At 73.7% G+C, this 57671-nt stretch carries 41 protein-coding genes and 1 pseudogene (1 of these 42 running past the window's edge); 27 read left to right on the forward strand and 15 right to left on the reverse strand.

Going from position 1 to position 57671, the window contains the following annotated elements:
- Both ABTZ58_RS18370 and ABTZ58_RS18375 read left to right on the forward strand, forming a co-directional pair.
- On the forward strand, window positions 1–615 hold a 615-nt coding region (locus ABTZ58_RS18370), incomplete at its 5' end, for a family 20 glycosylhydrolase (protein WP_351357263.1).
- Between the two features lie 83 nt (window positions 616–698).
- A complete protein-coding gene (locus ABTZ58_RS18375) occupies window positions 699–2132 on the forward strand; it encodes a cellulose binding domain-containing protein (RefSeq protein WP_351357266.1) in 1434 nt (477 codons plus the stop codon).
- 231 nt (window positions 2133–2363) lie between these two features.
- Here ABTZ58_RS18375 and ABTZ58_RS18380 read toward each other — a convergent pair whose 3' ends face one another.
- Window positions 2364–2927, reverse strand: a complete 564-nt coding sequence (locus tag ABTZ58_RS18380; RefSeq protein ID WP_502996089.1) for a DUF6328 family protein — start codon at window positions 2925–2927, stop codon at window positions 2364–2366.
- A gap of 54 nt (window positions 2928–2981) precedes the next feature.
- Window positions 2982–4274 carry a helix-turn-helix domain-containing protein gene (locus ABTZ58_RS18385; protein WP_351357272.1) on the reverse strand — a complete coding sequence of 431 codons (1293 nt, stop codon included), beginning with the start codon at window positions 4272–4274 and terminating at the stop codon, window positions 2982–2984.
- A 683-nt stretch (window positions 4275–4957) separates the two neighbouring features.
- Here ABTZ58_RS18385 and ABTZ58_RS18390 point away from each other — a divergent pair.
- Window positions 4958–5638 (forward strand): PAS domain-containing protein, encoded by a 681-nt coding sequence (locus ABTZ58_RS18390; protein ID WP_351357275.1) that lies wholly within the window; start codon window positions 4958–4960, stop codon window positions 5636–5638.
- Window positions 5639–5738: 100 nt separating this feature from the next.
- Here the strand turns inward: ABTZ58_RS18390 and ABTZ58_RS18395 are convergent, their stop codons facing one another.
- Together ABTZ58_RS18395 and ABTZ58_RS18400 are read right to left on the reverse strand one after the other, a co-directional pair.
- Complete coding sequence (locus ABTZ58_RS18395; RefSeq protein ID WP_351357278.1) at window positions 5739–6257, reverse strand: RNA polymerase sigma factor; 519 nt, start codon at window positions 6255–6257, stop codon at window positions 5739–5741.
- A 63-nt stretch (window positions 6258–6320) separates the two neighbouring features.
- Complete coding sequence (locus ABTZ58_RS18400; protein ID WP_351357281.1) at window positions 6321–7625, reverse strand: phthiocerol/phthiodiolone dimycocerosyl transferase family protein; 1305 nt, start codon at window positions 7623–7625, stop codon at window positions 6321–6323.
- Window positions 7626–8096: 471 nt separating this feature from the next.
- On the opposite strand from ABTZ58_RS18400, the gene ABTZ58_RS18405 reads away from it, so the two are divergent.
- The 4 genes from ABTZ58_RS18405 to ABTZ58_RS18420 all read left to right on the forward strand — a co-directional run bounded on the left by ABTZ58_RS18405 (window position 8097) and on the right by ABTZ58_RS18420 (window position 22130).
- On the forward strand, window positions 8097–16733 hold the full coding sequence (locus ABTZ58_RS18405) for a non-ribosomal peptide synthetase (RefSeq protein ID WP_351357284.1): 8637 nt from the start codon (window positions 8097–8099) through the stop codon (window positions 16731–16733).
- Window positions 16726–20616, forward strand: coding sequence for a type I polyketide synthase (locus ABTZ58_RS18410; RefSeq protein WP_351357287.1), 3891 nt, complete (start codon window positions 16726–16728; stop codon window positions 20614–20616). The genes ABTZ58_RS18405 and ABTZ58_RS18410 overlap by 8 nt, the downstream gene beginning before the upstream one ends.
- Before the next feature lie 22 nt (window positions 20617–20638).
- Window positions 20639–21868 (forward strand): crotonyl-CoA carboxylase/reductase, encoded by a 1230-nt coding sequence (ccrA, locus tag ABTZ58_RS18415; RefSeq protein WP_351357290.1) that lies wholly within the window; start codon window positions 20639–20641, stop codon window positions 21866–21868.
- Window positions 21869–21935: 67 nt separating this feature from the next.
- Window positions 21936–22130 (forward strand): antitoxin, encoded by a 195-nt coding sequence (locus tag ABTZ58_RS18420; RefSeq protein WP_106410836.1) that lies wholly within the window; start codon window positions 21936–21938, stop codon window positions 22128–22130.
- Window positions 22131–22180: 50 nt separating this feature from the next.
- Here the strand turns inward: ABTZ58_RS18420 and ABTZ58_RS18425 are convergent, their stop codons facing one another.
- The 3 genes from ABTZ58_RS18425 to ABTZ58_RS18435 all read right to left on the reverse strand — a co-directional run bounded on the left by ABTZ58_RS18425 (window position 22181) and on the right by ABTZ58_RS18435 (window position 25453).
- Entirely contained in the window at window positions 22181–22801 is a 621-nt protein-coding gene (locus ABTZ58_RS18425; RefSeq protein WP_351357294.1) for an enterobactin synthetase, read from the reverse strand.
- 919 nt (window positions 22802–23720) lie between these two features.
- Window positions 23721–25205, reverse strand: a complete 1485-nt coding sequence (locus ABTZ58_RS18430; RefSeq protein WP_351357297.1) for a class I adenylate-forming enzyme family protein — start codon at window positions 25203–25205, stop codon at window positions 23721–23723.
- Window positions 25205–25453 carry an acyl carrier protein gene (locus ABTZ58_RS18435; RefSeq protein WP_351357300.1) on the reverse strand — a complete coding sequence of 83 codons (249 nt, stop codon included), beginning with the start codon at window positions 25451–25453 and terminating at the stop codon, window positions 25205–25207. Before ABTZ58_RS18435 ends, ABTZ58_RS18430 begins: the two co-directional genes overlap by 1 nt.
- 386 nt (window positions 25454–25839) lie before the next feature.
- Between ABTZ58_RS18435 and paaA the strand changes: the two genes are divergently transcribed.
- The 9 genes from paaA to ABTZ58_RS18480 all read left to right on the forward strand — a co-directional run bounded on the left by paaA (window position 25840) and on the right by ABTZ58_RS18480 (window position 33350).
- Window positions 25840–26808 (forward strand): 1,2-phenylacetyl-CoA epoxidase subunit PaaA, encoded by a 969-nt coding sequence (gene paaA, locus ABTZ58_RS18440; RefSeq protein WP_228757471.1) that lies wholly within the window; start codon window positions 25840–25842, stop codon window positions 26806–26808.
- Entirely contained in the window at window positions 26805–27116 is a 312-nt protein-coding gene (gene paaB / locus ABTZ58_RS18445) for a 1,2-phenylacetyl-CoA epoxidase subunit PaaB (protein WP_351357303.1), read from the forward strand. The genes paaA and paaB overlap by 4 nt, the downstream gene beginning before the upstream one ends.
- 61 nt (window positions 27117–27177) lie before the next feature.
- Window positions 27178–27918 carry a 1,2-phenylacetyl-CoA epoxidase subunit PaaC gene (gene paaC, locus ABTZ58_RS18450; protein ID WP_351357663.1) on the forward strand — a complete coding sequence of 247 codons (741 nt, stop codon included), beginning with the start codon at window positions 27178–27180 and terminating at the stop codon, window positions 27916–27918.
- Window positions 27915–28427 (forward strand): 1,2-phenylacetyl-CoA epoxidase subunit PaaD, encoded by a 513-nt coding sequence (paaD, locus tag ABTZ58_RS18455; RefSeq protein WP_351357306.1) that lies wholly within the window; start codon window positions 27915–27917, stop codon window positions 28425–28427. The genes paaC and paaD overlap by 4 nt, the downstream gene beginning before the upstream one ends.
- A gap of 8 nt (window positions 28428–28435) precedes the next feature.
- Window positions 28436–29566 (forward strand): 2Fe-2S iron-sulfur cluster-binding protein, encoded by a 1131-nt coding sequence (locus ABTZ58_RS18460; protein ID WP_351357309.1) that lies wholly within the window; start codon window positions 28436–28438, stop codon window positions 29564–29566.
- A gap of 39 nt (window positions 29567–29605) precedes the next feature.
- Window positions 29606–30382, forward strand: coding sequence for an SDR family oxidoreductase (locus ABTZ58_RS18465; RefSeq protein WP_351357312.1), 777 nt, complete (start codon window positions 29606–29608; stop codon window positions 30380–30382).
- 25 nt (window positions 30383–30407) lie between these two features.
- Window positions 30408–31256, forward strand: coding sequence for a tryptophan 2,3-dioxygenase (locus ABTZ58_RS18470; RefSeq protein ID WP_351357315.1), 849 nt, complete (start codon window positions 30408–30410; stop codon window positions 31254–31256).
- Window positions 31246–32094, forward strand: coding sequence for an alpha/beta hydrolase family protein (locus ABTZ58_RS18475; RefSeq protein WP_351357317.1), 849 nt, complete (start codon window positions 31246–31248; stop codon window positions 32092–32094). Before ABTZ58_RS18470 ends, ABTZ58_RS18475 begins: the two co-directional genes overlap by 11 nt.
- On the forward strand, window positions 32091–33350 hold the full coding sequence (locus tag ABTZ58_RS18480) for a kynureninase (protein WP_351357320.1): 1260 nt from the start codon (window positions 32091–32093) through the stop codon (window positions 33348–33350). The genes ABTZ58_RS18475 and ABTZ58_RS18480 overlap by 4 nt, the downstream gene beginning before the upstream one ends.
- A 139-nt stretch (window positions 33351–33489) precedes the next feature.
- Here ABTZ58_RS18480 and ABTZ58_RS18485 read toward each other — a convergent pair whose 3' ends face one another.
- Together ABTZ58_RS18485 and ABTZ58_RS18490 are read right to left on the reverse strand one after the other, a co-directional pair.
- On the reverse strand, window positions 33490–35634 hold the full coding sequence (locus ABTZ58_RS18485; RefSeq protein ID WP_351357323.1) for a glycoside hydrolase family 99 protein: 2145 nt from the start codon (window positions 35632–35634) through the stop codon (window positions 33490–33492).
- Window positions 35635–35636: 2 nt separating this feature from the next.
- Complete coding sequence (locus ABTZ58_RS18490) at window positions 35637–38492, reverse strand: carbohydrate-binding protein (protein ID WP_351357325.1); 2856 nt, start codon at window positions 38490–38492, stop codon at window positions 35637–35639.
- Between the two features lie 396 nt (window positions 38493–38888).
- On the opposite strand from ABTZ58_RS18490, the gene ABTZ58_RS18495 reads away from it, so the two are divergent.
- The 3 genes from ABTZ58_RS18495 (at window position 38889) to ABTZ58_RS18505 (ending at window position 40588) form a co-directional block, all read left to right on the forward strand.
- Window positions 38889–39020: a hypothetical protein gene (locus ABTZ58_RS18495; protein ID WP_351357328.1), complete on the forward strand. Its 132-nt coding sequence runs from the start codon at window positions 38889–38891 to the stop codon at window positions 39018–39020.
- Window positions 39010–40284: a C40 family peptidase gene (locus ABTZ58_RS18500; RefSeq protein WP_351357331.1), complete on the forward strand. Its 1275-nt coding sequence runs from the start codon at window positions 39010–39012 to the stop codon at window positions 40282–40284. The genes ABTZ58_RS18495 and ABTZ58_RS18500 overlap by 11 nt, the downstream gene beginning before the upstream one ends.
- Before the next feature lie 67 nt (window positions 40285–40351).
- Entirely contained in the window at window positions 40352–40588 is a 237-nt protein-coding gene (locus ABTZ58_RS18505) for a hypothetical protein (RefSeq protein ID WP_351357334.1), read from the forward strand.
- A 63-nt stretch (window positions 40589–40651) separates the two neighbouring features.
- Here ABTZ58_RS18505 and ABTZ58_RS18510 read toward each other — a convergent pair whose 3' ends face one another.
- Window positions 40652–42301: an FAD-dependent oxidoreductase gene (locus tag ABTZ58_RS18510; RefSeq protein ID WP_351357337.1), complete on the reverse strand. Its 1650-nt coding sequence runs from the start codon at window positions 42299–42301 to the stop codon at window positions 40652–40654.
- Between the two features lie 39 nt (window positions 42302–42340).
- Window positions 42341–43255, reverse strand: a complete 915-nt coding sequence (locus ABTZ58_RS18515; RefSeq protein WP_351357340.1) for an AurF N-oxygenase family protein — start codon at window positions 43253–43255, stop codon at window positions 42341–42343.
- A 295-nt stretch (window positions 43256–43550) separates the two neighbouring features.
- On the opposite strand from ABTZ58_RS18515, the gene ABTZ58_RS18520 reads away from it, so the two are divergent.
- Window positions 43551–43817 carry a hypothetical protein gene (locus ABTZ58_RS18520; RefSeq protein WP_351357343.1) on the forward strand — a complete coding sequence of 89 codons (267 nt, stop codon included), beginning with the start codon at window positions 43551–43553 and terminating at the stop codon, window positions 43815–43817.
- 140 nt (window positions 43818–43957) lie between these two features.
- Here ABTZ58_RS18520 and ABTZ58_RS18525 read toward each other — a convergent pair whose 3' ends face one another.
- Window positions 43958–45442 (reverse strand): cellulase family glycosylhydrolase, encoded by a 1485-nt coding sequence (locus ABTZ58_RS18525; RefSeq protein WP_351357346.1) that lies wholly within the window; start codon window positions 45440–45442, stop codon window positions 43958–43960.
- Window positions 45443–45709: 267 nt separating this feature from the next.
- Here ABTZ58_RS18525 and ABTZ58_RS18530 point away from each other — a divergent pair, with 267 nt between their 5' ends.
- On the forward strand, window positions 45710–47164 hold the full coding sequence (locus ABTZ58_RS18530; protein WP_351357349.1) for a serine/threonine protein kinase: 1455 nt from the start codon (window positions 45710–45712) through the stop codon (window positions 47162–47164).
- 321 nt (window positions 47165–47485) lie between these two features.
- Here the strand turns inward: ABTZ58_RS18530 and ABTZ58_RS18535 are convergent, their stop codons facing one another.
- On the reverse strand, window positions 47486–47677 hold the full coding sequence (locus tag ABTZ58_RS18535) for a hypothetical protein (protein ID WP_351357352.1): 192 nt from the start codon (window positions 47675–47677) through the stop codon (window positions 47486–47488).
- 263 nt (window positions 47678–47940) lie between these two features.
- On the opposite strand from ABTZ58_RS18535, the gene ABTZ58_RS18540 reads away from it, so the two are divergent.
- The 4 genes and pseudogenes from ABTZ58_RS18540 to ABTZ58_RS18555 all read left to right on the forward strand — a co-directional run bounded on the left by ABTZ58_RS18540 (window position 47941) and on the right by ABTZ58_RS18555 (window position 54284).
- On the forward strand, window positions 47941–50814 hold the full coding sequence (locus ABTZ58_RS18540) for an ATP-binding protein (RefSeq protein ID WP_351357355.1): 2874 nt from the start codon (window positions 47941–47943) through the stop codon (window positions 50812–50814).
- A gap of 141 nt (window positions 50815–50955) precedes the next feature.
- Window positions 50956–51951 carry an alpha/beta hydrolase gene (locus ABTZ58_RS18545; protein ID WP_351357358.1) on the forward strand — a complete coding sequence of 332 codons (996 nt, stop codon included), beginning with the start codon at window positions 50956–50958 and terminating at the stop codon, window positions 51949–51951.
- Between the two features lie 149 nt (window positions 51952–52100).
- Entirely contained in the window at window positions 52101–52931 is an 831-nt protein-coding gene (locus ABTZ58_RS18550) for a helix-turn-helix domain-containing protein (protein ID WP_351357361.1), read from the forward strand.
- 231 nt (window positions 52932–53162) lie between these two features.
- Window positions 53163–54284 (forward strand): annotated as a pseudogene (locus ABTZ58_RS18555) (FAD-dependent oxidoreductase).
- An 86-nt stretch (window positions 54285–54370) separates the two neighbouring features.
- Here ABTZ58_RS18555 and ABTZ58_RS18560 read toward each other — a convergent pair.
- Window positions 54371–54793 carry a DUF350 domain-containing protein gene (locus ABTZ58_RS18560; RefSeq protein ID WP_351357364.1) on the reverse strand — a complete coding sequence of 141 codons (423 nt, stop codon included), beginning with the start codon at window positions 54791–54793 and terminating at the stop codon, window positions 54371–54373.
- 273 nt (window positions 54794–55066) lie between these two features.
- The gene (locus ABTZ58_RS18565; RefSeq protein ID WP_351357366.1) at window positions 55067–56218 is read right to left on the reverse strand and encodes a S1 family peptidase; all 1152 of its coding nucleotides are present in this window, start codon (window positions 56216–56218) and stop codon (window positions 55067–55069) included.
- A gap of 707 nt (window positions 56219–56925) precedes the next feature.
- Between ABTZ58_RS18565 and ABTZ58_RS18570 the strand changes: the two genes are divergently transcribed.
- Both ABTZ58_RS18570 and ABTZ58_RS18575 read left to right on the forward strand, forming a co-directional pair.
- A complete protein-coding gene (locus ABTZ58_RS18570; RefSeq protein WP_351357369.1) occupies window positions 56926–57288 on the forward strand; it encodes a hypothetical protein in 363 nt (120 codons plus the stop codon).
- 206 nt (window positions 57289–57494) lie between these two features.
- Window positions 57495–57671 carry the start of an APC family permease gene (locus ABTZ58_RS18575; RefSeq protein ID WP_351357372.1) on the forward strand. The gene runs 1191 nt beyond the window's last position, so 177 of the gene's 1368 nt are visible here — the first part of the coding sequence; its start codon is at window positions 57495–57497; the stop codon falls past the right edge of the window.

Below are 57671 nucleotides of genomic sequence, written 5' to 3' on the forward strand. Positions count from 1 at the left end.
CCTCGCCCGGTCCGCCGACGACGCCGCGGACTTCGCCGTCGTCGCGGTACCGCGCGACACGCCCGGGGTCGAGATCGTCAGCTGCTCGCCGGCCCCGCGGCCCTGCACGGATGGTTCCTCGACCGGGTCGGAACCTTCCTCACCCGTCACGGACGGCGCCCGGTCGCCTGGGCGGAGACCGGCACCGAACTGCCCGACGGATTCACCGTGATGGCCTGGCGCGACCCCGCACACGCCCTGGCGGCGGCCCGCCGCGGCCACGACGTGATCAACTCCCACTACCGCGCCACCTACCTCGACTACCCCCGGAGCGCCGACCCCGGCGAGCCGCCCGGACAGCCAGGCGGCGTCGTGACCCTGCGGGACGTCCACGCCCACGACGCGGTGCCCGAACCGGCGACCCCCCACACGGCCGCCCGGGTGCTGGGTACCCAAGCCCACCTGTGGACCGAGTACGCCGCGACACCGGCCCGCATCGAGTACCTGACCTACCCCCGGCTGTGCGCCCTGGCCGACGGCGCCTGGAGCGGCCCCACCAGTTGGACCGACTTCAGCTCCCGCATGGCCGGGCACACCGCGCGCCTCGACGCGCTGGAGGTCAGCCGCCACCCCTGAGCCGCACCACAGCACGGCACAGACCCGCTCGCCCGGCCCACCGGGCAGCAGGAAACACCCGTCCCATCCGGAAAGGAACGAGCATGCATCGGCCCACCGCTCCCCGCAGATGGCGCATCGCCGCAGCCGCCGCCCTGGCCATGGCCACCGGAACCACCGGCCTCGCCGCCCTGACCGGCACGGCCAGCGCCGCCGGCGAGTCCGTCACCGTCCAGTACCGCACCAGCGCCGGCTCCGCCACGGCGGACCAGTCCGAACCCTGGCTCAAGGTCAGGAACACCGGAAACGCCCCCCTCCAACTCTCCGCGGTCAAGGTGCGCTACTACTTCAAGGCCGACTCGGCCGGTGCCACCTACCGCTTCGCCTGCTCCTGGGCGGTCAAGGGCTGCGCCCACATCACCGGCACCTTCGGCACCCTCGCCCGCCCCACGGCCACCGCCGACCGCTACCTCGACATCGGCTTCACCGCGGGAGCCGGCAGCCTCGCCCCCGGCTCCGACACCGGCGACATGCAACTGCGCTTCCACCGCGCCGACTGGCAGACACTCAGGCAGAGCGACGACTACTCCTTCGGCGCCTCCACCACCACGTATGCGGACTGGCCGAAGGTCACCGCCCAGGTCTCCGGCAGCACGGTGTGGGGCACGGCCCCCGAGGGCAACGACCCGACCGATCCGCCGACCGACCCGCCCACGGACCCCCCGGCCGGCGGCCAGAGCCTCTTCGACGACTTCAACTACACCAGCTCCAGCGACCCGAGGATCTCCGCCAACGGCTGGAGCGTACGGGCCAACTCCGGCGGCCCCGGGGTGCCCGGCGCCACCTGGGCCCCCGAGAACGTGACCTTCGCGGCCTCCGGCGGCAACTCCGTGATGAACCTGCGGACCTCCACCGCCGGAACGCCCGAGAGCACCCGGCACACCGAAGTCCTCACCAAGGCGACGAAGTTCAAGAACGGCACCTACGCCGCCCGCGTGCGGTTCTCCGACGCACCCGTGTCCGGCCCGGACGGCGACCACCTCGTCCAGACCTTCTTCACCATCAACGACCTCAAGGCCCCCATGGCCGACGACTACGCCGAGTACGACTTCGAGTACCTGCCCAACGGCGGCTGGGGCGAGCCCGCCAACATCCTCTACACGACGTCCTGGGAGACCTACAACCCCGACCCGTGGCAGGCCGTCAACCAGCACACCGAGTCCCGGCAGAGCCACGCCGACTGGCACGACCTGGTACTCACCATCGACAACAGCACCATCAAGTACTACGTCGACGGACAGCTCTTCGGCACCCATGACGCCGCGTACCTGCCCGAGCGTCCCATGTCGATCAACTTCAACCAGTGGCTGATCGACCTCGCGGGCCAGACCAGCACCACCCCGCGCGCCTACGACGAGCAGATCGACTACGTCCTGCACGTCAAGGACCAGGTCCTGACCCCGGCCCAGGTCACCGCGAAGATCAACGCCTACCGCACCGCCGGCACCACCTTCGAGGACACGGTCCCCGCCGGCTAGCCGGACCGGACTCACCCGTGCCCCGGGCTGCCCGCCACCCCGGCGGGCAGCCTCCCCCGCGGCCCGTCCCGCCCACGGCCGGTGCGCCGGGCCGAACCGACGAGGCCGGTCTCACCGCATGGCAGCGGTCGAGGCCGGCTTCCGGGCCCTGAGCCGGGCCGGTGTGCCGCCGCGGGCCCCGTCACTCCCGGAGGCGGTCCACCGCCCGGTCCGTCCCGCCCCGGCCCCGCCTCACGTGTCCGTCGTGCGCGAGCGTTGCTCACCACGGCGCCGCAGGTACAGCGGCAGGGCGTACCAGCACAGGCCGAACCACAGCATGACCGCGCCCGCGAGCACCTCGGCGAAGACACCGGGGACGACGAAACGGAGTATCAGCAGCAACGTGCAGCCGATGGTCAGGGCGAGGAGGACCATGCCGCACATCATCAGGCGCCCGGCGGTCTCCACCACTTCGTCCTTCATGCGCTGACCGGAGAGGAAGCGGTGGATGGAGACGGGGGCGATGAGCGTTCCGGTGGCCGCCGCCCCGAGTACGACGGTGGTGACGTAGATGGCGCGGTCCAGCGTCTCCAGCTCCCGGAACAGCGGGGTGAACGCCACGCTGAGCAGGAAACCGAAGAGGATCTGCACGCCCGTCTGGGTGACCCGGGTTTCCTGGAGTATCTCGTTCCAGCGCCGGTTGACGCGTTCCTCCGGAGTCTCGCCTTCCTCGGCGCCGGTTCTCTTCGCCGGGCCGTCCTGCTGCGCGGCGCACGTGGTGTTCTCGCCTTCCGGCCCGGCGGGCTGCTTCGTCATGGTCACGGCTTCCTCCCCATGTCAGAGGCTCCGTTTGCCCCGCCGACGCGGCTTTCATGCTGGTTGACGGCCGACGACCCGCCCGTCCGGCCGGGTCTCGCCGGGAGTCGGGCCGCCCCGGGGGGAGTGGACGCGGGCAGCCAGGGTGGTGGCGAGAGCCTGCCAGACGTGGGCCGCGAGGTCGCGGTTCCCGGACTCGCTCGCCTGACGCGCCAGCCCTTCCAGGGCGGCGACGCCCTCCTCGACGCGACCCGCCAGGATCGTGAGCCGGCCGGCGAGGACCGACAGCCGCACCCGGTCACGGTAGGACAGACGCAGGTTCTCCTCGGACAGCACGGCCCGGCTCAGCGCGCGGGCGTCGTCCAGCCGGCCCTGCGCGAACGCGAGGTGTGCCTGGAGCGCGTGCAGTTCCTGGAGTTGCGCGGGCGTGCCGATCAGGCCGAGGACGGGGGCGGTCTCGGCCAGCCAGCGCTCGGCCGCGGCCACCCGGGGTGGTGACATCTGCAGCGCTGTCGCGGTGGCGGCGGCCCGCAGCCGGGCCCACAAGGCCGGATCGTCCGCGCCCTTGAGGAGGCCCAGGGCGGTGTCCAGCCGGGCCAGGGCCGTCGCTTCGTCGCCCTGGCGGTCGCTGACCTCGGCGGCCGTCCACAACGCCTCGCCCGCCAGGGCGGAGGGGGCCCCGGGCAGCAGATCGCGTTCCATTTCGTCGACGTGCCGGGAAGCCGCCTCCCACCTGCCGAGTTCCGTCTCGACACCGATCAGCGCCGTCATGGCGGCCAGAGTGTCGGACACGCACAGTTCCGCGGCGCGGGCGACGGACAGCGCCTCCACGGCCGCCGGTTCCGCGCTGCCGACGTCGCCCAGGGCGCGGGTGCAGCGGGCGTACCGCACGAGCGACCTGGCGCGGAGGTCGGGTGCCTCCAGCACGCGGCTCAACTGCAGCAGTTCCAGCAGCCGGGCGCGTTCGAGCTCGTAGTCGCCGTCGTGGCCCGCGGCGCGGCTCAGCAGCCACAGGGCTTGCCAGCGGGCGGCGGGATCCTCGCCCGGGTCCTCCTCGACCGCGCGGCCGAGCACCTCCGTGCCGTCCGTCCCCGCGGGCGCCGAGGCCACGGAGGCCAGCACCGCGGTCAGGGACCTGCCGTCCGAGGGACCGGTCAGGGCGGAGGCGTCGACGCCGAGCCGCCGGGCGAGGTAGGCCACCGTGCGCTCGGTGGGGCGCCGTTCACCGGACTCCAGGCGCGACAGATGCCCCGTCGACATGCCGTCGCCGACGACATCGGCCTGACTCAGGCCCCGTGCGGCACGCAGCCTCTTCAGCCGACGACCGAACTGCGGCTGATCCAGCATCTCCCTCCTCGGGTTCGGTGGCCCGGCCGGTACGGTATCCGCGGTTCCGCTTGCCCGAACGGGCGCGTGAGTTGTCCACACTTCAGGGAGCGCGACAAGGGGCGACAAGCCCGTTGTGCGCGGCCTGCCGCGCATTCCGCGGGCGGTGTCGCCACTCCGCCGGGATTGTTTGCATCGGGGTTTCTCGGTGCCCGAAATGGGCCCGATCGCAGCACAGTTGACGAGTTGCCGAGTTCACCTGACAAACTCTTGCCTCAGGGGTTGCCTCGCCTTAGCCTCGAAGGTGACCCCTCAAACGAACCCCCTCTCCGCATTGTGGAGGTTTCCGTGCCGCGCACTGCCCGAACGGGCTTCTCGTCACGGCAGGACTTACGGTTCGCCCGCCCGACCGCCCCGTCGTCCGCCGACGGGACCGCGCTTCGGGATCGAGTGGTCATGACAACGTTATCCAGGTGACCCGGACGACGGTCGCCTCGGCACCGCTTCCTCTGCTCACCCCGACCCGCCCCGGGGATCCGGCGCCCGCCGCCGGCCCCGAGCGACGCGGACACCCGGCCCCGCCCACCGACGAGGTGGCGCGCCGTCACCGGGCGCTCGCCGACACCCAGGCCAGCGCACCGGTCCGCTCCGCGTCCGCACACCCTTCCCAGGCCCCCACGCGCAGGAAGAAGGACGGTACGTCCGTGGCGACCACGAGTTTCCCCGACGCCTCGCCCCGTAAGAACAAGACCGCCGCTGCGGCCGTCCCAGGCCGCCGCGACCTGACCGGCGCGCCGGACGGTGCCACCCCGGCATCCGCCTGTACGGCCCACGTGTCCCCCCGGACCCTGGCCGTCACGGCAGCGGAACCGGAATTCGCCCGGCAATTCGGCTTGAGCGCCGACGAGATATGCGGACGCGGCTTGCTCGAACTGCTCCGTTGTCCTGTCCCCGGACAATTGCGGGAACAGTTCACCGCGCTTTCCTCAGGGCGTTGCCGGAGATTCAGGGAAAGGGTGACGGGCCGCGACGGCGAGGGTCGGAATTTCCCGGCCGAAGTGACCGCGATCGCCGTCAGGCAGCCCACGGGTGAGATCGTCGGCCTCGTCGTCTTTCTGCGCCGGACCGAGGAAGCGGTCAGCGGCGGGCCCGTACTCAGCGCCCTCGATGCGCAGGTGCTGGAAGGTGTCGCGAGTGGTGAATCCACGGTGCAGTTGGCCTCCCGTCTCTATCTGAGCCGTCAGGGAATCGAATACCGCGTCGGCCAGATGCTGCGGCGTTTCGACGCCCCCAACCGGCCCGCTCTGGTGGCGCGGGCGCACGCGCTCGGGATGTTCGCCACCGGACAGTGGCCCCCGCGGGTCCTCCCGGAACGCGTGCGGTAGTGCGGAACGGGGCCTGCCGAGCCCCCGCGACGGCGGCCGTGGCGGAGACACACCGCCACGGCCGCCGTCGTACCGGCCCGCCCCGGGAGGGGCGCCGGCGTCATGCCGCCGAGGGCTGCCACGCCTCCTGGAACCGGCGGCGGGCCCGGAACAGACGGGAGCGGACGGTGCCCACGGGCAGGGCGAGCACCTCGGCCATCTCCTCCTCGTTCAGCCCGTAGGCGCGCAGGGTGAGGACCTGCCGGTGCGCCTGGGACAGACGCTCCAGCACGTCGCTGATGTGCACCGCGTCCAGGGGGTTGGTCTCCTCCTGCGAGTCCACCTCGGAGCAGCAGCTCTCCACGCCGTAGCGCCTGGCGGTGCGGATGGCCTCGCGGACCGTCACCGAGCGCACCCAGCCGTAGAACGCCGCCGGCTCTCGCAGGGAACCCAAACCGCGGTAGACGGCGAGCAGTGCCTCCTGCGTGGCGTCGGCACCGTCGTCGTGGGTGATGGACCTGCAGATGCGCGCGACGTAGGGCGTGATGGCGGTCAGCAGGTGATTCATCGCGTGCTCGTCGCCGGCCTGGGCCCGGGGGAGCAGCGTCAGGGGGGAGGGCAGTTCGCTGACGGTCGTCATGGCGGACAGAGGTTCCTTACACAGCCGGGCGGGCGGGGGGCGGGAGGGGCGAACAGGCCGTGCTCAGCCGGCGGCGTGGGCGAGCCCCGGTTCCGCCGCGTTCGTGAAACGCAGCAGCCCGGCGCGTACGTCGTCGCGGAAGGCCCGCATGAAGGACGGGCTGTAACAGGCGGTTGAGTGCGGGAACTCGATGGACAGCCGCCCCTCGAAGGAGACGACACACGCCATGACAGGGCTGCGTCCCGCCTGCGGGAAGTAGTGCTCGCGGGCCGGAACGAGGCGCACGTCGAACGCCCGCAGCCCGTCCGGCAGCCGCGGACCGGGGACCACGCCCATGTTCGTGGCGATCACCGTGGCCAGTTGCAGCGCGGGGTTGCGGGGGATCTCCGGCGTGATGCGCATCTCGTGGAAGTGGTCGCCGCGGGCCAGGAAGTCGCCCAGCCGGGCGTGCACGGCGCGGGCCAGCTCCAGTGGCTCGGAACGCGCGGACACGTCCAGGGTCTGCAGATGGGTGGTGACCGCGGGTACCAGGTCGGAGGCGGGCACCGGCGGGGACAGCCGTGAACGCAGGTCGACGGGGGAGAGGCAGCCGAGCGTGCGCGCCCCGTCGTCCCCGGCCAGCCGCCGCCGGGCCGTGGCCAGCAGCGTCGCGGCGATCAGGGCGTGCACGGAGACGCCCGAGGAGCGCGCCGCACCGCGCAGCCGGGAGGTGAGGTCCGCGTCCAGGGTCAGCCGGCGGACCTCGATGTGCCCGTCCGGGTCGGCACCCTCACCCCGCGCGGCGTCGTACGGGACCAGCTCGACCGGGTGGCGCCGTATCTCCTCCAGCCGGCCGTCGAGGTACTTCGCCGTGTCGGCCTCTTCGGCCGGAGGCAGCAGCCGGCTCACGGGCTCCGGCCAGCGGGGGAGTTCCGGATCGGCGGTCTCGTCGGTGGCGCCTTCGACCAGGGCCCGGTAGCGGTCCCACAGCGCGTTGTGCACGGCGATGCTGCTGTGGCCGTCGGTGATGGTGTGGTCGATCACCAGCACGAACAGATGGCTCCGGCCGTCCGGCGCGCTGACCAGGACGGCACGGCTCAGCGGCCCCCCGACGGGCAACGGCCTGTTCAGCTCCGCCGCGTAGGCCTCCTCCCCGTCGCCGGTCCGGGTGATCAGCCGGGGCCTCTCGTCCTCGCCGAGGACGCGCAACACGTGCCCGTCGCCGTCCTGTTCGATGCGGGAACGCAGCGGCGGGCTGGCCTCCGTCATGGCGTCGAACGCGGCGGACAGCGCCGCGAGGTCCACCGGTCCACGCAGGGTGCAGGACAGCACGGCCCTGCTTCTCTGGCCCACGTAGAGCGTCTCGACCGGGCACAGCGCACGGTGCATCCTCAGCCTTCTTTCGGTCGTTCGTTCCGGGAGTCCACGGCCCCGGGACAGCTCAGCCGCCGCGGTGGCCCTCGGGGAGGTCCGGGGGGCCTTCCGAGAGTGCACGGCCGACCGCGGCCGAATCCAGCCATGGGTCCGGCGCGCGGGGAAGTCGCGTGATTTCCCTAAAAGTTGCGTCCCGGCGCGCACTCCCGGCACCCGGAACTTCAGGGAAACCCCTGAATCGGTGCCCCGGGAGCCGGTTCACCTTGACCCCGCCGATTCCGGTGCAGCACCGTGCTGTGCCGTGAAACCGGGGCGGGTGACCTGATCCCCCTGACCTCGGCTTGCGGTCCCTTCCCCCGCCCCGTGGGCCGACGGCCCGGCACGTGGCCACACGCGCGGGCGGTACGGGGGGTGACCGCACCCGCCCTATCCGGCCGGGCCTTCGCCGTCCGGGACATCTACGGCTTGCCACGTGAGGGTTGCGCTATGTCACTCCAGGAGGACGCACGTCGACCGCTGTCCGGAGCCCAGGAGGGCCTCTGGTACGCCGGACGGCTCGCACCGGACAGTGCCGCGTACAACACCGCGGAGGCCGTGGAGATCCACGGACCCCTCGACACCGCCCTGTTCGAGACCGCGCTGCGGCGCGTCGTCGCCGAGGCCGACACCTTCGCCCTGCGTTTCGCCGACACCGACGACGGCCCCCGCTGCCACCTTGCGCCGGACGCCGACGACTGGACCCTCCACCGGGTCGACGTCAGCGGCGCCGGGGATCCCGAGGCCGCCGCGTGGGAGCACGTCCGCACCGACCTCGCGACCCCCGTGGACCTGGAGAAGGGCCCCCTCTTCGCGCACACCCTGCTGACCCTGGCGCCCGACCGCCACCTCTGGCTGCTGAGGGCACACCACCTGCTCCTGGACGGCTACAGCTACAAGCTCCTCGGGCGCCGCCTGGCCGAGACGTACAACGCCCTGGCCGACGGGCGGGAACCGGAGCCCAGCGTCTTCGCACCGGTGAGCCGGCTCCAGGAGGAAGAGGCGGCCTACCTCGCCTCCGAGCGGCACACCCGGGACCGTGACCACTGGGCGCGGCGCCTGGCCGACCTGCCCGAGCCCGCCCGGCTCACCTCCCGCACGGCGGCCCCCACGGCGCCCTTCCTGCGCCGCACCGCCGAACTGACGCCCGCCGAGACCGAAGCGCTCGACGCCGCAGCGGCCGGCTTCGGGGTCCAGCGCACCGACCTGCTCACCGCCGCGACCGCCGCCTACCTGCACCGGATGACCGGCGCCGGGGACCTGGTGCTGGGTCTGGCCACGATGAGCCGCCTCGGCAGCGCCGCCCTGCGCACCCCGGGCACCGCCTCCGACGTCCTCCCGCTGCGCGTGGAAGCCACCCCCGGCACGCCCGTCGGGGAGCTGGTCCGGGCCGTCGCCGGTGAACTGAAGGCCCTGCGCCGCCACCAGCGCTACCGGGGCGAGTTCCTCCGCCGCGACCTGGGCCTGCTGGGCACCGGACGCCGGCTGTACGGACCGGTGCTCAACATCGTCCCGTTCGACGAGTCCCCGGTCTTCGCAGGACACCCCACCACCTGGCACCACCTGTCCGGCGGAGCCGTCGACGACTTCCAGATCTCGGTGCGTCCCGGCCCCCGCGGCGGCGGCCTGTGGCTGGCCTTCGACGCCAATCCCGCCCTGTACGAGGAGGACGAAGTCGCCCTGCACCGCGAGAGGTTCCTCACGGTGCTGCGCCGGCTGGCCGCGGCCGAGCCGACGGCACCGCTGGGCGACCTGGACGTCCTGCTGCCGGGTGAACACCCCCGCGACACGCCCGTGCGCACCTTTCCGGCCGAGCGGACCCTCACGGAGCTGTTCGAGGAACAGGTGGCGGCCGGGCCCGAGCGGACGGCCGTCAGCCACGGGCACGAACGGCTCACGTACGCCGCGCTCAACGCCGAGGCCAACCGGCTCGCCCGGCTGCTGACCGCACACGGAGCGGGGCCCGGCCGGGTCGTGGCGCTCGCCCTGGAACGCGGCCTGCGGCTGCTGCCCGCCCTGCTGGCCGTCCTCAAGACCGGCGCCGCCTACCTGCCCCTGGACCCCGGCCAGCCGGCCGAGCGGCTGCGACTGGTCGTCGAGGACGCGGCCCCCGTCGTCCTGGTCACCGAGCACGCCCACGCCCACCTCGCCCACGACGCCGTCCCCGCCGTGGTGCTGGACGACCCGCAGGTGACCGCGGACCTCGCCCGCCGCTCCGGCGCCGACCTGACCGACGCCGAACGGCACGGCCCGCTCGGCCCGTCCGGCACCGCGTACATCATCCACACCTCCGGCTCCACCGGCCGCCCCAAGGGCGTACCCGTGCCGCACGCCAACGTCGTACGGCTCTTCGCCGCCGCGGCCGAGCACTTCGACTTTGGTGCCGACGACGTGTGGACGCTGTTCCACTCCTACGCCTTCGACTTCTCCGTCTGGGAGATGTGGGGCGCCCTGCTGCACGGCGGCCGGCTCGTCGTCGTGCCCTATGCCGTCAGCCGGTCGCCGCGCGAGTTCCTGGCCTTGCTGCGCCGCGAGGGCGTGACCGTCCTCAACCAGACGCCGTCCGCGTTCGAGCAGCTCGTCGACGCCGACGTGGAACACGGGGGCGACACGGGGGCGTTGCGTTACGTCGTCTTCGGCGGGGAGGCCCTGCGCCCGGCGCGGCTGCGCCCCTGGGTCGAACGGCACGGCCTGGACCGCCCGGCGCTGGTGAACATGTACGGCATCACCGAGACCACCGTGCACGTCACCCATCACCGGCTCACCGCGGCCGACCTGGACGACCCGCGCCGCGCCGGTGTCATCGGCACACCGCTCGCCGACCTCCGGGTCCACCTGCTGGACGCCGCGGGACGGCCGGTGCCGCCCGGCGCGACGGGCGAGATGTACGTCTCCGGCGCCGGCGTCGCCACCGGCTACCTGCACCGGCCCGAGCTGACCGCCGAACGCTTCCTCGACGACCCCTACGGCCCGCCCGGCACCCGCATGTACCGCTCGGGCGACCTGGCCCGGCGCCGCCCCGACGGCACACTCGACTACCTCGGCCGCGCCGACGCCCAGATCCAGCTGCGCGGCTTCCGCGTCGAGCCCGGCGAGATCGAGGCCGTCCTCGCCGCCCACCCGGGCGTCACCCGCGCCGCCGTCGTGCCCCGCCACGCCGGCAACGGCGCCCTGCACCTCGTCGCCTACACCGTCCCCTCCGGCGACGCACCCGCGAGCCCCGCCGAACTGCGCGCCCACGTCGCCGCCCACCTGCCCGAGCACATGGTCCCGGCCGCCTGCGTCCCGGTGGACTCCCTGCCGCTGACCGCGAACGGCAAGCTCGACGTCCAGGCCCTGCCCGACCCCGACTTCACCGCCGCCGCGTCCGGCACCCGCCCCGCCACACCCGAACAGGCCCTGGCCTGCGCCCTGTTCGAGGACGTGCTGAAGCTGCCGCGCGACTCCGTGGGCGTGGACGCCGGCTTCTTCGACCTGGGCGGCGACTCCCTGCTCGCCACCAGACTGCTGGCGCGTCTGCGGCACGAGACCGGCGCGGAGATCCCCATCACCGCCCTGTTCGAGACGCCGACCCCGGCCGCGCTCGCCCAGCGGCTCGCCGTGCAGGCGGACGGCGCCCTGCCCCGGCCCGTCCTCGGCGACGCCGCGCGCCCGCAGCGGGTGCCGCTGTCCTTCGCGCAGGAACGCATGTGGTTCCTGAACCGGCTCGACGAGGGCGCGGCCACCTATCACATCCCGCTCCTCGTCCCCGCCGGGCCGGACCTCGACGCCGAGGCGCTCGAGGCCGCCCTCGGCGACCTCGCCGACCGGCACGAGAGCCTGCGCACGGTGATCGCCGAGCACGACGGAGTGCCCTACCAGCGCATCCTGGCGCCGGGTGAGCTGCGCCCGGTGCTGCGGCGGATCGACTGCCCCGCAGCGGAGACCGCCGCCCAGGTGACCGCCGCGCTGCGGCGCCGCTTCGACCTGACCGCCGAAAGCCCCCTCGCGGCCTGGCTGCTGGGCACCGGCACCGAGCGGGTCGTGCTGTTCGTCCTGCACCACAGCGCCGCCGACGGCTGGTCGCTCGGCCCGTTCGCCGCCGACCTGTCCGCCGCCTACGCCTCCCGCCGGACGGGGCGGGCACCCGACTGGACCCCGCCGGCGGTGCAGTACGCCGACTACGCGCTGTGGCAGCGAGCCCTGCTGGCCCCCGGACCGGACGGCCCCGGCCGGCTGGAACGGCTCACCGCCCACTGGCGCACCGCTCTGGACGGCCTGCCCGAGGAGTGCACCCTGCCCGTCGACCGGCCGCGGCCCACCGCGCCGCGCGGCGGCGGCGCGCACGTCGAACTCGCCGTCGACGCCGCGCTGCACCGTGCCCTGCTGCGCCTCGCCGACCGTGAGGGCGCCAGCCTGTTCATGGTGCTGCACGCCGCCGTCAGCGCCCTGCTCACCCGCTGCGGCGCCGGCGAGGACATCGTCCTGGGCACCCCCGTGGCGGGCCGCACCGAACCCGGCCTCGACCCTGTGATCGGCCTGATCACCAACACCCTGGTGCTGCGCGCCGACACCTCCGGCGACCCCGCCTTCCGGAACCTCCTCGCCCGGCTGCGCACCGCCGACCTGGCCGCCCTGGACCACCAGGACCTGCCCTTCGACCGGCTGGTGGAGGACCTCAACCCGCCCCGCACGCCCGGCCGTCACCCCTTGTTCCAGGTGATGCTGGCCCTGCAGAACAACACGCCCGCCGTCCTCGAACTCGACGGCAACCGTACCGAGTTGCGGCCGACCGCCACGGGCACCGCCAAGTTCGACCTCTTCGTGGACGTCCTGGAGCGCCACGGCCCCGAGGGAGCCCCCGACGGCCTGACGCTGCACGTCGAGTACGCCACCGACCTCTACGACGCCGGGACCGCCGAGGCGTTCGCCCAGGCGCTGCACGACGTCCTGAGCACGGTGAGCGCCGACCCCGGGACCCGCCTCGGGGACCTGCCCGCGCTGCCCGAGCGCAGCCCCGCCCCGGCCGCGTCCGATCCCGCCGCCCTGGAGGACGCGGCCCTGTCCGTGCCCGGCATCCGCGACGCCCACGCCCTGCCCGGCGGTGGCGACGAACCGTCGCGCCTGTACGTGGTGCCCGGGCGGTCCGACGCCGCGGAACGCGTCGAGGAGTCCCTGGACCGCGCGGGCCACGGCTCCGTCCGCGTCACGGCGGTCAACGCCCTGCCCCGGGCCGAGGACGGCACCGTCGACGGCGCTGCGCTGCGCGCCCTGCCCGCCGTCGACGCGACCGCGGCCCGGACCTGGCGGGAGCGGCTGGCCCAACTGCCCGGCGTCACCACGGTCGACGTGTCGGTGGAGAACGCCCCCGAGGAACTGGACCGCCGCCACACCGGACTGCCCGACCGCTCGGCCGAAGCCGCCCCCGCCGCCCGTACCGCGGAAGTCTCCGCCGTTCCGGCCCTCAGCGAAGGTCCCGCCCTCGCCGAGCCGTCCGTGCCGAGCTGGGCCGAGGCCCTGCGTCGCGCCGCCGCGCGGGACCGGGGTGACATCGTCCACGTCCACGCCGACGGCAGCGAGCACCGGCGCACCTACGCGTCCCTGATCCCCGAGGCCTCCCGCGTCCTGGCCGGGCTGCGCCGGGCCGGTCTGCGCCCCGGCGACCAGGTCATCCTCCAGTGCGACGTCACCGAGGACTTCCTCGCCGTGCTGTGGGGCTGCGTCCTCGGCGGCTTCGTCGCCGTCCCGCTGACCGTCCCCGCCTCCTACGACACCCCCTCCGCGGCGCTGACCAAGCTGGAGGGCATCTGGCGGATGCTCGGCCACCCCTGGATCGTGTGCTCCGCCGACCGCGAGACGGGGCTGCGCGCGGTGGCCGCCCGGCAGGACTGGCCCGGGCCCCGCATCACCACGGCCGACGCGCTGCGCGAGGCGCCCGAGGACCACGACTGGCACCCCGCCGAGCCGGACGACCTGCTGCTGATGCTGATGACGTCCGGCAGCACCGGCCTGCCCAAGGCGGTGCGGCTCACCCACCGCAACGTGCTGACCCGCTCGGCCGCCACCGAGCAGATGAACGGCCTCGGCGCGCACGACGTCTCCCTGAACTGGATCCCGCTCGACCACGTCACCGGCGTGGTGATGTTCCACCTGCGCGACGTGTACCTGGGCTGCCGCCAGATCCACGCCCCCACCTCCTGGATCCTGCAGGACCCGCTGCGCTGGATGGACCTCGCCGACCGGCACCGGGTCACCGTCACCTGGGCGCCCAACTTCGCCTTCGGGCTCCTCGCCGAGCAGTCCCACCGCTTCACCGGCCGTGCCTGGGACCTGTCGCCGATGCGGCTGGTGATGAACGCCGGTGAGGTCGTCGTCGCCTCCGCCGCCCGCGGGTTCCTGCACACGCTGAAACCGTTCGGCCTGCCGCAGGACGTGATGCACCCCGGCTGGGGCATGTCCGAGACCTGCTCCGTGGTCACCGACGCCGTCCTGCCCGCCGAACCGGTCCCGGGCGAGGGGACGTTCGTCAGCTGCGGCCTGCCCTACCCCGGCTTCGCCATGCGGATCGTCGACGAACAGGGCACGGTCCTCACCGAGGGCGAGGCGGGCCGCTTCCAGGTCCGCGGCACCTCGGTGACCGGCGGCTACCACGACAACCCGGCGGCCAACGCCGAGGCGTTCACCGACGACGGCTGGTTCGACACCGGCGACCTGGCGTTCCTGCGCGACGGCGAGCTGTACATCACCGGCCGTGCCAAGGACGTCATCATCGTCAACGGCGTGAACCACTACAGCCACGAGATCGAGGCGTGCGTCGAGGAACTGCCGTACGCGGAGCGGAGCTTCACCGCCGCGGTCGCGGTGCGCACCGACCCGTCCTCGCCCACCGACGAACTCGCCCTGTTCCTGCACCTCACCCCGGAGGCCACCGCCGACCCGGCCCGCGCCCTGCGCGAGATCGCCGGCAAGGTCACCCGGGAGATCGGCGTCAGCCCGTCCTTCCTCGTCCCCGTGGCGCGGGACGCCGTCCCCAAGACGGAGATCGGCAAGATCCAGCGCACCAGGCTGCGCAAGAGCTTCGAGGCGGGCGACTTCGACGACGAGGTGCGCCGGACCCAGGTGCTGCTGGGCACCGCGGCCACCATCCCCGACTGGTTCCTGCGCCCGGTGTGGCAGCGCGCGGAACGCCCCGGTGCCCATGCCACGGCGTCCGGCCGGCACACCCTCGTCCTGGCGGGCGGCGACCCCCGGGCCGGCGCACTCGCGCAACGGCTCGCCGACGCGCTGCGCTCCGCCGGGGGCCTGTGCACGGTGGTCGGGGAAGGAACGTCGTACGCCCGGGTCGACGCCGCGCACTACCGCGTCCGGCCCGCCGAGGAGTCCGACTACGCCGCGCTGCTGCGCCGGCTGGAGCACGACCAGCGGCCCGTCGACGCCGTCCTCGACCTCGACGGACTCCGGGCAGACCGCCACGCGGCGCCGGACGACACGACGGGTGCGGAGCGGCTGCTCGCCTTCGCCCGGGCCCTCACCGCCCGGCCCGGCCGGCAGCACCCCGTGGATCTGGTGTACGTGTCCGCGGGCGCCCAGGCCGTGCGCCCCGGCGACCGCCCCTCCCCGGCCCACGCCATGGCGGGAGCGCTGCTCAAGTCGCTGGCCGAGGAGTGCGGCTGGCTGCGGACCCGGCACCTGGACCTGCCACCGGACGACGGCACCGACCCGCTGGCCGTCCTGACGGCCGAGGCGACCGCCACCGCGGACGGCGCGGACGTGGCGTACCGCGACGGACTCCGCTACGAACGCCGCCTCGCCCCCCTGCCCGACAGCCCGCCCCGCGCCGAGCCGCCGGCACGCGACGGCTTCACGCTGCTCACCGGAGGCCTCGGCGGCGTCGGCACCGAGATCGCCGCCCATCTGCTGCGCACCCCCGGCACCCGGCTGCTCGTCCTCGGGCGCACCCCGGAGGACCAGGCCCACGCCCTGCCCCGGCTGCGCGAACGCGGAGAGGTCCGCTACGCCCGCGCCGACGTCACCGACGAAGGGCGGGTCCGGGCCGCGGTCGAGGCCGCCACCGAGGCGTGGGGCGTGCCCCTGACGTCCGTGCTGCACCTGGCCGGGACGCTCGTGGAGCGCCCCGTGGGCGAACTGGACGCCTCCACCTGGCGCGGGGCGCTGGAGGCGAAGGTGCGCGGCGCGTGGACCCTGCACCGGCTCACCGCCGACCACCCGGTCCACTCCTTCGTCACCTTCTCCTCGGTCAACGGCTTCTTCGGCGGCGCCATGAACGCCGCCTACGCCGCCGCCAACGCCTGCCTGGACGCCCTCGCCGGGTACCGCCGCGGCCTCGGCCTGCCCGGGCAGTCGCTCGCCTGGAGCATGTGGCGCGAACGCGGCATGAGCCGCGGCTACGGTCTCACCGCGCTCACCGAGGCCCGGGGCTACCGGCTGCTCGACGTTCCCGCCGCGCTGCGCTCCTTCGACCTCGCCCGCACCCTCGACGAGCCGCATCTGCTGATCGGCGCCGACCGCACCGCCCCCTGGGTGCGCAGCCACGTCGTGGCCCCCGTGCGCCAGACCCGCCGCCTGGCCGCGCGCGTCGGTCTGGAGGACGGCACCGACCTGGGCGCCCTGTACCGCGCCGTCACCGGCGGCGCCCGCGCGGCCGGCCTGTCCGACGACGGATGGACACTGCGCTCGGCGGGCACGAGCGCCCGCCCGGACGAGACGGAGACGGAGGACGGCCTGCGGCGGCTGGAGAGCCGGCTCGCCGAGGTGTGGTGCGACGTCCTGGGCCGCGACCGGGTGGGCCTGGACGACAACTTCTTCGACCTGGGCGGCAACTCCCTGCTCCTGGTCACCGCCCAGACCGCCGTCAACCGCGCCTTCGACAGCGAACTGTCGGTGGTCGACCTGTTCGCGCACCCCACCGTCCGGGACCTGGCCCGCCACCTGTCGGCCACCGGCGCGGGCCCGGTGCCGGACGCCGAGGCGCCGTCCCGGCCGGAGACCGGCGACGGCCTGGACCGCGCCCGGGATCAAGCCCGTCGGCAACGCGCCGCCCGCGCCCGCCGCTCCGCCCGTCAGGGCAGGGACCGCGGCCATGCGTGACCGGGCCGACGCCACACCGCACACCAACGAACCGGGAGAGGACGAGGCACAGGCCGTGCACGACACCACCGCACCCCACGACGAGGACTTCCCCGCCGTAGCCGTCATCGGCATGGCGGGCCGCTTCCCCGGCGCCGACGACCTCGACGCCTTCTGGGACAACCTCGCGGCCGGCCGGGAGTCCGTACGGCCCGTCACCGACGAGGAGTTCCTCGCCGCGGGCGGCGACCCGCGCGACCTCGACGACCCGTCACTGATCCGCAAGGCGTCGGTCGTCGAGGGCATCGACCGCTTCGACTCCGGCTTCTTCGGCTACAGCCCCGCCGAAGCCGCCGTCGTCGACCCGCAGCAGCGACTGCTGCTGGAGACGGCCTACCACGCCCTGGAGGACGCCGGTTGCCTCGGCGCCGACCGGGCCGGAGAGGCGTTCGGCGTGTACGCGGGGGCTGGCGACAGCCGGTACTATCCGGCGCACGTCCACCCCCGCTTCGCCGGGCAGCCCGGCTCGGTGGCACTCGTCCACGCGGCCACGGCCAACTCCCTCGGCACCCTCGCCACCCGCGTCTCCTACGAACTCGGCCTCACCGGGCCGAGCGTGTCCCTGCAGACGGCCTGCTCCACCGCGCTGGTCGCCGTGCACACCGCCTGCCAGGACCTGCTCGACCACCGCTGCGACACCGCGCTCGCCGCCGCCGTCTCCCTCAACCCCTCCGCCGTACTGGGCTACCGCCACGTGCCCGACGGGCCGTTCTCGCCCGACGGGCACTGCCGGGCCTTCGCCGCCGACGCCGCCGGCACCTCCTCCGGCGACGGTGTGGGAGCCGTCGTCCTCAAGCGGCTGGAGGACGCCCTCGCCGACGGCGACCGCATCCGCGCCGTCATCCGCGGCAGCGCCGTCAACAACGACGGCCGCCGCAAGGTCGGCTTCAGCGCGCCCAGCGCCGCCGGACAGACCGAGGTCATCCTCGCCGCACAGGCCCAGGCCGAGGTCGACGCCGGCACCATCGGCCTGATCGAGGCGCACGGCACCGCCACCAAGCTCGGTGACCCGATCGAGGTGTCCGCCCTGACGGAGGCCTTCCGGCACAGCACGGACCGGACCGGATTCTGCGCGCTCGGCTCGGTCAAGACCAACATCGGCCACCTCGGAGCCGCCGCCGGCATCGCCGGACTCATCAAGGCGGTCCTGGCCCTGGAACACCGGCAGATCCCGCCGAGCCTGCACTTCGACCGGCCCAACCCGCTCATCGACTTCGACGCGAGCCCCTTCCGCGTGCCCACCGCCCTGGAGGACTGGCCCGAGGGGGAGCACCCCCGCCGTGCCGCCGTCAGTGCCTTCGGCATCGGCGGAACCAATGCCCACGTCGTCCTGGAGGAGGCACCCCCCGTCGCACCCGCCGCGCCGCGCCCGCCCGAGGAGGAGCGCCGCGTGGTGCTGCCGCTGTCGGCGCGCACCGCCGGTGCCCTGCGCGGCCAGGCCGAGGCACTCGCCCGGCACCTGGAGCGCCGGCCGGAGCTGCGCCTGGACGACGTGGCCCACTCCCTGCGCGCCGACCGGCCCGCGCTGCGCCACCGGCTCACCGTCTCGGCCGCGTCCCGCGCCGAGGCCCTCGACGCGCTGCGCTCCGCCGCCCCGGCCACGCCGCCGCTGTCCGACGACCCGGTCCGGGTGGCGTTCCTGCTGCCCGGCGGCGGCACCCAGTACCCGGGCATGGGCAAGGAGCTGTACCGCGACCGCACCGTCTACCGCGACACCGTGGACGAGTGCGCCCGCATCCTGCGGCCCGTCCTCGGCACCGACCTGCGCACCGCCCTCTTCGAGGAGCAACGGCCCGACGACACCTCCGCGTTCCTCGGGCTCGTGGTCACCGAGTACGCCCTGGCCCGCACCCTCATGGAGTCGGGCGTGCGTCCCGACGCGCTGATCGGCCACTCGCTCGGCGAGTACACGGCCGCCTGCCTGGCCGGCGTCATCGACCTCGCGGACATGCTGCCCCTGGTCACCGAACGCATCCGGCTCATCAGCTCCGCCGGCGGGGCCACGGTCGGCGTCGCCGCCCCGGCGGAGGAGATCCGGCCCCTGCTCGACGCCGACCTGTCCCTGGCCGCCGACAACGGCCCCAGCGCCTGCACCGTCGCCGGGCACCTCGACGCCGTCACCCGCTTCGAGGCCGAACTCACTCGCCGCGGCGTCCCGTTCCGCCGCCTGCGCATCCCCGTCGCGGCCCACTCCCACGTCCTGGACCCCGTCCTGCCGGCCTACGAGACCCACTTGCGCCAGGTCACCCTGCGCCCGCCGCGCATCCCGTACGTCACCAACGTCACCGGCACCTGGATCACCGACGCCCAGGCCACCTCCGTACGGCACTGGATCGACCACACCCGTGACACCGTGCGGTTCGCCGACGGCATCACCGCCCTGTGGGACCGGCTGCGCCCCGTCCTCGTGGAGATCGGGCCCGGCGACACCCTGACCAAGCTCGCCACCGGCCGGCTCGCCGACGAGGCACCGGTGACGGTGACCACCATGCGGCACGCCAAGGCCGAGGCCTCCGACGGGTTCGTCCTCGCCGAGGCGCTCGGACGGCTGTGGAGCGCGGGCGTGGACAGCGCACTGCCCCGCGTGCCCGGCGCGCCCCGGCGGGTGCCGCTGCCCCCGTACGCCTTCGAACGCCGGCGCCACTGGATCGACGCGCCCGGCGCCCGGACGGACCCCGCCACGTCCGACGACACCCCGGCCGCCGCGGACCCCGGCCTCGCCCCCCGGCCCCGGCTGACCACCGAGCACGTACCGCCCAGCACCGACCGCGAACGGGAGGTCACCCGGCTCTGGGAGGAGACCCTCGGCATCGGCGGCATCGGCCTGCACGACAACTTCTTCGACCTCGGCGGCGACTCGATGCGCGCCGTGCTGCTGGCGGGCCGGCTGCGCCAGGCCGGTGTCCTCGACGTCCCGGCCGCGACCCTGCTGGCCGCACCCACCGTGGCCGGGGTCCTCGCCACGGCCGGCCGGACGGACGAGGAGACGCCGGACAGCACCGCCACCGCGCTCGGCCCGCTGCTGCCGCTGCGTGCCGAGGGCACCGCCACGCCCCTGTTCTGCGTCCACCCCGGCGCGGGCGTCGCCTGGCGCTACACGGGCCTGCTGCCCCACCTCGGCGGCGACCAGCCCGTCCACGGCATCCAGGCGGCCGGACTCGACGGCACACGGCCGCCCGCCCCGGACGCCGCCGCCATGGTCGCCCACTACCTCGAACTGGTGCGCAGCGTGCAGCCGCACGGCCCCTACCGGCTGCTGGGCTGGTCCTACGGCGGATTCGTGGCCCACGCCATGGCCTGCGCCCTCCAGCGCGACGGGGAGCAGGTCGAACTCCTCGCCATGCTCGACGCCCCCCAGCCGCACGGCACCGCCCACGACCCCGACGCGGCCGAACGCCAGGTCGCTGCCCTGCTGTCCAGGGTGGCCGGCCTGCCCGCCGACCCGGGGGCCTGCGTGGAGACCGTCCTGGACGGGATCGACGCCCGCGTCGCGGCCGACCCGTCGAGCGTCCCGGTGACCCGCGCCGAGGCCGCCGCCATCGCCGCCGTCATGCGCAACAACCTGCGCATCGCGCCCCAGTTCGCGCCCGGTGTCTTCCGCGGGGACGTGCTGTTCTTCAGCGCCGCCGAGGAGCAGCCCACCGGCTTCCCGGCGGACCTGGCGGTACTGCCGGGCAAGGCCGACAGCTGGCGGCCCTACGTCGACGGAACCCTGCACGACCACCGCGTGCCCTGCGGCCACTACGAGATGACCGAACCCGAACCGATCGCCCGTATCGGCGAAGCGGTCGCCAAGGCCCTGCGCGGCCTCGGCGACCGGGCCTCCACCTCCCCGTCCCCCTGAACCCGCGTTGAGGAGAACCAGCGTGAGTGCGACCCAGGACCTCTACGAACTCGGAGACGCGCCCGAGATCGGCACCGCCCCGAGGAAGATGTACGCCTCGCTCATCCGCCGTGAGCGCTACGGACAGCCCGTCGACGCCTTCCGCACCGAGGTGGTCGACGTCCCGCCCGTGGGGCGCGGCCAGGTCCTGGTGAAGGTGATGGCGGCCGGCATCAACTACAACAACGTCTGGGCGGCGCTCGGTTCGCCGCTCGACGTGATCGCCGCGCGGCAGAAGGCGGGCGCCACCGAGGACTTCCACATCGGCGGCTCCGACCTGTCCGGGATCGTGTGGGCGGTCGGCGAGGACGTACGCGGGGTGAAGCTCGGCGACGAGGTGGTCGTCCTCGCCAACCGCTGGGACGAGAAGGCCGAGGACATCCGCCTCGGCGGCGACCCCACCTGGTCCACCAGCCAGCGGGTGTGGGGCTACGAGGAGAACTACGGCTCCTTCGCCCAGTTCGCTGTGGTCGACGACTACATGTGCCACCCCAAGCCCGCCCGGCTGTCGTGGGCGGAGGCCGCCTGCTACATGGCGACCGCCGCCACCGCCTACCGCCAGCTCTTCGGCTGGCCGCCGCACACGGTGCGCCCCGGCGATCCGGTGCTGATCTGGGGCGGCGCCGGCGGTCTCGGGTGCATCGCCATCCAGCTCGTCCGGCACGTCGGCGGCATCCCCGTCGCGGTCGTCTCCAGCGAGGAGCGCGGCGCGTTCTGCCTCAAGCTGGGTGCCGAGGGCTTCATCGACCGGCGCGAGTTCGACCACTGGGGGCGGCTGCCGGACACCTCCGACGAGGCGGCGATGGGCCGCTGGCTCTCGGGCGCCCGCGCCTTCGGGCGGGCCTTCTGGGAGGTGCTGGGGGAGCGGCGCAGTCCGCGCATCGTGCTGGAGCACTCCGGCGCCGACACCATCCCCACGTCGCTGTACCTGTGCGACAACGGCGGCATGGTCGTCCTGTGCGGCGGCACCACCGGCTACAACGGCGACGTCGACCTGCGGTTCCTGTGGATGCGGCAGAAGCGCCTCCAGGGCTCGCACGTCGCCACCGCCCGCGAGGCACGTGAGGTCACCCGACTGATCGACCAGGGAATCATCGACCCGTGCCTGTCCCGGACCTTCGATTTCGATGAGATCGGACTCGCCCACCAGCTCATCCACGACAACCGGCACCCGGCGGGGAACATGGCCGCACGGGTGGGCGATCTGGGGTGATTCGTACCCCGCTGGAGGGGTACCTGCGGCGGGGTACGACGTACCCGCACCTCACGGAGGTACCCCCATGGGCAAGCTGGGCGACATGATGAACAAGGCCAAGCAGATGGCCAAGGGCCACCCCGATCAGGCCGACAAGGGCGTCTCGGGCGCCGAGCGCATGGTCGACGAGCGGACGGGCGACAAGTACGACGCCAAGACCGACAAGGCGGCCGACGCGGCGCGGCGTTCCTACCGGGACGGTGGCACGCCGGAGCGCTGAAACCGACACCTCTGCCCGCCCCCGACACGCCGGGGGCGGGCAGCGTCCGCTCAGCCGCGGGTGCCGGCCCGGCTGGTGACGTAGCTGAACACTCCAGCGCCGACGGGCACGACCCGCACCCGCACCGCGTGGGCGGGATCGGCGCGCAGGCAGACACGCAGACCGTCCGCGCAGGGCGAGGCCCGCAGCTCCCGCAGGCTCCCCGCCGGACCCTCCCGGCCTTCGCCCGTCATCACGGTGAGGGCCTTCCACGCCGCCTCCTTGGCGGAGAACAACGCCGTCACCGACCAGGCCGTGCCCGCACCGGGCGGCAGCCCCGCGTCTGCGAGCAGCAACTCCTCGTCCTCGTGCAGCACCAGGCGGGCCGCTTCGCGGGGGAGGGGCCGCAGCTCCAGGTCGCACCCGACCGGCAGGTCCCGGCCGGGGGCGCCGGCCACGGCGACGGCGATGCCCGCACTGTGCGAGATCGACGCGGTCCGGCCCGGCGGGAACACCGGCAGGCGCCCCGACCGGGGAATCTCCCCGCAGTCCAGCCCCACCGCGCGCAGCGCGCGCCGGGCGGCCCGTCGGCCGGCCAGGAACTCCAGCCGGCGCCGCGACGGCATCGACGCGGCGGCGGCCGCCTCGGCGGGCCCGGCCGGTGCCGCACACGGCTCGGAAACGGCGGCCACGCCCAGACCGAGCCCGGCAGCAGCCAGCAGCGGCCCGAGCGCCGCCAATCCACCGCTCGCCGTCGACAGCGGCTCTCCACCACCCGGGCCCGTCCCCCCGGACTCCTCCCCACCGGCCTGAGCCCGCCGAGCGGGCTCACCACCTCTGTGAGCCGTCCACGCGGGCTCTGCGCCGGCCCGGGCTGTCCGCACGGGTTCTGCACGGGCCCGGGCCGTCCCGGCGGGTTCTCCCGTGGCCTGGGCTGTCCGGGCGCTCTCCCCACCGGCCTGAGCCCGCCGAGCGGACTCTCGGCCCTCGTGGGACGTCCACGCGCTCTCTCCATCGGGCCAGGCCGTCCGGGCGGGTTCTAGAGCCTGGTGGGACGTCCGCGCGGCCTGTCCATCGGGCCGAGCTGTCCGCGCGGGTTCTCCATCGGCCCGGGTCGTCTGCGCGGGTCCTGCACCGGCCCTTGCCGTTCGTGCGGGCTCCCCGTCGGCTGGGGGCCGTGGGGCGGGTTCCCGGCCCTCGTGGGGCGTCCACGCGGCCTCTCCATCGGCCCGGGTCGTCTGCGCGGGCCCTGCACCGGCCTGGGCCGCTCGCGTGGGCTCCCCACCGGCCTGATCCCCCCGGGCGGGCTCTCGGGCCTCGGCGGACGTCCACGCGGCCTGTCCGCCGCGCCAGGCCGTCCACGCGGGCTCCGCACCGGCCCGGGTCGTCCGCGCCGGCTCCGCGTCGGCCTGAGCCTTCCGTGCGGGTTCACCATCAACCGGCGCCGTCCGCGAGGGCTCCGCGTCGGGCTCGGCCGTCCGTCCGTGCTCCGTGCCCGCCCGGCCCAGCCGTGCGCGCACGGCAGCGACCCGGGCCGGCCACGGCGTCTCCGTCGTGGCCGGCCCGGGTCGCATCGGGCGCCCGGTCATCGCCGTCCGCCGCCGCACGCGCTCACACCCGCAGCAGCTTCTTGATGATCTTCCCCGCGGGATTGCGCGGCACCTGCTCGATGAACTCCACCCGCCGCGGCCGCTTGTACGGCGCGAGCAGCCCCGCGACATGCGCGAGCAGTTCCGCCGTGCCCGGCTCCGCGCCCGCCTCCAGGGCGACGTACGCCAGCGGCACCTCGCCGTAGTCCTCGTCGGGCATCCCGACGACCGCCGCGTCCCGGACCGCCGGGTGTGTCATCAGGGCGCGTTCGATCTCCGAGGGGTAGACGTTCTGCCCCGCGCGGATGATCAGGTCCTTGGTGCGGTCCACCAGGCTGATGCGGCCCTCGTCGTCCATGAAGCCGAGGTCGCCCGTCCTGATCCAGCCGTCCCGGGTGATCTCCCGGGTGGCCTCCGGGTCGTTCCAGTAGCCCTGCATGACGCCCGGCCCGCGCACTACGATCTCGCCGATCTCACCGGGCGGCAGCTCCCGGCCGGTCTCGTCCACGGCGCGGGCGGACATGCCCGGCACGACCCGCCCGCACGGGATGCGGGCGGTGACGTCCCCGGGCGCGGGGTGCTCGTCGGGACCGAGCGTGACGAACGGGCCGCCCACCTCGGTCATGCCGTACACCTGCCGGAAGCCGCACCCGAGCCGTTCCACCGCGTCGGCGTAGACGTCGAGCGGCATCGGGGCCGCCCCGTACAGAACCTCCCGCAGGGAGGACAGGTCGGTGCGGAGGGACGCCTTGGCCTGGAGCATGAAGCGCAGCATCTGCGGCACCAGCCACATGTGGGTGGCGCGGTGCGCCTCCACCGCGGACAGCGCCCGCTGCGGGGTGAACCCGGGCATCAGCACGACCGTCGCGCCGGCCGCCAGGTAGGTGAGGGACACGACCATGCTGCCGTGGTACAGCGGGCAGCAGTTGACCATGACGATGTCGTCCGTGGGGCGGGCCATCACCAGCCAGCCGAGGGCGATCGCGCGGAACGACGCGCTGTCGACGGTCACCCCCTTGGCCTGCCCGGTGGTCGCCGAGGTGTGCAGCACGGCGATCGGGTCCGTGTCGGCGACGTCCGGCAGGTCCCGCTCGGCGGCCAGGGTGCCCAGCGCCGCGAAGGCGGGCTTGTCGAAGGCCACCCGGATACGCACCGAGGACGGCAGGCCGGCGTGCCGGTCCAGCAGGTCGGACTCACCGAGGACCGCCACCGCGCCGACGCGCTCGACGATCCCGGCGACCTCAGGCTCGGCCAGGCTGTGGTTCAGCGGCACGAACAGCGCGCCGAGCCGGGCCAGCGCGAAGTAGCTCTCCAGGACCTCGATCCGGTCCTTGGAGAGCACGGCCACCCGGTCGCCCCGCTGGATTCCCAAGTCGGCCAGCCCGCGCGCCAGTTGCAGCGTACGGTCATGCAGTTCGGCCCAGGTGACGCTGCGTTCCTCGTCCACCAGCGCGGTCCGGCCGGGCCGGCACTGGCGGTTGCGCTCCAGCAGTTGCGACAGCCACATCACGCACCGCCGCTCGCGCCGGCGACCGCGCGCTCGGCCACGAAACGCTCGTAGTCGCCGATCGTGCGCAGCTCCTCCATGTCCTCGGCGGTGATCTCGACGCCGAGCCGCTGCTCGACCAGCAGGACGAGACGCACCAGGTCCCCGGAGTCGATACCGCTGGCGGCCAGGTCGGCGTCGTCGCCGATCCGGTCGGCGTACTCGACGGTGCCGGTGAGTTCGACCAGCAACTCCCTGATGGTGCTCATGGTTTCCCCTTTCGCCCCGGCGTGCCGGCCGCCGCGGTCCACAACTGTCACCCCCTCAAGAGGCGCCTGCGGCCGGCCCCCACTCCCGGGCCGTCCCGTGAGCTTTGTCACGCGCCCGAACCTCACGCGCCGGGGATAGCCGGGCCCCGCCCCAGGCCTCTTTCCGCAACGAAGCAACCCGCTCCGCCCGGCCCCGCGGCGGGCGGTTCCCCAGCCGAAGGAGTGATGCGCGTGCCCAGGCAGCCGGTACGGGTCCGGGCCCCGGGACGGTGCCCGCAGCACGGCACCGCCGCGACGGTCACCGGACGCCCGGGCGGTGCCCGGTGACCGCGTCGACCACCACCCCCACCACCGCGGACGCGGCGGGCGCCCCGGACGAGGACGAACTGCTCGCCCACTTCGACGCGCTCATCGCCGACGGCGAGACGATCGAACCGCGCGACTGGATGCCCGACGGCTACCGCCGCATGCTGGTCCGCCAGATCGCCCAGCACGCCCACTCCGAGATCATCGGCATGCAGCCGGAGGGCGCCTGGCTCACCCGCGCCCCCTCCCTGCACCGCAAGTCGGTCCTGCTCGCCAAGGTCCAGGACGAGGCGGGCCACGGCCTGTACCTGTACTCCGCGGCCGAGACGCTCGGCGTGGACCGCGCCGACCTGCTGGACGCCCTGCACCACGGTCGGCAGCGCGCCTCGGCCACCTTCAACCACCCCGCGCTGACCTGGGCGGACACCGGTGCCATCGCGTGGCTGACGGACGGCGCCGCCGTCATCAACCAGGCACCCCTGTGCCGCACCTCCTACGGGCCCTACGCCCGGGCGATGCGCCGCGTCTGCCAGGAGGAGGCCTTCCACGTGCGGCAGGGCTACGACCTGATGCGCGCCCTGTGCGAGGGGACGCCGGAGCAGAAGGAGATGGCGCAGGACGCGGTGAACCGCTGGTGGCTGCCGGCCGTGGCGCTGATGTTCGGACCGCCCGACACCGAGGCGGGCGGCGCCGACGCGCGGACCGCCGCGCTGGGTGCCGCGGTCTCCCGCCGCGCGATGGCCTGGGGCATCAAGCGCCACACCAACGACGAACTGCGCCAGCGCTTCGTCGACACCTGCGTCCCGCAGGCCGAGCGCCTCGGCCTGACGCTGCCCGACCCGGCGATCCGCTGGAACGAGGAGCGCGGCCACTACGACTTCACGCCCGTCGACTGGGACACCTACCGCCGCGCCCTGGGCGACGACACGCACTGGGCGCGACAGCGCATCGCCCACCGCCTCGCCGCGCACGAGGACGGCGCCTGGGTCCGGGAGGCCGCCGTCGCGTACGCCGCGAGGACGGACGAGCCGGCGGGAGCGGCCGCATGAGCGCGGCACGGGAAGGCGCGCCGGCGTCCTGGGAGGTGTTTCTGCGGGCCCGCAGGGGCCTGGCGCATCAGCACGTGGGGTCGGTGCGCGCCGCAGGCCCGGACGCGGCCCTGGCCGCCGCCCGCGATCTGTACACGCGGCGGGGCGAGCCCCTGTCGCTGTGGGTGGTCCGCTCCGACGCCGTGCACACGGCCTCCCCGGACGAACGCGACCCGTACTTCGCGGGCGGCAGCCACAAGCCGTACCGCTACCCCGAGCACTACGCGCCGCTGACCGAGAAAGGCCCCGAAGGTGAGCACCACGAGTGACGTCACGGCGGTACGTGACGGCTCCCCGCCGGGCGAGCCGCCGTCCGCCGCCGATCCCGACCTGGCCCGGCACCTGACGCGCCTCGGCGACGACGCCCTCGTCCTCGGACAGCGGCTGTGCCAGTGGATCACCCGCGCGCCGACCATCGACGAGGACCTGGCCCTGTCCAACATCGCCCTCGACCTCATCGGCCACGCCCGCGCGCTCCTCTCCCGCGCCGGCCGCCTCGACGGGACCGGCCGCAGCGAGGACGACCTCGCCTACACCCGCTCGGAGCGCGAGTTCACCAACGCCCTGCTGACCGAACTCCCCAACGGGGACTTCGCCGTGACCGTGGCCCGGCAACTCGCCTACACCCACTACGCCGTCCTCCACTACGAGGCCCTCGCGCACTGCGCCGACCCCGAGCTCGCCGCGTTCGGCGTCCGGGCCGCCAAGGAGGTCGCCTTCCACCGGCTGCACGCCGACCGCTGGACGGTGACGCTGGGACGCGGCACCCCGGAGAGCACCCGCCGCATGCAGCGGGCCCTGGAGCGGGTGTGGCCCTACACCGGCGAACTCTTCGAGGAGGACGACGTACTGCGCCGCCTGGCCGCGTCCGGCACCGTGCCCTCACCGGCAGCTCTGCACGACACGTGGCTCGACCGGGTCACCGGCGTCGTCACCGAGGCCGGACTCACCGTGCCCGCTCCCTCCTGGTCGGCCACCGGAGGCCGCTCGGGCCTGCACACCGAGGAGTTCGGCCCGCTGATCGCCGAACTGCAGTCGGTGCGGCGGCAGTTCCCCGGAGGCACCTGGTGAGCGGGCCCGCCCCGGTCACGGTCCGCCGTTCCGCCGAGGAGGTGCGTGAGCGGGTGGCCGCGCTCCCGGACCCGGAACTGCCGGTGATCGGCCTCGGCGACCTCGGCGTGGTGCACTCCGTCGCCCCCGGCCCCGACGGCGTGCTGGAGGTGGAGATCACCCCCACCTACCTGGGGTGCCCCGCGCTGCCCGAGATCACCGCGGCGGTGCAGGAGGTCCTGACCGCCTGCGGTCACCCCGACGGCCGTGTCCGGCACGTCCTCACGCCCGCCTGGACGACGGACCGCATCACCCCCGAAGGGCGGCGCGCACTCGCCGCGCACGGCATCGCCCCACCCGTGTCCCCGGCACCCGACGGCCCGGTCCCCGTCGCGCTGGGCGCGGTGCCCTGCCCGCACTGCGGCTCGACGGCCACCCGGCCGCACAGCGCCTTCGGGCCGTCCCGCTGCCAGTCGGTGCTGTGGTGCACGGCGTGCCGCGAGCCCTTCCCCCACCTGACCGCGCTGTGAGGCACACCGTGAACACCACCCCGCCCGCCCTCCTCGACGAGGTGCCGGCCGCCCCGCCCCGCCGCACCGGCCGGCACGCCCTCGAGGTCACGGAGGTCCGTCACCTGAGCGCCGACACGGTGGCCGTCACCCTCCACGTGCCCGCCGGGCTGCGCGACGTCTTCGCCCACCACCCCGGCCAGCACGTCGTCGTCCGCCACCGCCGGACCGGCACCGAACTGCGCCGCAGCTACTCGATCTGCCCGCCACCGCACACACCCGGGGCGCTCCGCCTGGTGATCAAACGGTCCGGCCCCGGCGGCTTCGGCGACCACGCCACCACCCGGCTCGCACCGGGCGCGCGCCTGGAACTCTCCCCGCCCACCGGCACCTTCGCCCTGCCGGAGGTGCCGGGCGCCCACCACGTCCTCCTCGCGGGCGGCACCGGCATCACCCCCCTGGCACCGATGGCCGCCCACGCCCTGCGCCGGGACCCGGCCTGCCGCGTCAGCCTCGTCCACTCGGTCCGCACCTCCGCCGACGCCGTGCTGGCCGACGAACTGGCCGAGGTCAAGGACGAGTTCGTCGACCGCTTCACCGTCCTGTACGTGCTGACCCGGGAGGACCGGGGAAGCGGGAACGGGCCGCTCACCCGGCGGCTGGACGCGTCCGGAGTGCGCCGGCTGCTGGCGGCCGTGGACGCCCGTCCGGGCCCGGACACCACGTTCGCCCTGTGCGGACCGCCCGGCCTCGTCGCCACCGCGCGGCGGGTCCTGGCCGACCGGGGAGCCGACCCGTCGCTCGTCCGCTGGGAGCTGTTCACGGCCGACGGCACGCAGCCGACGCCGCCGGAGCCGGCCGGGCGGGCCCCGGGGGCGGGGGAGTACCGGGTCACCGCCCTGCTCGACGGACGCCGCCGGGCCGCCACCGTGCTGCCGGACGACCCGGCCCTGCTCGACGCACTGCTGCGCAGCCACCCCGACGTGCCGTACGCCTGCCGTGAGGGCGTCTGCGGCAGCTGCCGCGCGAAGGTCCTGTCCGGGCAGGTGACGGCGGACCGTCAGCACGCTCTTGACGAACGCGACCGCGCCGCCGGCTACACGCTCGTCTGCCGCGCCAGGCCCCGCACCCCAGAGATCACCCTCGACTTCGACGCCTGATCCCGCCCGCCACGCCACCCCCAGCGAAGGAGACCCACGATGACCGCCACCGCCCGCCACGCGGGAAAGACCGCCCTGGTCACCGGAGGCAGCCGCGGCATCGGCAGAGCCATCAGCCACCGCCTCGCCCGCGAGGGCGCCCTCGTGGCGGTCCACTACGGCCACGACCTGACGGCCGCCGAGCGAACCGTCAAGGAGATCCAGGCCGACGGCGGCCGCGCCTTCCCCGTGCACGCCGAACTCGGCGTCCCCGGTGACGCCGACACCCTGTGGTCCGCCTTCGACGAGGCCCTGGCGCAGCAGGACGCCCCGGCCGGCCTGGACATCCTCGTCAACAACGCGGGCATCACCGTCCCCCGCCCCATCGCCCAGGTGACCGAAGCCGACTACGACCGCGTCTTCGCGATCAACACCAAGGCGCCGTTCTTCATCATCCAGCGCGGACTGGACCGCCTCCGGGACGGCGGCAGGATCATCAACATCTCCTCCGTCGCGACCCGCGTCGCCTTCCCGGCGATCGTCTCCTACACCATGACCAAGGCCGCCCTCGACTACCTCACCCTCTCCCTGGCCCAGGAGCTGGGCCCCCGCGGCATCACCGTCAACGCCGTCGCGCCCGGCTACACCGAGACGGAGATCAACCCCACCCTCGCCGTCCCGGAGATCCGCCGCCGCTACTCCGAGGCCTCCACGTTCGGCCGGCTCGGCGACCCGGTGGACATCGCGGACGTCGTCTCCTTCGTGGCGAGCGACGACGCCCGCTGGGTGACCGGCCAGTGGATCGACGCCTCCGGCGGCGCCCACCTCGGTGTGTGACCCGTCCGCGCCTCTAGGAGATGTGATGAACGACCGCACGACCACCCTCGACGGGCCGGCGCCGGACGACACCCTGACCCGCCCCTTCCAGGGCGCGAGCCCCTACGACACCTACGTGCACGCGTCCGTCCTCAACACCCTGCAGCACCCGCTCACCGAAGCCCCGGACGAGATGGGGTTCCTCGTCACCACCCAGGTGATGGAACTGTGGTTCACCCTGATCGTGCACGAGTGGCGCACGGCCAAGGTGGCCTTCGCCAAGGACGACCTGCCCGCGGCCATGGACGCGCTGGTGCGCAGCCGCCGCGCGCTGACCGCCCTGGGCGGCGCCTGGGCGCCCATCGCCGCCCTGACCCCCGCCCAGTTCAACGGCTTCCGGGCCGCGTTCGGCCGGGCGTCGGGCTTCCAGTCGGCGATGTATCGGCACATGGAGTTCCTCCTCGGTGACAAGTCCGCCGGGATGCTGCGCGCCCACCGCGGCGACCCGGCCGTCCACGAGGCACTCGCCGAGACCTACCGCGAACCGTCCCTGTACGACGAGGTGCTGACCTACCTCCACCGCCAGGGCCTGCCCGTCCCGGCCCATGTCCGCGAACGGGACGTGACCAGCCCCTACGACAGCGACCCCGGTGTGGTGGAGACCTGGCGGCACGTCTACGCCGGACCACAGCACCACCCCCATCTCGCACTCGGCGAACTGCTCACCGACATCGCCGAACTCGTCACCCGCTGGCGCTCCGACCACGTCCTGGTGGTCCGCCGCGCCATGGGAGCCAAACCGGGCAGCGCCGGATCGGCCGGGCTCGCCTGGCTGGAGCAGCGGGCGGCCCGGCCGGTCTTCCCCGAACTGTGGGAGGTGCGCGGTGACGTCTAGGACGATCTCCGCCTTCGCGGCCGAGGAGGAGCAGCGGGTCCTGAGCCTGAAGCCGGTCCTGGCACCGGTCCACGGCCGCTACGGGGACCACCCCCACCAGTCCTACGACGCCTGGCCGTCCGAGGACCCCGACGCCCCGCTGGTGATCCTGCTGCACGGCGGCTACTGGCGCTACGACCGGATGCACCTGACCCCGTTCGCGGCCTGGCTCGCCACCCAGGGGTTCCACGTGCTGCTCCCCGGCTTCCGCCGGTCCGGCGGTGCGGGCGGTTATCCCGAGACCTTCGACGACATCGCCCGCATCGTGGACACGCTGCCCGAGGGGCGGCCCTACGTCCTGGCGGGCCACTGCTCCGGCGGGCACCTGGCCCTGTGGTGCGCCGCCCGCGGCCTGCTGCCCCCCGGCTCCCGCTGGCACACCCGCACCCTGCCGACGAGCGTGCTCGCCCTCGCGCCGATCACCGACCTCACCGCCACCCGCCGGGACCGCCTCAGCAACGACGCGGCCCTGCAACTCCTCGGCGGAGAGGAGCACTTCGCCGACCGGCTGGCCGAGGTCGACCCCCTCACGCTGCTGCGTGACGCCGGCACCACCGGTGTCCCCACCGTGCTGCTGCACGGCGCCGCCGACGAGGAGGTCCCGCTCACCCAGTTCAGCGACTACGCGGCCGTGCACCGGGACCTCAGGATGGTCGTCCTGCCCGGCACCGGCCACTACACCCTCATCGAACCCGGAGCACCCGGCGCCCACGCGGTCGCCGACACCCTCCGGGACATGGCGGCCGCCTTCACCCCGGCGGGCGCCGGCCGCGCGGGCGAGGAGGCCGCACACCGATGACCGCCGCGCTCTCCGCCGCCACCGTCCTGCGCGAGCAGGCCGCACAACTCGACACCGACGACCCCCTGGCCCCTGTCCGCGGACGCTTCCTGCTCCCGCCGGACGTGGTGTACCTCGACGGCAACTCCCTGGGCCCGTTGCCCGCCGCCGTGCCGGCGGCCCTCGACGACGTCGTACGGCGCCAGTGGGGCACCGGACTCATCGGCTCCTGGAACGCGGCCGGCTGGTGGGAGGCGCCGCTGCGCGTGGGCGACGCCATCGGCAGGCTCATCGGGGCCGCGCCGGGGCAGACGCTCGCCGGCGACTCCACCAGCGTGCAGTTGTTCACCGCGCTCGACGCCGCCGCCGCGCTCCGCCCGGACCGCCCGCTGCTGGTCACCGACCCCGGGCACTTCCCCACCGACCGCTACCTCGCCGACGCGGTCGCCCGCCGCCGCGGCCTGGAGGTACGGCACGTGTCGCCGCCGGACCTCCCGCACTTCCTCGCCTCCGAGGGCCACCGGGTCGCCGTCGTCAGCTACTCGCCCGTCGACTTCCGCACCGGCGAGCTGTACGACATGCGGGCGCTGACCCGGGCCGCCCACGACGCCGGGGCCCTCGCGCTGTGGGACCTGTGCCACGCCGCCGGCGCCCTGCCCCTGGAGGCCGACGCCCTGGGTGTGGACCTGGCGGTGGGCTGCGGTTACAAGTTCCTCTCCGGCGGGCCCGGCGCCCCCGCCTTCCTCTACGTGGCACAGCGTCACCACGCCGCGCTGGAGACGCCGTTGCCGGGCTGGACCGGCCACACCGACCCGTTCGCCCTGGCGCGGGACTACTCGCCCGCGCCCGGCATCGCCCGTGCCCGCATCGGCACCCCGCCGATCCTGTCCCTGCTGGCCCTCGAAGCGGCCCTCACCGCCTTCGACGACGTCGACCTGCACCAGGTCCGCGCCAAGAGCCTGTCCCTGACGGGCTTCTTCCTGCGCTGCGCGGACGAACTCCTGGCACCCCTGGGCTTCACCTCCGTCACCCCGTCCGACCCCTCCCGCCGCGGCAGCCAGGTCACCCTCCGCCACCCTCACGCCCACGGACTGGCCGTCGCCCTGGCCGGGCGCGGTGTCGTGGCCGACATGCGCGCGCCCGACCTGCTCCGCTTCGGCGTCAACGCCCTCTTCACCAGCCACGAGGACCTGCTCACCGCCGCTTCGCGCCTGCGCGACCTCACCGTGGAGGCCGCGTACGACCCGGCCCCGCCCAGCGCGGGACCGGTGACCTGAACGGGCCGTCACCCGGCCGGCTGCCGTGACGTCAGGGCGCGGCACTGCCGGCCGGGGCGACTGCGGGAACCGATGGCACGGCGCGCCGGATGCCCGGCCCCACATGACGGCTGCGGCCCGGGCATCCCCCTCGTCGGGTCTAGTCGGCGGTCACCTCCCGGAAGCGGCCGACCCAGTACGCGGTGCGGTCCAGATACGCCGTCTGTGCCGCCTCTCCCGTCTGCCCGTAGGCACCGTCGAACGTCCGGTAGCCGTGGCCGGCGGGCGGCGTGGAGTCGGCCGGTTCGATGGAACTGCCTTCGTGCCACTCGTTGAACGAGGTCACCGACACCCAGGTCGGCGCCCCGCCGGTCGCCGGATCGAGGGCGTTGGACCACTGCCGGTCGTACGCCGCGCCGTCGGCCCGGTCCACGGTGGGGGTGGTGTTGCCCGGCACCGCCCGGTCGTCGATGTACCCGGGTGCGACGGACGGGGCCCAGACGAGCCCGTGGGCGCGGGCGTGGTCGCCGGCCTGCTTCCAGCCGGGTGCCGTGGCGCCCGCGATGCCGTCGTAGGTGTACATGCCGGAGAAGTGCGCGATCTTGGTCGTGTCCGTGGTCTGGGCGAGGACGATGCTTGTGCCGGTCACCTGGTCCAGTGCCGTCCAGTCGGCGATGTCGAGGCTCTGGAAGACGTAGAACGCGCCCTTGCCGCCGTGATCCGCGGAGCGGTGGAAGGCCGGGTGGCCGCCGTAGGTGCTGTTGAGATAGGCGATGTCGGCTGCCGTCGACGCCCCCGTGCGGCCCGGGTACGGCTCCAGGTGCCAGGCCACCTCGATGCCCCGTTCCCGGGCCGCGTCGAGCACGCCCCGCGCGAGCCGGTCCTCGTAGCTGCCCCGCCCCCACCAGCTGTAGACGATCACGCCGGCACCCGACCGGGCGACCCACTCCATGTGCCGGGCGACGGCGCCGTCGAAGTCACCTGAGTCGTACGGCCCGAGCGCCGGGTAGAGGTCGGCGCCGATGCCGTCCGGCGGCGCGTGCCCACCCTGCTGCCAGTGCCGCCAGCCGCCGTGCACGGCCGGTGTCCCGTACCAGGGGTAGTAGAAGAGGTGGACGTCGTCGGACAGGGTTGCGGCGGCGGACCGGGTGGAGAGGGTGAACGTGTCGACGTCGAACAGGGCCCCGCCGGCGCCGGTGAAGCGCAGGAAGAGCGGGCCCGAGGCGGAGCCGGTCAGGGCCGTCGTGACGGTCGTGAAGGTCTCCCAGCCCCCGGTGACCGGCACGGTCACCCTGCCGAGCAGGGTGCCGCCGGCGGAGCCGGACCGGATCTCGATCGTGCCGCCCGCCCCCGCGGAGGACACCTTCGCCGTGAAGGTCCTCGCTGCGGCGGTGGTCACCTGGGCGTAGCCCGCCCAGTCGCCGTCGTCGATGTACCCCAGCGTCTGCCCGCCGCTGGCCGGGCCGTGCGCGGCCACCTGCACCCCGGAGCCCGAGCTGTAGGACTCGGCCTCGACCTGTCCGTTCCCGGCCGGAGCCGAGCAGTCGGCGGCCGTCTGCCCGGCGGCGTACCGCACGCCGCCCAGCAGCAGGGAACGGAACGCCGGGTCGGCGTAGGACTCGGCGGTGTGGCCGAGCCCGGTGTAGAAGGACCGGCCCGAGCCCTGGCCGTGGCACCAGGTGATGGGGTGGTCGGCGCCCATGGAGCCGCCGCTGTAGGTGGTCTCGTCCAGGGACTGCAGCACCCGCACGCGGGGGCGGGGACTGGCGCGGTAGTTGTACCACTCGTCGGTGCGGGTCCAGGTCGCGCCCAGGTGGGCGGTGGCCGGGTGCGTGCGGTCCTCGGTGCGGAGCGTGGCCTGCTGGATCGCGGGGTGGCTCTGGAACCACGCGCCGACGAGCTGCCCGTAGTAGGGCCAGTCGTACTCGGTGTCGGCCGCCGCGTGCACGCCGACATAGCCGCCGCCGGAGTCGACGTAGGACTGGAACGCGCTCTGCTGCGTGGCGTCGAGGACGTCGCCGGTGGTGTTCAGGAACACCACGGCCTCGTAGCCGGCCAGGTTGGACGGGGTGAACGCCCCGGCGTCCTCGGTGGCGGTGACGGTGAAGTCGTGCTGCCCGCCGAGGGCGCGCAGGGCGTCGACGCCGGCCGGGATGGCGTCGTGCCGGAAGCCGGCCGTCTTGGAGAACACCAGGACCTCGAAGGAGGCCGCGTGCGCCGCACCGGCCGGGGCGATCAGGGCGCCGAGCAGGCCCAGGGCCGCGGCCGTGGTGGCCAGGCGCAGTCGTCGTATCAGGTCGGTCATGGTCATCGCCCCTTGCGCGCCGTGGCGGCGGATCGGGTGAGCGTGAAGCTGCCGACGTCGAACAGGGAGCCGGAGCCGCCCGTGAAGGTGAGGAACAGCGGGCCCGATCCGGCGCCGTTGAGTGCCGTGCCGACGGTCGTGAAGGTGTCCCAGCCGCCGGTGACCGGTACGGTCACGGAGCCCAGCAGCGGCCCGGTCTGCGAGCCCGAGCGGAACTGGAGGGTGCCGCCGGTCCCGGCCGAGGAGACCCGCGCGGAGACGGAGACCGCTCCGGCGGTGGACACGGACGCGTAGCCCGCCCAGTCGCCGTTGTCGATGTACCCCAGTGTCAGGCCCCCGCCGGCCGTGGCGTGCGCCGCGGGCTGGACACCCGAGGCGGAGCTGTACGACTCCGCCTCCCACGGTGTGGTCGCGGTGGAGCCGGCGCCGAGGGTGAAGGCGTCGACGTCGAAGAGGCTGCCCTGTCCGGTGGGGCCGCGGAACACCAGGAACAGCTCGGTGGTGCCGGCGGGCGCGCCGGACAGGGTGGCGGTGACGTCCGTGAAGGTGTCCCAGCCTCCGGTCACCGGCACGGCGGCGGACCCGAGCAGGGTGCCCGTGGCGGAACCGGCCCGTACCTGGAGGGTGCCGCCCGCGCCGCCGGAGGCCACGCGTGCGGTGAACCTCGTGGCGCCCGCGAGGACGTACGGCTTGAAGGAGATCCAGTCGCCGTCGTCGGTGAAGCCGACCGTGCGGCCGCCCTCGGCACCGGCGTGGTCGGCGATCTGGACGCCGGACTGGGCGCCGAAGTGCTCACCCTGCCGGTGTCGTGGTTGCAGGGTGCGCACGGAGTGCGTGGTCAGGCCTCCGGCGTCGGTGTACTCGGCGTCGAAGACTCCGTAGAGGTTGGCGGCGCTGTCGTGCTCGCCGTCGGCGGGCACGGTGAGGGTGCCCTCGCAGCCGGTGGTGGAGGTGATGGCGTGGGTGTGGCTGTCATGGCCGAGGAGGTAGGTGACCTTCACCTTGGAGCAGTCGACCGAGCCGTCCTCCGGATCGCCGACCTGCACCTTGAACGGCACCGCGTCGCCGAAGGCGAACGGCTGGCCGTGCAGCGGCTGTTGGAGGCTCACCGTCGGTGCCGTGTTCCCGGCGGTGACCACCAGGCTCGCGGTGCCGGTGAGGCCTGCCGTGTCGCGGACGGTGAGGGTGGGACGGTAGGTGCCCACCGAGGTGTACGTGTGGCTCGGGTCGGCCTGCGTGGACGTGGTGCCGTCGCCGAAGTTCCACGCGTAGGTCAGTGCCCCTCCCTCGGGGTCGGAGCTGCCCTGGGAGGAGAACCGCACGGTCAGCGGCAGGGCGCCGGAGGTGCGGTCGGCGGACGCCTGGGCGACGGGGTTGCGGTTGCTGCCGGCGATGTACTCGATGCGGTACAGGGCCGAGTTGTTGCTGCCGCTGCCGTAGTCCAGGACGTACAGCGCCCCGTCGGGGCCGAAGTCGGTGTCCATCACCTGGGTGCCGTTCCAGGGGACGTCGTCGATCGTGCCGTAGGAGCCGTCGCCTTTGACCTCGATGGCCTTGATCCACCGACGGCCGTACTCGGCGGCGAAGAAGCGGCCGTCGAGGGACTGCGGGAACTTCACGGTCGAACTCGACCCGGCGTCGAAGCGGTAGACCTCGCCGCCCATGGGGGATTCCGAGCCGCCGCCGAACTCGGGCGGTGAACCGTCCAGCCCGTACTTGATCCAGCTCGGCCTGGCCGGGGGGAGCTGGGCCTGGCCGGTGTTGCGGAAGGAGTTGTTGGTGGGGCCGCCCGCGCAGGCGTACTTGGCGCCTGAGGGGCCGCTGGGGAAGGTGTACTCGTTGTACGTCTCGGCCGCGGTGTTGGTGCCCGTGCAGTACGGCCAGCCGTGGTTGCCGGGGGAGGTGACGCGGTTGAACTCGACCTGGCCGCCCGGTCCCCGGCTGGGGTCGGTGCCGCCCGCGTCGGGGCCGTAGTCGCCGAGGTAGACCGCGCCGGTGGGCCGGTCGACGGACATCCGGAACGGGTTGCGGAAGCCCATCGCGTAGATCTCGGGCCGGGTGCCCGCGGTGCCCGGTGCGAACAGGTTGCCCGAGGGGATGGTGTAACCACCGGCGGCCGTCGGCTTGATCCTGAGCACCTTGCCCCGCAGGTCGTTGGTGTTGCCGGAGCTGCGCTGGGCGTCGAACTGGGGGTTGCGGTCGGTGCGTTCGTCGATCGGGGCGTACCCGGACGAGTCGAACGGGTTGGTGTCGTCGCCGGTGGTCAGATAGAGGTTGCCGGCCGCGTCGAAGTCGATGTCGCCGCCGACGTGGCAGCACTGGCCGCGGTCGTTGGGCACCTCCAGGACGACCTTCTCACTGGCCGGGTCCAGGGTGCCGTCGCCGCGCAGTGTGAACCGGGACAGGTTCAGGTGGCCCTTCCAGGGTGCGAAGTCGGCTGCCGTGCCGGTCGTGGGGGCGTCGCCCGCCGGGGTGTTCAGCTTCGGAGAGTAGTAGACGTACACATACCGGTTGGTGGTGAAGGCGGGGTCGGCGGCGATGCCCTGCAACCCCTCCTCGTCGTGCGTGTAGACGTCCAGCTTTCCGGCCTGCTTCGTGTTGCCCGCGGCGTCCGTGAGCCGGATCGTGCCGTCGCGGGCGGTGTGCAGGACCGAGCGGTCCGGCAGTACGGCGAGCGACATGGGCTCGCCCGTCTCGGCCGCTCCGACGGCCAGTTGGACCTGTTGGTAGTCCCCGGGCGGAAGATCCGCCGGGGCCGCCGAGGCGGGGGTGGGCGCGGGAGCCGCTGTGACGGCACCGGCCAGGACGAGCGCGAGCGCGGTGAGGCGTCTCAGCCCCGCGCGGGGGCGCCAGAGCATGGGGGGTGTCCTTCCTGACGGTGGGGGATGTCAGGCATGGCGCGCGCCGGCCGCGCTTGCCGGGTGCTGGTGCGGGGCGCGACGACGGACTGTCGGGCAACCGCGGAGATCGCTGACGCTGTGCGTGTATTGCGCTGCACACGACGTGAATTGCGGAACACAGCTTGTCTTTTTGCATGCTGGGGGCCGCCACCTGATATGTCAAGGCCCTGTCAAAATGGCGGCATCCGGTCGCTCGCGCGAGGAGGGGTGAAGGTCACATCCCCATATCGGGCATCTCGGGCTTCGATCTTCACGGAAGAGTCACAAGTTGGCTAAGTTGGCCACTGCGTGCACGACTTCCATCGACAGGCAGACGGTTCCGTGCACTCCCGGACGGAAGGAGCGCGCCAGTCCATGGCGTCGGAACGAACCTCGCGCCCCGAAGTGGCCGACAGCGCGGGCAGCAAGCGCAACTCCCTTGCCCCGGAGCCCTCCACCGCCGCGGCCCGGCCCGCACGCACCGGTGGTGCCCGCGATGGTGTCTGAGAGCCAGGGGCCGAGCCCCGAAGAGGTCCGGCGGTATGTCGACAGTCTCTACGACCGGGCCGAGAGCGACACCGGCACCTTCAACGCGACCCGCGCCGCCGGGATGATCCCGCGCCAGCGGGGCACGGCCGCCCGCGACCTGTCCCGGAAGGACACGGAGCCGGCGATCGGGAACCTGGCCCGGCAGTGGTTCGACGCCGCCCGGGCCAAGCTGGGCCCCACCGTGCCGGCGTCGCAGCCGGACAGGAGGCCGCCCGTGGCTCCCGACCGCGCGCCCCGAGCGGCGCGCCCCGTGGAGCGCGCCCCGGAGCCCCTCGCCCTGGAAGCGCCCAAGCCCACCGGACTCGTGCCGGAGCTGACCGGCCCAACGCCGCAGGCGCCTGCGGCCGGCTCCCTGCCCGCGTTCCCGGAGCAGCGTGGCGCACCGCCTGTGGCAGGGGAGTCCGGGCGCGACGAGTGGCGCACTCAGCCCGTTCTCGGCGGCGCCGCGGCGTGGTGGCCGCGGTACGAGCCCGCGTCCGCTCCGGGGTCCGGCTCACCGCTCGACCCGCGGCCCGCCGCCCCCGAGTCCCTCGCGGGTGCCTACCGAACGGATCTCCCGGCAAGCGGGGCGCAGACGTACGCGGACGTTCCCACGACGGGCGTGACCGCTCCGTACGCCACGGCCCTGCCGGTCGATCCGACCGCAGGTTCCACGCCCGGTCCGTCGGCCGACCTGCTCACCGCCACGTACGGCGCCGCTTCGCCGGACCTCTCCGCACCCGTCCTGGAGGCTCCTGCTCCGGCACTGCTCACCGCGCCTGCCGTCGCCCCCGCCCCGGCCCTCACCGCGCCTGCCGTCGCCCCGGCCCTCACCGCACCGACCGTGACGGGTGGATCCTGGCAGGCGCCGGACGCCGGCCACCGCACCCGGGCCGAGCGGGTCGTCGCCTTCGCCCGGGAGCAGATCGGCCGGCCCTGCGTCTGGGGCGCGGTCGGGCCGGGGTCGTACGACGCCCCCGGGCTGACCCAGGCCGCGTGGAAGGCTGCCGGTGTGACGCTTCCCCGGACCGTGCGGGCGCAGTGGGAAGCCGGAGTGCAGGTCTCGCTCGCCGACGTCCAGGTCGGAGACCTGGTCTTCTTCCACGACGACCGCGGCCACGTCGGCATCTGGAGCGGTGACGGCATGATGATTCACGCCCCGGGGCCGGGAGCGCTCATCCGTGAGGAGTCGGTGTTCTTCGCCGGCCAGTCGGCGATCAGGGGTGCGGTCCGCCCGGCTTGACCGCCCGGCGACAAGTGAGATGAGGGGTTCCGTCATGTCCCTGAGGAGTCAGGGCACTTGACGGCTCATGACGCTGCCCAAACCGTTGAAGAACGCCCTGATCGTCGTGCTGACCTATGTCTGCGTCGTCCTGATCATGCGCTATCGAAGAGACGGCATGGACTGGGGTCCGGCCCTGTTGATCGGTCTGCTCGTCACCCCTCTGGCTCTGCTGTTGTCGGCGGGCCGGGACCGGCTCATGGGCAAGGCGGCGAGGGCGGGTGAGAGGATGCGGGCTCGCCGCCGAGGGGAAGCGGCCGAGTGACACCGGACCGGCGCCACGCCGTGGCGCCGGTGGAACGCGTGACCGCGGTGGGCGGGCGTGGCCTCAGCGCAGTGATCGGCGCCGGGCGGCCGTGACCAGGTCCGTGACGGTCGCGAGCTTGTTGCGTGGTCGGCCGTCGCGTCCGCCGCGCAGGCGCTCGGCCCGGTCGATGGCCGCCATGCCGCGGGCGTCCACCAGATGCGGAGCGCGGCGCCGCGCAAGGCGCGCGAAGGACTTCGCCGGGTGGCCGGGCGCGGGAAGAGCGCCCTCGACGGCGTCGGCGAGCAGACTGGTCACCGTTTCGGCGGCGCACGCCCGGTTGGCTCCGATGCCCCCCGACGACCCCCGTTTGATCCACCCCGCGACGTAGGTGCCCGGCAGCCCGGCCACCCGTCCCTTGTCGTGCGGAACGGTTCCGCTCGCCTCGTCGAACGGCAGGCCCGGCACCGGTGTGCCCCGGTAGCCGATGGCCCGCAGCACCGTCGTGGCGGACAGCAGTGTGTCGCCGCTTCCCCCGGTGACGCGCACGGCCCGCACCCCCGCGTCGTCGCCGGCGACGAACTCCGTGGGCGCGGAGTGGAAGCGCAGCACGATACGGCGGCCTGCATCGGGCGGCTGTGACCAGTCGACCCGTTCGCGCCGCACACCCCGCAGCAGCGCGGCGACTTCGTGGGGGCCGGCCGCGTCGATGGCGCTGCCGATGCGTGGGTCGTGGTCGTCGACGACCAGGTCCACACCGGGCAGGTGGGTCAGGGCGAGCAGTTCGGGCCGGGTGCACGCGGCGTGCTCCGGGCCGCGCCGGCCCAGGAGCACGACCTCGCGGACGGCGGCGTCGCGCAGGGCGCGCAGCGCGTGGTCGGCGATGTCGGTGCCGGCGAGCCGCTCCGGGTCGGTGACCAGGATGCGGGCCACGTCGAGTGCGACGTTGCCGTTGCCCACCACGACCACGCGCTCGGCGGACAGGTCCACCGCGTCCGGGGCTACGTCCGGATGGGCGTTGTACCAGGCCACGAACGTCGTGGCGGACACACTGCCCGCCAGGTCCTCACCGGGAACGCCCAGCCGCCGGTCGCCCGACGCCCCCACCGCGTACACCACGGCGTCGTGGTGGGCGGCGATCTCCTGAACCGACACGTGTTCCCCGACCTCCAGTCCCAGCAGCATCCGCACCCGCGGATGAGTGTGGAAGCGGGCGAAGGTGTCACCGATCTTCTTGGTCGCGGGATGGTCGGGGGCGACGCCGTACCGCACGAGACCGCCCGTCACCGGCAGCCGGTCGATGAGGGTGAGCTCGGCGTTGGTGTGCAGGAGCAGATCCTGGGCGGTGTACATCCCGGCCGGTCCCGTGCCGACGACGGCGACGCGCAGGGGGCGGAAGTCCGCCGGCAGGGCCCGGTCGAACGTCGGCCGGTCCCAGGCGTGGAAGTTCGGGCTGTCCTCGGCGGGTTCGGGTACCGGGGTGCCGGCGAAGTAGGCGGCGTTGATCTCGGCGTACGCCTGCTGCGGGCCGGTCAGCCGGTCCACCGGGACGATGGCGTCCACCGGGCAGGCGTCGGCGCACGCGCCGCAGTCGATGCAGGCCCGGGGGTCGACGTGCAGCATCTCGGTGCTGCCGAAGGCCCGTTCCTGCGGCGTGGGATGGATGCAGTTGACCGGGCAGACGGCGACACACGCGGCGTCGGCGCAGCAGGTCTGGGTGATGGCGTAGGTCATGGGGTCCGCTCTGTTCGAACAGCGCTGCCGGCGGGCCGGTCAGATCAGGTGGGCACGCTGGTAGAACACCAGGGCAGGCTTGGTCAGCAGCCCGGCCGAGGCCAGGAACTCCATCAGGCCGGCGCAGCTGGAACGCAGCATCGCCTTGTGGTGCTCGTTGGCGCGCGCCTCGGCGATGGCCCGCTCGGGATCGAGTCCGGCGTTGGCGTACACGGACTTGTTCACCATGCTCGTCACGATGACGTAGGCGGCCACGGCGATGACGAACGCGTGGATGTGCCGGCGGACCGGCCCCGCCTTCGCCAGGTGCCGCCGCGTCTCCTCGCGCGCGAACTTCATGTGGCGGGACTCCTCGACCACATGGATGTTGTTGATGGTCCTGACGAACGGCACGACCCGCTCGTCCCGCATCCAGTCGCGCTGCATGACGTCGAGGACCTCCTCGGCGACCAGGATCGCCGCGTAGGCGGCCTCGCCGAACGCCAGGGTCTTGAAGGCGCGGCCCAGTTCGATCGCGACCCGGGGCGGGCGGTAGGCCGGCGCCTGGAGCTTCTTGGCGCCGCGGGCGAACATGATCGAGTGCCGGCACTCGTCCGCGATCTCGGTCAGGGCCCACTGGACCGACTCGTCGGTCGGGTCCTTGGCGTAGACGTCCCGGAGGATCAGCTGCTGGAGGATCATCTCGAACCAGATGCCGGTGCTGGCCACGGAGGCGGCCTCCTGCCGGGTCAGCTCCTTGCGCTGCGCTTCGGTCAGCTCGTTCCAGTACGAGGTCCCGTACAGGGTGCTCCACTCCGGGCTGGCGCCGTGAAAGTCCTTGTCCAGCGGCGTCTCCCAGTCCACCTCCGTGAGGGGGTCGTAGGAGAGTGTCGCGGCCGAATCGAGCAGTCGGCCGGCGACTTCACCGGCCTGGGCGTCGCGCTCGACTCGCGGCCGGGCGGTGCTGCTTGCCATGCTCCCAACTCCTCAGTTCCGAGGGACGGACCGTCTCCGTCCGTGGCGCATGCGATCGCGAGGGCTCCGGCAGCGTCCCGAGCCGGAGGGCTCCTGCGTCCGTCCGCGCGGAGGCGGGGGGTGTGCCGCCGCGCGTGACGGGTCAGGGGCGGCGTGCGGTCACGTCGCCGCCCATCCCCTTGTTAGACGGAATGTATAACAAGGGGATGGGCTGAGCCTACCCCCGAGTTAGGAGGGATACGCCGCCTCCGCCGCGGCCAGGTCGTTGTCAGTGGCGGGTGCGATGCTGGCCCGCATGGACTGGGCGGAGATCATGCGGGGCCGGGTGTACGGCGCCGACCACGACGATGCCGGGCCCCGGCCGGACCGTGTCTACGCAGAACTGGTCGGCGGCCCGCTGGACGGGCTGTTGCTGGACGTCACCGGCCGCCCCGAGCGAGAGCTGCGCGAGGGAGTGGCGCTTCCCACGGAGATAGGGGCCCACGGCCCGGGCGGCCGTGCGCGGTACGCGCTCCGGACGGCGGATGGCCGTCACCTGGACTGGCGGGGCGACAGCCCCTGACCGGCCCTCTCCGCAACCGGACGCGGCGAGGGGCGTGACATCCGTCCCGGGCGTGGACGGCCGGCACATCGGCCCGGTCCCGCCCGTCCTGGTTCGACGGGCGGGACCGGGCCGGGCGGGACCGCGGGCCGGGAGCCGGGTCAGCTGGTCGGGAAGTCGTCAGGGGTGCGGATCTGGTCCCTGATCCACGCCCCGGCCGGCTTCAGCTGAGCCGTGCCGGTCCAGGGGCCGTCGGCGGTGCACGTACCGGGCTTGAACACGGCGCCGGAACGCTCGTCGTCGGAGAAGTTCCAGTTCACCCAGCTGATCTTCTTCGCCGCCATCAGATCGATGTAGCGCTTGGTCATGGTGAAGTCGTTCGCACCTTCACCGGCGGAGTTCTGGGACCCGAACTCGCTGACGAACACGGGCAGCTTGTCGGCGGCGCGCGACAGGGTGTCGAGGTACTCGTCGCGGTGCGAGGCCGCGTAGAAGTGGAACGTGTACAGGATGTTGGTCGCGTTGACCGGGCTGGCGGTGATCTCGTTCTCGTTGCTTCCGTCGGAGACGCCGAGCGAGGACCAGGCGCGGGTGCCGACGAGCACGGGGGTCTCGGGGTCCTGCTGCCGGATGACCGGGATCAGCTGTTCGGCGTAGGACTTGATCCTCGCCCAGCTCACACCGTTGGGCTCGTTGGCGATCTCGTACAGCAGGTTGGTCTTGTTCCCGTGGCGCTGGGCGATCTCGGTGAAGAAGGTCCGGGCGCGGGACAGGTTGTGGTGGGGGTCGCCCGGGGTGAGCTGGTGCCAGTCCACGATCACGTAGAGGCCGCGCGCGGTGGCCTGCTCGATCAGGGTGTGCGCCAGGTCGGTGAAGCGCCGGGGATCGGTCTCGTAGCCGCCCTCCTGTACGTAGGTGGACACGCGCAAAACGTCGGCGTTCCAGTCCCTGGCCAGGGCGTCGAGCGATCCGCTGGTGAGGCACTGGCTGTACCACTGGGTGCCGTGGCTGCTCATGCCGCGGAGCTGTATGGGCTTGCCGTACTGGTTGCACAGCTTGGTGCCGCACACCCGCAGCTGCCCGTTGACGGCGGCGGGTGTGTCGCCGACCTGGCCGCCCGAGGTGTCCAGGGAGAGGTGGTCGACGTTCGGCCCGCCGTTTGAGGTGGTCGCGGTCGCTCTGACGGTGTTCGCGCCGGCCTTGAGGTTCACCGTGAGGGTGGTGGTGCTCCAGTCGGTCCAGGCGCCCGTGCCCTGGAAAGCCCTGCCGGCGGAGGTCACCGCACCGTTCACCGCGATGTCCATGGGGCGGTTGGTGGCGGTGCCGTTGGCGAAGCGCAGGGTGAGGGCGGCTGGGCCGGCCTGCGGCGCGTTGACGGTCCACTGGACGTAACTGCCCTGGACATTCTCGTAGTTGACGAAGCCGCCGCCGGTGAAGCCGGCGTGGTCGGAGTCCACCGCGCCTCGCGAGATGGTGGCGGATTCCGCCTCGTGCACGGTGGCGGCACGGGGTGAGGCGGCGGCCGCACGGCCGTCCGGGACGGCGGCCGTGGCCGGAAGAGCGGCGGTCAGGGCCAGGGCCAGGGCCGCGGCGCCGGCTGTGGCGGTTCGGCGGAGGGCGGGAAGGGACGAGCGTAGCCAACTCATGGTCAGACTCACTCCATCGGTGTGGGGTGGGAGGATCCCGCGGTCGCGACAGAGGGGCCGACCGCATCTCCCTGGAAGGAAGGAAACGTTCCTAACTATTCAAAGGAGTAGCGCAAGTTCAGCATGCTGAGCAAGAGGTCGGACTGACTGTCATGTGCACGTGCTGTTCGGGCGGGTGCAAACGGCGGCTGGGTGGGTACCTGCGTTCGGCGGCCGGTCGACGGCGGGCCGCCGAGCGGTGCGAATCAGCGGAGTGGGGAGAACGAGGTGGGATTGCGCGAGGTGGGGGGCGCCCGGGCCTTTCGGGGCTGCGCCCGGATTCTGGCGGGCCGCTACCGTCTGGATGCGCTCATCGGCTCGGGTGGCGCGGCTGACGTGTACCGCGGTGTCGACCTGCGGCTGCGGCGGCCGGTCGCGGTGAAGGTCTTCCGCGCCGGCACCGGCTTCGACACGGAGGACGCCTTCCGCAGCGAGACCGTGATCCTGGCCCGGTTGCAACACCCGGGGCTGGTGACCGCGTTCGACGCCGGGCACCATGGCGGCGAGGCGTTTCTGGTCATGCAGCTGATCGACGGTCCCACGCTGAAATCCCGCATCGCCGAGGCCCCCCTGTCCTGCGAGGCCGCGGCCGCGCTCGGCGCCGCGCTGGCCGGAGCCCTGGCGCACGCCCATGAGGCGGGGATCGTCCACCGGGACGTCAAACCGTCCAACATCATCCTGGACCCCTCCGGCCACCCCCACCTGACGGACTTCGGCATCTCCCGGTTGCTGGACGCGACCACCCGCACCGCCACCGGCGCCCTGACCGGGACGGCGGCCTATCTCTCTCCCGAGCAGGTGCTCGGCCGTCCCGTCGGCCGGCCCGCCGACATCTACGCTCTCGGCCTGGTCCTCCTCGAAAGCCTCACCGGCCGGCTCGAATACGACGGCGGTCCCCTGGAGTCCGCCATCGCGCGCCTGCACCGCAGCCCCGCCCTGCCGGACTTCCTGCCCGAGGCCTTCACCGCCCTCCTGCGCGACATGACCAGCCTGGAGGAGCAGGATCGTCCCACGGCGGCCGACTGCGCCCGAGCCCTGACCCGGCTCGCCGGCACGACCACCGCCACCCCTGCCGCCTCCGGTGCCCGGCCGGTGCTCAGCGTCATCCCCTCCACGGCCGTCGGGCACACCGACGCCACACACCGGAGCCCGTCGCCCGCCGCGAGGACGCCCTGGATCCCGAGCGCCCCGGCAGCCGTCCCGCAGCAGGCGTCCCGCTCCACCTCCTTGCGAGGCCGCTTCCGCGTGCAAGGGGCGGCAGCGGCACTGGCCGCACTCGTCGCGGCCGGCCTCCTGGCCACCGACGGCTCCCCGCATCACGACGCCGCGGACGGAGCACCGTCGGAAGCAGCCCCGACCGCTCCTGATCCGGCCACCCCCTCCAGGTCCTCGAACACCCCGGCTCGCGACGACGGCACGCCCGCCGCGTCGTCGACCCGGCCCTCGCGCAGCCCTTCCGGGTCCACCCGGCCGCTCAGCGAGCCCAACCCGGCGCACACCGAGCCCGCGACCCGTCCCGACCCCACGTCCGCGCAGCCGGCGGCCGACGCCAAGGCGGTGGACAACGCCAAGACGGTGGACAACGCCAAGGCGGCAGGCAAGGGCAGGGCGAAGGCGCCCGCCGATGCGCCGGGTGAGGCGCGGAAGAACCAGAGGGGCAAGAAGGCGGCACACGCCAAGTAGGGCGCAGAGAACAGTGCCGGAAGCGTGTCGGCGGTCACGGAGCGGGCGAGGCGCTCGTCGCCCTGGGCGGGGACCGACTGTCCCTCCTGCGCCAGACCCAGGGTGACGTAGCCGACCGGCCACGCCGCCCGTTGCGCGTGGGCCGTGCGGACGAAGAGGACCACTCCTCACGGACACCCTCACCGCCACCCTCGCCGTCACACACCGACCGTGAGCCCGCCCGCTCCAGCCCGCCAGGCCGCCTCCGGGAAAGGAGGCGTTGCGGGCGCCCCCAACGGAAGAGCCCGCAGGCGTCCCAGCCAGAAGGAGGCCCTGCAGGCTCTACGCGGCGTCGCCGTGGCCGGCCTCGCCCGGCGACCCAACCGGCGGCGTCAGCCCGTCGTCCTCCACCATCCTGCGCGCCGGCTCCGTCCCGTCCAGCTCCCAGTGATGCCGGCACTCCTCGCACCGGGGACCCTCCGCCACGTCGAGCACCTCCCCGTTCGGGCAGTCCGTGCCGTCCCCGCGACCCACACACGCTTCCTCGCCGTCCCCCATGTCTCCGACCGTGCGCCGACTCGGCCCGGCCGGGGAGGGCGCCGACGGGGCGCACAGGCGCTCGACTCCGTACCACACTCCCCGCCGCGACGCAGAGGGACCGCTCCCTGTCACACAAGGTCCGGCGCGCGTCACACCGTCCGTGTGATGCGCGGGAGGCGGCTTGTGACGATGATGGGGAGGTGGTCGAGAGAAGCGGCAAACCGGGAGAGGCGCCGGGCGCAGCGGCGCGCGGAACGGTGAGCGTCGCACACGCCCCGGCTCCGGCGGGCGAAGAGCCGTCGGCACGGCCGGCAGGGCTCGGCGCGGGAGGGGGCAGCGGCACCGGCACCAACCATCGCCCCCCGCCCGGCAGTTCGCTTCTGGGCCGGCAGACCGAGGTCGCCCGAGTCCTCGGCCTCGTCGACGACGGACGCACCGGACAGCGGACACTGCTCCTGCTCGGCGACCCCGGCACCGGCAAGTCGAGGCTGCTCGCGGCCGCCGCCGAGCACGCTCGCGACGGCGGCGTGCTCGTCCTGGCGTCCCAGGGCGTCGAGGCCGAGTCACGCCACTCCTTCGCCTCCCTGCACCAGCTGCTGCTCCCCGTCCTCGCCGAGGCCGCCGCGCTGCCCGCCCGTCTGCGCACGGCGCTGGACACGGCGTTCGGTATCGCCCTGGACGATGGACCGCCCGACTCCATGCTGCTGCGCACGGCCGTCCTGACACTGCTGGGAGGTGTCTCGGGACGGCAGCGCCTTCTCCTGGCCCTCGACGACGTCCAGCACATGGACCGGGACTCCCTCGACGTGCTCGGTTTCGTGATGCGCCGCCTCGCGGCGCAGGACGTGACGGCACTGATGACCGCACGCGGGCACACGGCCCCCTCCGGTCTCCCGGCCGGCGTGCCCACCGTGCTGCTGGGACCGCTGACCGAACAGGCCGCCGCCGCGCTGGTGGACGCCCAGCCACACGCGCCCACCGGCCGGAGGCGGATCGAACTGCTGCGGCAGGCCGGCGGGAACCCGCTGGCCATCATCGAACTGTGCCGCGCGGCAGGAACGGGCGGCGCGGGTGTCCTGCCCGGCGGCGGCCTGCCGCACACCGAACGCATCCAGGAGCTCTACGCCGCCCGCCTGCGCGCTCTGCCGGAGACGACACAGCGGCTGCTCCGGTACGCCGCCGCGTCGCAGGGCGAGGACCTCGCCACCGTCATGACCGCCGCCGGTGTCCGGTCCGACCTGTCGGCATGGGCCCCGGCCGAGGAGACCGGCCTCGTGGCCGTGATGGACGGGCAGGTGCACTTCCGGCACCCCCTGGTCCGCGCGGGTGCCTATCACGCGGCACCGGCCCACGTCCGGCAACAGGCGCACCGGGATCTGGCGGCCGCCCTCACCGCCGACCCGGCCCGCCGCGCCTGGCACCTGGCGGCGGCGTGCGTCGGCCAGGACGAGTCCGTCGCGACGGCCCTGGAGGACACGGCCGAACTCGCCGAGCGGCGCGGCGGCTTCTACGCGGCGGGCCAGGCGCTGCAACGCGCCGCCGAGTGCAGCCCGGCGCCGGCCGACCGGGCGCGCCGCTACGCCAAGGCGCTGCGGGCGGCACAGAACGTCGGCGACCCCCTGTGGGTGTCCGAGCTGTACGACCGGATCACCGCGCTCACCGAGGACCGGGACCTGCTGGGCATGGCGGCCTGCGGGGCCGGCATGGGGCTGTCCCTGTTCGGGCACCAGCGGCAGGCGTTCTCGGTGCTGATGCGGGCGCTGGAGCCGCAGCCGCCCGGGAACGCCATGACCGTGGTCGCCCTGACCAGCATCCTCGCGGCGATCGGCTACCAGTCGGGCCTGCCCGAGGTCAGGCGCCCGGTCACGGCCGTGCTGGAGGGCGCGCGGGCCGGCCACGAGGAAACGCCCTACGCCGAGCTGGCGACGCGCGACAGTTCCGACGCGGTCCGGGCCGCCTCCCTGGCGGGGGCCGACCCCGCACGGGCCCCCGAGCTGTTGCGGCGCATCCGGCCGGAGCCGACGGCGCGGGAACCTGCGGCCGACATCGCCGAGATGACGCGGCTGCTCGGCCTGGGCGGCGTCTCCTGGTACGCCGACGAGTCCGACCTGTGCGTCGAGGCACACCGGCAGGGATACGCCATGCTCAGCGCCTTCGGCGCCATGGGCTCGGCCGCGCCCTCGCTCGCGGCGGTGGGCGCGGCGCTCATCGACACCGGCCGCTGGGCGGAGGCCGACGAACATCTGGACAGGTCCGCCGCGTTGGCCGCCGTGCACAAGTGGGCGCACCTGCAGAGCGATGTCGAGGCCCTGCGGGCGACGCTGCGGGCCCTGCGCGGCGAGCCTGCCGGCGGTCCGGCCGACTCCGCCTGGACGGCGGTCGGCCTGGAGGAGAACCGCGCGACCCACGCCCGCCTCCTGCGAGCCGCGGGTACCGCCGCCGCGGCGGCCGGCGACTTCGACGGCGCCTACCGGCACTTCCGGTCGCTGTTCGCCGAAGACGGCACTCCCCTGCACTACTTCCTGTCCCCCCGGTCGGTCGCGGACCTGGCCGCGGCCGCCCAGCGCACGGGCCGGGAGAAGGAGGCCGCACCCGTCGTCGAGGCCGTGCGCGCAGCGGTGGGACCGCAGCCGACGACGCGGATGACCCTCCTGCTGCACCACGCCGCGGCGTTGACCGGCGCCCCCAAGGACGCCGAGCACCATTTCCGGCTGGCCACGGTGAACCCCGTGGGCGACCAGTGGCCCCCGGCGCGGGCGCAGGCCAGGCTGCACTACGCGCAGTGGCTGCGCAGGCGACGGCGCCCCCTGGACGCACGCCCGCTCCTGGTCACGGCGCTGGAGTCGTTCACCCGGCTCGGCGCGGCGGGCCTGGCGGACGAGGCACGGGTGGAGTTGCGGGCCAGCGGCGTCACCACCGGCAGCGCCCCCGCCCAGGCCGACCGGCTCGCCGAACTGACCGCGCAGCAGCGGGAGATCGTGCGGCTGGCGGCGCGAGGGCTGCGCAACCGGGAGATCGCCGAGCGGCTGCGGCTGTCCCCCCGCACGGTCAGCTCCCATCTCTACAACGTGTATCCGAAGCTGGGCGTCAGCAGCCGCAACCAGCTCCGTGGTCTCTTCGAGGACCTGTGAGAGCGCCTTCAGGAGCAGTAGGGTGGCGGCACTTCCGCGGCGCGACCTCGCACGCCGCGGCCTCGCACGAGGAGGCGTCCCCCGCCGGGGCCCTCGGTGCGGGGCCATGGAGCGACCACCCGCGACCGTGCAGGGAGCCGCGTGAACCCCGAACCCCCCGCGGACGACGGTGGGCACGAGCCGCCCGCCGTCGTCCTCGACCCGCTCGTCCAGCGGCTCGTCGACGCCTCGGCGGCACCGCCGTCCCTGCACCAGCTCGGCCCGGCCGACGGGCGCCAGGCCCTGCTGGAGATGCAGGGCCAGGCCCTCGACGACTTCGTCGTGGACGCCGAGTTCGCGGTGGCACCCGTGGGCCCCTCCGGACTCGTCGGCTTCTGGCTGTTCCGGCCGGCGCGGCCACCCGGCCCCCTGCCCGTGGTCGTGTACCTCCACGGCGGCCGGTGGATGCTCGGCGACGCCCGGACCCACGCACGGACGATCAGCGAGCTGGCGGCCCTCAGCGGCGCCGCCTTCGTGGTGCCCGAGTACACCCGCACGCCGGAGGCCCGCTACCCGGTCGCGCTGGAGGAGTCGTACGCGGTGCTGACCTGGCTGGCCGGGCAGGCGGCCGAACTGGGCCTGGACGACCGCCGGATCGCGGTGGCCGGGGACTGCGCCGGCGCGACCATCGCCACAGCCCTGACCATGCTGGCCAAACAGCGCGGCGGCCCCCGCATCCGCGCGCAACTGCTCTATTACCCGCTGACCGACCCGGACTGCGACACCGCGTCGGCGGAACAGTTCGAGTCCGGCTACCTCCTGACGCGGCCGGCCGTCGAGTGGTACTGGCGGCAGTACACCGACGACGAGGGGGAACTGGCCGAACCGACGGCCGCGCCGCTGCGGGCCACCCCCGCGGACCTCGCGGGGCTGCCCCCGGCCCTCATCGTGTCGGCGGAGGCGGACGTCGTACGGGACGAGGGCGAACGGTACGCCCGTCTGCTGCGCGAGGCGGGCGTGGCGGCCACGGCCGTGCGCTACCTGGGCACGGTGCACGACTTCGTCTCCCTGAACCCCCTGTGGGACAGCCCGCCCACGCAGGCCGCGATCCGGCAGGGCGGCCACTTCCTCGCGGACGCTCTGGCCGGCCCTTCCTGAGCCCGGCTCCGCGCACGGCACAGGCCGGGCGGCGTCGGGCCCGCCCGGCCGCTTCGGAATGAACCGTCAACTTACTGATGCCCGCGCAGGAAGCGCTTGCCAGGCTGGAGGGCGCCCGCTGTCCGCCGCGCCGCTGTGGAGAAGCCCATATGACCAAGCCCACCCCGCCGTCCGGGGGCATCTCGCTCGTCCCCGCCGTGCCGGACGAGGGGGACGAGGGATTCCTCTACCTGGGAATGATCGCGCGTACCTCGTCGGCCACCACCCGGGACGGGAACAAGGTCGTGCTGGAACCGAGGGACCTCGTCTTCTGTGATCCGGCCCGGCGTGACGTCCCGCAGTTCGACGACGACTGCCGGATGACGGTCTTCCGCATTGCCCGGTGCCACCTCGGAGTGTCCGCTGCGGACCTGGACCGTGTCCTGGGGGCGACCGTGCCGGGCCGCGGACACCCGGGCGCGCTGGTGTCGGACCTCCTCTCGGCGTTCGCCACCGAGGCGCAGTCCCCGAGGCCGCTGATCGGCGACCGGCTCACCCGCAGCGCCCTGGATCTCGTCGCCGTCCTCGTCATGGAACTCCTGGAGACGGAGCCCGCGCGGGAGGCGTCGCGCGCGGAAAGGGCCGGCAGCGAGATGCTGTCCCGGATCCGGGCCTACATCGACCGGCGGCTGATGGAACCGGACCTGTCGCCGGGGTCGATCGCGCGCGCCCACCACATCTCCGTCCGCTACCTGCACAAGCTCTTCCGGAACGACGGCATCACGGTGGGCCAGTGGGTACGGCAGCGCAGGCTCGACTCCTGCCGGCGCGAACTGAGCCGGACCCGCAGCCGCGGCGTCACCGTGGCCGCCGTCGCGAACCGCTGGGGCTTCAGCAGCCCGGCCCACTTCAGCCGCACCTTCCGCGAGGCGTACGGCATGACCCCCAGCCAATGGCAGGCACTGGCCACGTCGGGCGCCCGCTCACCGGCCCTCCGCTGAGGAGATCACGGGCGTCGTGCATGGGATGGGCCTCGCGGTCGCCACCGCGTCCGGCTGCCGGCCCGCACGTCACCGCCCTTCGCGCCACGGCCACATCACCGTCTCGGTGCCGCGTCGGAGGAACGTCGGGGACTGTCGGACGGATGTCGGTGGCGTGTCGGCGGGAGCTGACACCTTTCCGGAGACGGCCGACCGGAGCTCACCGGGCGGCCCCCTCCCGAAGGAGCCACCATGCACACCCCCGTCACGATCATCGGCGCCGGACTCGGCGGACTCACGCTGGCCCGCGTCCTGCACGTGCACCACATCCCGGTCACGGTCTACGAGGCCGAATCCTCCCCCTCGGCACGCGCCCAGGGCGGACTGCTCGACATCCACGACTACAACGGGCAGCTCGCGCTCAAGGCGGCCGGGCTGATGGACGAGTTCCACACCATCGTCTTGGAGGGCCGCCAGGCGCTCCGGGTCCTCGACCGGGACGGAACCGTCCTGCTCGACCAGGCCGACGACGGCACGGGGGGACGCCCCGAGGTGCAGCGCGGCGACCTGCGGCAGGTGCTGCTCGACTCCCTCCCGGCAGGGACCGTGCGGTGGGGGCACAAGGCCGGCGGCGTCCGTGCCCTCGGTGAGGGACGCCACGAGGTGACGTTCGCCGACGGCGGCACCGTCGTCACCGGCCTGCTGGTCGGCGCGGACGGCGCGTAATCCCGGGTCCGGCCCCTGCTGTCCACCGCCACACCCGAGTACATCGGCAAGTCGGTCGTCGAGACCTACCTGTTCGACGCCGGCACACGCCACCGGGCCGCCGCCCGAGCGGTCGGCGGCGGCATGCTGATAGCCCCGTCACCGGGCAGGGAGATCTTCGCCCACCGGGAGAAGAACGACACCCTGCACGCCTACGTGGGGCTGGCCGAGCCCCGGGACTGGTTCGCCGCGATCGACTTCTCCGACACCGCCACGGCCACTGCGCGGATCGCGCGGGAGTTCGACGGCTGGGCACCGGAACTCACCGCACTGATCACCGGCACCAACGCCACGCCGGTCCTGCGCCCGCTCCACGCCCTGCCCGCCGGGCACCGCTGGGACCGCGTACCGGGAGTGACCATGCTCGGCGACGCCGCCCATCTCGCCGCCCCCGACGGCGAGGGCGCCAACCTGGCCATGCTCGACGGCGCCGAACTCGGCCAGGCCCTCGCCGCGTACCCCGGCGACATCGAGACGGCGCTCACCGAGTACGAGCAGGCCATGTTCGCCCGCGGCGCCGAGGCCGTCGAGGACGACATGCCCCGGTTCGACTCGCCCGACAACACAGCCCGTGGCCTGGCCGACCGGTTCGCCGGGAAGGAACAGTGAGCCCGCCCCGGGCGACTGAGGGGAAGGCCCTCGAAGCCGGTGACCGACCACGTCGTCCGGTACCGCTGTGCGAAAACGCGGCGACTTCAGGCGATGGACGCGGAGATGACGGCGGAGACGGCGAGATTGCAGGAGGCGGTGACCCAGACCGCGGGGTGGGGTTCCGTCTCGACCAGCGTCGCGCCCAGCCGTCCCGGCGTGATCAGGTCCACCACCAGGAACGCCACGGCCATCATCACCAGTCCGAGCAACCCGAAGGCCGCGGTGGAGACCAGCCCCTTGCCGAAGTCCTCGTACGTGGTCCAGATGGACGTGAACACGATGCCGCCGATGCCGAGCAGCGCGGAGCTGAGGACCATGGCGGCGTTGCGGTTCCGCTGTTCCCAGATCTGTCGGCCGAGCTTTCCGGGCGTCAGTACGTCGACCAGGACGATGCCGAGGACGAGCAGGACCAGTCCAAGGCCGCCGTAGGCGGCGGCCCGTCCGAGTCCGTTGACGATGTCGCTCATGGGGTTGCCGACTCCGTGGTGTGAGTGAGTGATCGTGAATGATCGCGGTCAAGGAGAGGTAAAAGGTAGCGCACGTGTTCAGCCTGCTGTCCCACGTGCCGGCACCGGAGCCGGCGAACCGGCCGGCCCGGATGCGGACATCACCTCGTGCGGCAGCCTTCACAGCTACGACGGGCCCCTTGTCCACACGGCGGAGGGCGGAGGGCGAAGGCGAGCGGGCCCCGTCGGCCGTTGTTGGCCTGACGGAACCCGCTCGGTCACGCTGATGAGAGCTCAGGCAGTGTGCAGGGTCAGCCCGTAGCGGTTGAGGATCTCGTTGACGGGCTGGTGCCAGGTCTCGCCGCCGCTGCTGCAGTTGCCCCAGCCGCCCGAGGTGACACCCTGTGCCTGGTCACCGCTGATGAAGGAACCACCGGAGTCACCGGGTTCGGCGCAGACGCTCGTCTTGGTCATCTGGTGAACCGCGCCCTCGCTGTAGTTGACCGTCTCGTTCTTCGCCAGGACGGTGCCGCAGTGCCAGTGGGTGGTGGAACCGGAGCGGCAGACGGAGGCTCCGACGGGGGCCTCGGCGGAACCGCGCACGAGCTGGTCGGGGACAGTTCCCCAGCCGAGGACGACCGGTACGGTCCACCAGCCGCTGCCGACGTTCACCCAGGCGTAGTCGTCGCCCGGGAAGGACGAGCCCTGGAAGTTGCCGATGTAGGACCGGTCCCAGCCGTAGACGGCCGCGCTCGGCCTGCCGCAGTGGCCGGCCGTGACGAAGCCGCCGTGCACGGAGAAGCCTATGGAGCAGCGGACGTTGCCGGTGTAGTAGGGGTCGCCGCCCACGGTGCCGGCGGCGAAGGTGCGCGGTGCGGCGGGGATCTGCCGCACCGTCACGGGCCCGGCCTCACGGGCCCGGTTGAGGAAGGCCTGGACATCGTTGTCGTCCCGGTGTGCGGTGACGACGTTCACGACGACGGTGTTGGCCTTCGCGTCGACGTGCCAGCTGCCGACACCGTCGGGCGCGGACAGGGCGTCGAGGCGCTTCTTCGTCGCGTCGAGCTGCGCGGCGCTGTGGCGTACCACGCGCACGCTCGCTCCGGTCGCGCGCACGGCGTCGGCCCGTGCGGCGGTGGTGACGGCGACGGTGAGTCGGCCGCGGTCGGCGTCGAACCAGGAGCCGGCGTAGGCCGAGCCGGCGGCGCCGCGCGCCTTGGGCTCGACTGCCGTGGCGGTCTTCTCCGCCGCCAGGCGCGTCTCCGCCTGCTGCCGGGTGAGCCCCAGGTCGCGCTGCATCGCGTCCAGGAGCGCTGGGGAGGCCGGGGCTTGGGTGGAGCGGGCGGGAGCGTCCGCGGCGGACGCCGGCAGGGCGCTCGCGGTCGCCCAGGTGCCGAGGAGGAGGGCGGCGGACAGTCCGGTGCGCAGAAGTGTGGTGCGTCTCAAGGGAATGACCCTTCGTTGTTCCAACAGGGTGGGGGTGGAACAGCAATGCCTGAGAGCGCTCTCTTGATTGCCGCAGAGCTTAGCCGCTGATCATGAAAGGGTCTACACCAACTGCGCCCGCCTGTGGCGACGTTGGCGACGGAGCTCCGATGTCGAATCGCCGCTGCCGCTGCCGCTGCCGCTGCCGCTGCCGACCGCGCCATGCCCCGGCACGGATCGCCGCCGACGACGGCCCGGCCGCCGCGCCCTCGAACGGCGTGCCATGGCACGGTGGTTGAGGCTTGGCGCGGACACCCGGCGGGTCCGACCGGCACGCCACGTGGTCCGCGCTGCCCACCCGCCCGGACCGCTCGGAACCGTCACCCGGCAGGCCAGTGCGCCGGAGACTCCTCGTCGTGCACGCGTCGACTCGGCGCCGAGAACACGCCAGACAACCGCGTTGCTTCTGCCCACGCGGCGTTCACTGCTTCCCCATGTGCCGCATGAGCCGTCGAGATTCCGGACATTCGGACAGTGGTGGGATCAAGGCGGTCGGTGAGCATTGGAGAGCAGGCGCGGCGCGGTGGGGGAGCGGACGGGGGAACCGGCCATGCCGGCCCGCGTCCCCGACGGTCACCGCGGCCTGCCTGGAACTGCACTGTGGGCACCGCTGCTCGGCCGGAAGTATCGCGGCCATGCATACATCTCGCAGAGTCGCCGCACTCGGAATGGCCTCGGCCGCCATGGTCGCCGCCGCGATCGCCACGGCGCCCGGCGCCGCCGCGGACAGCCACAACGGGTGTGCGTACCCCCGCGTGTGCTTCTATCCCACCGCAACCCAGTGGAACAACGGCGCGCCGACGGCCGCCTACCAGGACGTCACCAGCAGCTACCAGAACCTCGGCTCCAACAGCCGGGGCGCCGACTACGTCCACAACACGCGCAACGACGACCGGGTCTATCTCCGCTACACCTACAACCCGTCCGGCCAGACAGGGGCCCTGTGCGTCAACCCCAACACGACCGCGATCTTCAACTCGAACTACACGGTGACCGGCATCATGATCCAGACCGCCTCCAGCTGTCCGTAGCCTCGGAGATCCGCTGAACCGGCCGGGGCGGCGTAGCGGAGCAGCACGCCGCCCCGGTCAGCGGAACGGTCACTCACCGTGACTGAGTCGCAGTGTGAACGGAAGCCACCAGCCCGTTCGTCACGGTCAGCGACCACTGCCTGACCTCTCCGTGCTGCCACAGGTGGCCGAGCGTGCATTCCCCGGGACGGGGGACACGAGGCGGTATGGCAAGAGAAACCGGGAACAGGGCGTTGGCGGAGAGACAGGGCGGAGCACGGGAGGAGACGGCGCTCAAGCGCGCGCTGACGACCCCGCTGCTGTACTTCTTCATCCTGGGCGACGTGCTCGGCGCCGGCGTGTACGTGCTGGTCGGGCAGATCGCCGCCGACGCCGGCGGAGCG

Origin of the sequence: Streptomyces sp. NPDC094143 (genome assembly GCF_040303825.1) — a bacterium.
In the GTDB taxonomy this organism is placed as follows: Bacteria; Actinomycetota; Actinomycetes; order Streptomycetales; family Streptomycetaceae; genus Streptomyces.

Excerpts from the sequence above, each read along its gene's own strand:
- ABTZ58_RS18375 (WP_351357266.1), top strand. The coding sequence starts at position 699 with ATGCATCGGCCCACCGCTCCCCGCAGATGGCGCATCGCCGCAGCCGCC.
- ABTZ58_RS18380 (WP_502996089.1), bottom strand. The coding sequence starts at position 2,927 with ATGACGAAGCAGCCCGCCGGGCCGGAAGGCGAGAACACCACGTGCGCC.
- ABTZ58_RS18385 (WP_351357272.1), bottom strand. The coding sequence starts at position 4,274 with ATGCTGGATCAGCCGCAGTTCGGTCGTCGGCTGAAGAGGCTGCGTGCC.
- ABTZ58_RS18395 (WP_351357278.1), bottom strand. The coding sequence starts at position 6,257 with ATGACGACCGTCAGCGAACTGCCCTCCCCCCTGACGCTGCTCCCCCGG.
- ABTZ58_RS18400 (WP_351357281.1), bottom strand. The coding sequence starts at position 7,625 with ATGCACCGTGCGCTGTGCCCGGTCGAGACGCTCTACGTGGGCCAGAGA.
- ABTZ58_RS18405 (WP_351357284.1), top strand. The coding sequence starts at position 8,097 with ATGTCACTCCAGGAGGACGCACGTCGACCGCTGTCCGGAGCCCAGGAG.
- ABTZ58_RS18410 (WP_351357287.1), top strand. The coding sequence starts at position 16,726 with ATGCGTGACCGGGCCGACGCCACACCGCACACCAACGAACCGGGAGAG.
- ABTZ58_RS18420 (WP_106410836.1), top strand. The coding sequence starts at position 21,936 with ATGGGCAAGCTGGGCGACATGATGAACAAGGCCAAGCAGATGGCCAAG.
- ABTZ58_RS18430 (WP_351357297.1), bottom strand. The coding sequence starts at position 25,205 with ATGTGGCTGTCGCAACTGCTGGAGCGCAACCGCCAGTGCCGGCCCGGC.
- ABTZ58_RS18435 (WP_351357300.1), bottom strand. The coding sequence starts at position 25,453 with ATGAGCACCATCAGGGAGTTGCTGGTCGAACTCACCGGCACCGTCGAG.
- paaB (WP_351357303.1), top strand. The coding sequence starts at position 26,805 with ATGAGCGCGGCACGGGAAGGCGCGCCGGCGTCCTGGGAGGTGTTTCTG.
- ABTZ58_RS18465 (WP_351357312.1), top strand. The coding sequence starts at position 29,606 with ATGACCGCCACCGCCCGCCACGCGGGAAAGACCGCCCTGGTCACCGGA.
- ABTZ58_RS18470 (WP_351357315.1), top strand. The coding sequence starts at position 30,408 with ATGAACGACCGCACGACCACCCTCGACGGGCCGGCGCCGGACGACACC.
- ABTZ58_RS18480 (WP_351357320.1), top strand. The coding sequence starts at position 32,091 with ATGACCGCCGCGCTCTCCGCCGCCACCGTCCTGCGCGAGCAGGCCGCA.
- ABTZ58_RS18485 (WP_351357323.1), bottom strand. The coding sequence starts at position 35,634 with ATGACCGACCTGATACGACGACTGCGCCTGGCCACCACGGCCGCGGCC.
- ABTZ58_RS18490 (WP_351357325.1), bottom strand. The coding sequence starts at position 38,492 with ATGCTCTGGCGCCCCCGCGCGGGGCTGAGACGCCTCACCGCGCTCGCG.
- ABTZ58_RS18495 (WP_351357328.1), top strand. The coding sequence starts at position 38,889 with ATGGCGTCGGAACGAACCTCGCGCCCCGAAGTGGCCGACAGCGCGGGC.
- ABTZ58_RS18500 (WP_351357331.1), top strand. The coding sequence starts at position 39,010 with ATGGTGTCTGAGAGCCAGGGGCCGAGCCCCGAAGAGGTCCGGCGGTAT.
- ABTZ58_RS18505 (WP_351357334.1), top strand. The coding sequence starts at position 40,352 with ATGACGCTGCCCAAACCGTTGAAGAACGCCCTGATCGTCGTGCTGACC.
- ABTZ58_RS18510 (WP_351357337.1), bottom strand. The coding sequence starts at position 42,301 with ATGACCTACGCCATCACCCAGACCTGCTGCGCCGACGCCGCGTGTGTC.
- ABTZ58_RS18515 (WP_351357340.1), bottom strand. The coding sequence starts at position 43,255 with ATGGCAAGCAGCACCGCCCGGCCGCGAGTCGAGCGCGACGCCCAGGCC.
- ABTZ58_RS18520 (WP_351357343.1), top strand. The coding sequence starts at position 43,551 with ATGGACTGGGCGGAGATCATGCGGGGCCGGGTGTACGGCGCCGACCAC.
- ABTZ58_RS18525 (WP_351357346.1), bottom strand. The coding sequence starts at position 45,442 with ATGAGTTGGCTACGCTCGTCCCTTCCCGCCCTCCGCCGAACCGCCACA.
- ABTZ58_RS18550 (WP_351357361.1), top strand. The coding sequence starts at position 52,101 with ATGACCAAGCCCACCCCGCCGTCCGGGGGCATCTCGCTCGTCCCCGCC.
- ABTZ58_RS18560 (WP_351357364.1), bottom strand. The coding sequence starts at position 54,793 with ATGAGCGACATCGTCAACGGACTCGGACGGGCCGCCGCCTACGGCGGC.
- ABTZ58_RS18570 (WP_351357369.1), top strand. The coding sequence starts at position 56,926 with ATGGCCTCGGCCGCCATGGTCGCCGCCGCGATCGCCACGGCGCCCGGC.